At 38.7% G+C, this 44,090-nt stretch carries 30 protein-coding genes and 2 pseudogenes (1 of these 32 only partly in view); 14 read left to right on the forward strand and 18 right to left on the reverse strand.

Going from position 1 to position 44,090, the window contains the following annotated elements:
* The 9 genes and pseudogenes from DB42_RS11680 to DB42_RS02270 all read right to left on the reverse strand — a co-directional run.
* Window positions 1–58 (reverse strand): annotated as a pseudogene (locus DB42_RS11680) (NFACT family protein) (its annotated part extends 233 nt beyond the left edge of the window); the annotation flags it as partial.
* Between the two features lie 100 nt (window positions 59–158).
* Complete coding sequence (gene metK / locus DB42_RS02230) at window positions 159–1,340, reverse strand: methionine adenosyltransferase (RefSeq protein WP_044881543.1); 1,182 nt, start codon at window positions 1,338–1,340, stop codon at window positions 159–161.
* A 216-nt stretch (window positions 1,341–1,556) separates the two neighbouring features.
* Window positions 1,557–2,372 carry a glutamate racemase gene (murI, locus tag DB42_RS02235; RefSeq protein WP_044881544.1) on the reverse strand — a complete coding sequence of 272 codons (816 nt, stop codon included), beginning with the start codon at window positions 2,370–2,372 and terminating at the stop codon, window positions 1,557–1,559.
* Window positions 2,369–3,040 (reverse strand): LysM peptidoglycan-binding domain-containing protein, encoded by a 672-nt coding sequence (locus DB42_RS10795; RefSeq protein WP_238578974.1) that lies wholly within the window; start codon window positions 3,038–3,040, stop codon window positions 2,369–2,371. Before DB42_RS10795 ends, murI begins: the two co-directional genes overlap by 4 nt.
* Before the next feature lie 50 nt (window positions 3,041–3,090).
* Window positions 3,091–3,819 (reverse strand): OmpA family protein, encoded by a 729-nt coding sequence (locus tag DB42_RS02245; protein ID WP_044881546.1) that lies wholly within the window; start codon window positions 3,817–3,819, stop codon window positions 3,091–3,093.
* A 399-nt stretch (window positions 3,820–4,218) separates the two neighbouring features.
* On the reverse strand, window positions 4,219–5,595 hold the full coding sequence (gene tolB / locus DB42_RS02255; protein WP_044881548.1) for a Tol-Pal system protein TolB: 1,377 nt from the start codon (window positions 5,593–5,595) through the stop codon (window positions 4,219–4,221).
* On the reverse strand, window positions 5,592–6,692 hold the full coding sequence (locus tag DB42_RS02260; RefSeq protein ID WP_155117383.1) for a hypothetical protein: 1,101 nt from the start codon (window positions 6,690–6,692) through the stop codon (window positions 5,592–5,594). The genes tolB and DB42_RS02260 overlap by 4 nt, the downstream gene beginning before the upstream one ends.
* 13 nt (window positions 6,693–6,705) lie before the next feature.
* Complete coding sequence (locus DB42_RS02265; RefSeq protein WP_042239256.1) at window positions 6,706–7,137, reverse strand: biopolymer transporter ExbD; 432 nt, start codon at window positions 7,135–7,137, stop codon at window positions 6,706–6,708.
* Window positions 7,134–7,883: a MotA/TolQ/ExbB proton channel family protein gene (locus DB42_RS02270; RefSeq protein ID WP_044881550.1), complete on the reverse strand. Its 750-nt coding sequence runs from the start codon at window positions 7,881–7,883 to the stop codon at window positions 7,134–7,136. The genes DB42_RS02265 and DB42_RS02270 overlap by 4 nt, the downstream gene beginning before the upstream one ends.
* A gap of 50 nt (window positions 7,884–7,933) precedes the next feature.
* Here DB42_RS02270 and DB42_RS02275 point away from each other — a divergent pair, with 50 nt between their 5' ends.
* The 3 genes from DB42_RS02275 (at window position 7,934) to DB42_RS11810 (ending at window position 12,495) form a co-directional block, all read left to right on the forward strand.
* Window positions 7,934–10,189 (forward strand): protein-disulfide reductase DsbD, encoded by a 2,256-nt coding sequence (locus DB42_RS02275; RefSeq protein WP_080502678.1) that lies wholly within the window; start codon window positions 7,934–7,936, stop codon window positions 10,187–10,189.
* A 492-nt stretch (window positions 10,190–10,681) separates the two neighbouring features.
* Window positions 10,682–11,860 carry a leucine-rich repeat domain-containing protein gene (locus DB42_RS02280; protein WP_052435914.1) on the forward strand — a complete coding sequence of 393 codons (1,179 nt, stop codon included), beginning with the start codon at window positions 10,682–10,684 and terminating at the stop codon, window positions 11,858–11,860.
* Window positions 11,861–12,255: 395 nt separating this feature from the next.
* Window positions 12,256–12,495, forward strand: coding sequence for a DUF6444 domain-containing protein (locus tag DB42_RS11810; protein WP_044881551.1), 240 nt, complete (start codon window positions 12,256–12,258; stop codon window positions 12,493–12,495).
* 538 nt (window positions 12,496–13,033) lie between these two features.
* On the opposite strand, the gene DB42_RS02290 is transcribed toward DB42_RS11810, so the two are convergent.
* Window positions 13,034–15,700 carry a hypothetical protein gene (locus tag DB42_RS02290; protein WP_052435915.1) on the reverse strand — a complete coding sequence of 889 codons (2,667 nt, stop codon included), beginning with the start codon at window positions 15,698–15,700 and terminating at the stop codon, window positions 13,034–13,036.
* Between the two features lie 259 nt (window positions 15,701–15,959).
* On the opposite strand from DB42_RS02290, the gene DB42_RS02295 reads away from it, so the two are divergent.
* From DB42_RS02295 to DB42_RS02310, 4 genes are all read left to right on the forward strand, one after another.
* Window positions 15,960–17,153: a TolC family protein gene (locus DB42_RS02295; RefSeq protein ID WP_044881552.1), complete on the forward strand. Its 1,194-nt coding sequence runs from the start codon at window positions 15,960–15,962 to the stop codon at window positions 17,151–17,153.
* Between the two features lie 24 nt (window positions 17,154–17,177).
* A complete protein-coding gene (locus tag DB42_RS02300; protein WP_044881553.1) occupies window positions 17,178–18,314 on the forward strand; it encodes an efflux RND transporter periplasmic adaptor subunit in 1,137 nt (378 codons plus the stop codon).
* Window positions 18,307–21,528 carry an efflux RND transporter permease subunit gene (locus tag DB42_RS02305; protein ID WP_044881574.1) on the forward strand — a complete coding sequence of 1,074 codons (3,222 nt, stop codon included), beginning with the start codon at window positions 18,307–18,309 and terminating at the stop codon, window positions 21,526–21,528. The genes DB42_RS02300 and DB42_RS02305 overlap by 8 nt, the downstream gene beginning before the upstream one ends.
* Window positions 21,529–22,104: 576 nt before the next feature.
* Complete coding sequence (locus DB42_RS02310; protein ID WP_044881554.1) at window positions 22,105–23,682, forward strand: F-box/WD40 repeat-containing protein; 1,578 nt, start codon at window positions 22,105–22,107, stop codon at window positions 23,680–23,682.
* A 303-nt stretch (window positions 23,683–23,985) separates the two neighbouring features.
* Here DB42_RS02310 and hemH read toward each other — a convergent pair whose 3' ends face one another.
* From hemH to DB42_RS02325, 3 genes are read right to left on the reverse strand one after another with little or no spacing between them, the layout of a single operon-like run.
* The gene (gene hemH, locus DB42_RS02315; protein ID WP_044881555.1) at window positions 23,986–25,017 is read right to left on the reverse strand and encodes a ferrochelatase; all 1,032 of its coding nucleotides are present in this window, start codon (window positions 25,015–25,017) and stop codon (window positions 23,986–23,988) included.
* Between the two features lie 2 nt (window positions 25,018–25,019).
* Window positions 25,020–26,858, reverse strand: coding sequence for an MBL fold metallo-hydrolase (locus DB42_RS11145; RefSeq protein ID WP_162180742.1), 1,839 nt, complete (start codon window positions 26,856–26,858; stop codon window positions 25,020–25,022).
* Window positions 26,859–26,869: 11 nt separating this feature from the next.
* The gene (locus DB42_RS02325) at window positions 26,870–27,481 is read right to left on the reverse strand and encodes an HAD-IB family hydrolase (RefSeq protein WP_044881556.1); all 612 of its coding nucleotides are present in this window, start codon (window positions 27,479–27,481) and stop codon (window positions 26,870–26,872) included.
* Window positions 27,482–27,570: 89 nt separating this feature from the next.
* Here DB42_RS02325 and DB42_RS02330 point away from each other — a divergent pair, with 89 nt between their 5' ends.
* The 4 genes from DB42_RS02330 (at window position 27,571) to DB42_RS02345 (ending at window position 31,275) form a co-directional block, all read left to right on the forward strand.
* Window positions 27,571–28,533 (forward strand): SDR family NAD(P)-dependent oxidoreductase, encoded by a 963-nt coding sequence (locus DB42_RS02330; RefSeq protein ID WP_044881557.1) that lies wholly within the window; start codon window positions 27,571–27,573, stop codon window positions 28,531–28,533.
* A 145-nt stretch (window positions 28,534–28,678) separates the two neighbouring features.
* Complete coding sequence (locus tag DB42_RS02335; protein ID WP_044881558.1) at window positions 28,679–29,299, forward strand: hypothetical protein; 621 nt, start codon at window positions 28,679–28,681, stop codon at window positions 29,297–29,299.
* Window positions 29,300–29,401: 102 nt separating this feature from the next.
* Window positions 29,402–29,638, forward strand: a complete 237-nt coding sequence (locus tag DB42_RS02340; protein ID WP_044881559.1) for a hypothetical protein — start codon at window positions 29,402–29,404, stop codon at window positions 29,636–29,638.
* A 314-nt stretch (window positions 29,639–29,952) separates the two neighbouring features.
* On the forward strand, window positions 29,953–31,275 hold the full coding sequence (locus DB42_RS02345) for a hypothetical protein (protein ID WP_155117385.1): 1,323 nt from the start codon (window positions 29,953–29,955) through the stop codon (window positions 31,273–31,275).
* A gap of 316 nt (window positions 31,276–31,591) precedes the next feature.
* Here DB42_RS02345 and DB42_RS02350 read toward each other — a convergent pair whose 3' ends face one another.
* Entirely contained in the window at window positions 31,592–32,356 is a 765-nt protein-coding gene (locus tag DB42_RS02350; RefSeq protein WP_044881561.1) for a polyphenol oxidase family protein, read from the reverse strand.
* Between the two features lie 242 nt (window positions 32,357–32,598).
* On the opposite strand from DB42_RS02350, the gene DB42_RS02355 reads away from it, so the two are divergent.
* Window positions 32,599–34,779: an ATP-dependent helicase gene (locus DB42_RS02355; protein ID WP_044881562.1), complete on the forward strand. Its 2,181-nt coding sequence runs from the start codon at window positions 32,599–32,601 to the stop codon at window positions 34,777–34,779.
* An 87-nt stretch (window positions 34,780–34,866) separates the two neighbouring features.
* On the opposite strand, the gene DB42_RS10235 is transcribed toward DB42_RS02355, so the two are convergent.
* Both DB42_RS10235 and DB42_RS02365 read right to left on the reverse strand, forming a co-directional pair.
* Entirely contained in the window at window positions 34,867–41,745 is a 6,879-nt protein-coding gene (locus DB42_RS10235; RefSeq protein ID WP_052435916.1) for a hypothetical protein, read from the reverse strand.
* Between the two features lie 59 nt (window positions 41,746–41,804).
* The gene (locus DB42_RS02365; protein WP_044881563.1) at window positions 41,805–42,011 is read right to left on the reverse strand and encodes a hypothetical protein; all 207 of its coding nucleotides are present in this window, start codon (window positions 42,009–42,011) and stop codon (window positions 41,805–41,807) included.
* 219 nt (window positions 42,012–42,230) lie between these two features.
* On the opposite strand from DB42_RS02365, the gene DB42_RS02370 reads away from it, so the two are divergent.
* A complete protein-coding gene (locus tag DB42_RS02370; protein WP_044881564.1) occupies window positions 42,231–42,491 on the forward strand; it encodes a hypothetical protein in 261 nt (86 codons plus the stop codon).
* A gap of 544 nt (window positions 42,492–43,035) precedes the next feature.
* Here DB42_RS02370 and DB42_RS11580 read toward each other — a convergent pair.
* Together DB42_RS11580 and DB42_RS02385 are read right to left on the reverse strand one after the other, a co-directional pair.
* A pseudogene (locus DB42_RS11580) lies at window positions 43,036–43,218 on the reverse strand (IS5/IS1182 family transposase); the annotation flags it as partial.
* Window positions 43,219–43,261: 43 nt separating this feature from the next.
* Entirely contained in the window at window positions 43,262–43,453 is a 192-nt protein-coding gene (locus DB42_RS02385) for a hypothetical protein (RefSeq protein ID WP_039386416.1), read from the reverse strand.
* 19 nt (window positions 43,454–43,472) lie between these two features.
* Between DB42_RS02385 and DB42_RS02390 the strand changes: the two genes are divergently transcribed.
* Window positions 43,473–44,090, forward strand: a 618-nt coding sequence (locus tag DB42_RS02390) for an F-box protein (RefSeq protein WP_044881566.1), incomplete at its 3' end; no start/stop codon positions are given.

Raw genomic sequence — 44,090 nt, forward strand, 5'->3', positions numbered from 1 at the left:
CTTCTTGCAAACAAATTAATAAAGGGGGAGCCTCTTTGAAATGAAGGACAATCTTTTGGGAATGTGGAGCTGTGCAATAATCAAAAAAGCGCTTCTTTTAAAGAAGAGTTAATTTCTTTAAGAAGTTTTTTCATTTGCTCGATTGTTAATGACATACTCTATCCTGCTGCAAAGGATTCCATTTTTACGCATTCTAACAAGGAAATAATCTTATCTGTTTTTTCCCAAGTAAAGTTTTCTTCATGGCGCCCAAAATGCCCACCAAAAGCGGTAGAACGATAAATAGGCCTTTTTAAATTAAGCATTTGAATGATACCTTTAGGTGTTAAATCAAACACTAAAGGGACAGCCCTGCTGAGAATATTTTCGCTTACTGAACCTGTACCAAAGGTATCAATTTTAATAGAAATGGGATGAGCAACACCAATGGCATAGGCAATCTGCACTTCACAGCGCCGGGCTAATTTGGCCGCCACGATGTTTTTTGCCACATAACGCGCTGCATAGGAAGCGGAACGGTCTACCTTAGAAGGGTCCTTACCTGAAAAAGCCCCACCTCCGTGATGGCCCATTCCTCCATAAGTATCTACAATAATCTTTCTTCCGGTAAGCCCACAGTCTCCCGCAGGGCCTCCAATAACAAAACGGCCAGTAGGATTAATGTAGAAAAGAGTATGATCTGTAATAAAGCCTTTAGGGGCTATCCTATGCACAAGTGCTTTCATATCATGGACGATTGTTTCTCTTTTAACTTCTTCTGCATGCTGTACGGAGATAACGACGGTATGAAGACGAATGGGTTGATGTTTTTCATTATATTCGATTGTAATTTGCGTTTTAGCATCGGGTCTTAGATAAGGAAGTTGTTTGTTTTGCTGAATGCAATGAAGTTCTCGAACAATTTGATGGGCTAGCGTGATAGGCAGAGGCATTAACTCGGGTGTTTCTTCACAAGCATACCCAAACATTAAGCCTTGATCGCCTGCACCTTGTTCTTTATAAAGGCCTTCTCTTTCATTGACGCCTTGTGCGATGTCTAAAGATTGCTTATGAATGGAAGTTAGCACGCCACATGAGCGATAATCAAAGCCCTCTTGTGCTTGATCGTATCCTATATATTTGAGGGTGTTACGTACGATTTCTTGATAATCCACTTGCGCTTTGGTCGTAATTTCTCCTGCGACAACGACAAGACCCAAAGTTACCATTGTTTCACAGGCCACTCTAGAGTCTTCATCTTGTTCAAGGCAAGCGTCTAATATAGCATCAGAGATTTGATCAGCCACTTTATCAGGATGACCAATTCCTACTGATTCGGAAGTAAATACGGAATGTTTCATGCTTATCCCTTTCCCTTAAAGTTAACAAACGATAGCATGGCTCCTGCTATAGTTTAAATCAAAAGATTAACTACTTAAGAAAGACAAGTAAACTCCAAAATTTAACAAATTCTTTTGTTTTCCAGCCCCATCAGCTGATAAATAGTCTTACGAATAAATAACCATCTATCTTTCATTTGATAAAGGAAACTCACTGGTATTTGCTGGGCGTCTACTTTAAATCTCAAACTTCATTTTTAAAGGAATGTTTACTTTATCGATGGGATGTCCAAGAAACTTGGAGCCATGCAAGCGAAATTTTTCAGGATAATCAGAGACATAAAAGCGATGAGAAGGTTTTTCATCAGGGCAGGCATGTAAATCATAAGCATCTAAAGTGAGTGACACATGTTCTGCGCAGGTGCTAGCCGAATCTACGATACAGACATGCGGCCCTATTTCCTTTTGGATCAAAGGACGAAGAAGAGGATAGTGAGTGCATCCAAGGAGTAATGTATCAATGCTGCTTTGCTTTAAAGGGGCAAGATAATCTTTAATAATCAGTTGAGTGGCCGGATGATCAAATAGATGCTCTTCAATAAGGGGTACTAACAGTGGGCATGGCATGGAGTAAACTTGGCAAGAAGGAAGCTTTTTTTTAATTTGTTGTGGATAAATACCTGATTCAGTGGTCGCTCGCGTAGCAAGCACGCCTATTCTTAGGTGGCGTGAAGCTTTAGCGGCATGCTCCACCCCTGGCTGAATCACATCAACAATAGGGATTTTAAGGATCTGTTTCAACTTATCCATGGCATAGGCTGAAGCTGTATTGCAGGCGATGACTAGTAATTTAATTTGATGTTCCATTAAAAAGATGGCGTTTTCTATAGAATAACGCAGAATTGTATCGGCACTTTTGTCGCCATAAGGCAACCTGGCCGAGTCGCCGAAATAAATAAGTTTTTCATGAGGAAGCTTATGCATGATTTGTTTCATCACTGTTAGCCCGCCGATACCTGAGTCAAAAATTCCAATCGCTTGCGAATTACTCATGGGATTCTAAGATTTTGGCCAACAACGATTTTATCATGGGAAAGGCCATTAAGCTCTTTAATGGCTTGAATAGTCGTTTGATGCTTACGCGCAATTTTTTCTAAAGTGTCGCCGGGTACCACCTTATAAATCCTAACGGATGGAAGCTCAGCTTTTTCCGAAAGGCCGCTTGTGGGATTTAAAGCCTCTGCAACGGATTTGATCGCTTGATGCAGGCTGTCGATGTTTTGATTTTGAAATTCAATAATTTTTTCAAATTCCGTGAGCTTTTGCTTATACTGAGAGAGTGTGGTCGCTATTTCATTCGTGTAGGTTTTAAACTGCTTAACATCAGAAATTATCCCTTGAGTAAGTAGCTCGAGGCTATTAAATTTCATTTCCAGAGATTTAGAAGAATCTTTCCATGCTTCTGTTTGCGCATGCCCTGCTTCTATCCATTGCTGACGCATCGAGTCGATAATCGTTTCTAAAGTACGGACTTTCTCATCATAGGTTTTGATTTCAATTTCGTGATTGTTGACCTCATGACGCAAATCATCCAGATTAGCGCGCATTTCACGTAAAACCACGGCTGTTTGATCGTTATAATAACGAGTAGGGGCCGCTTCAATATTGCCTAAACAGCAAAGTTTTAAAGGTAGGATAAGGAATATGATAGTTTTTATCACTCCAGGTTGCTTCCGCAACCTGAGCCTTGAAAAGAAGATTTCTATAAACATTATCTTTGATAGATTTTAAATTCTGCTCGACGATTTTGTGCCCAGGCTTCTTCGTGACTTTCCATCACGGCAGGACGTTCTTTACCATAAGAGATCGTAAAAATATTATCAGGACTGGCGCCTTCGGCAATCAGAGCATTACGAACAGCGTTAGCACGACGCGAACCTAAAGCTAGGTTATAAGCTTCTGCTCCTCTTTCGTCAGTATGCCCTTCAATAAAAATATAGGTGTTAGGATTTCTTTGCAGATAGTCTACTACCTTGCGTAAGATAGTCATATTTTCCTGTCCTTTGATCAAATTACTATTATAATCAAATTTGATACTTTGGAAAATACCTGAAAGGCCTTGAATAGTACTAGGATCTTTGAAAAATTGAATGTCGGGAATAGTACTGCCTGGATCACCTGGATTTTCTCTCGGCTGTTGGCTAACAGACTCTGCCATTGCTAACTCGGCATCGTGGGGCTGATCTTGTAACGGTATAAAGTCTTCGTTAGCATAAATGTTAGCAGAATTGCTTGGCTTACCCATGGTATAAAATTCGTCAGGAGAATAGACCTGGCGTGAATCTCCATGTTTACCGCCAAGAGATTTAACACCTCTTCCAATATGACGCCCAGCGGTTTTCGTATCTTCCCATACATCATCGCTCGTGCGCCTGCAGCTTGTAAAGGATAAGCTAATGAGAAATATATTCAAAAGCAGGCAATAGGGAGCTAGTTTCATAAAATCCTCGGCTTTGTGGCTATAAATAATTATAAAAATGAGATAGTAACATAAAAGGGGAAATATTCTGAAAGAGCTTTTTTAATTAGCTTGTTTTACAAAGGAAAGATAGGAGGAAAACCCTATCTTTCTAAAAAGGCTTTAGGTAGTTTATCCTTTTAACATTAAGTTGCTTATGTTTCGAGCTGTTTTAGGCGTATGATCCTGAAAAGCTCTAAAAAGGCTTGCTACTGGGCTTTAAATTTTTTGCTCTTGTTGGAGCGATTTTGTAGAGTTTATTATAGCCTTTTAAATTTAGCCAGGGTCAAAGCAAAAGCTTTGAGGATCAAGCCAAGTAGCCGATGGAAGAAAAGCACCCTCAGGGGACTTAAAGCTTGACTAGCAGTATAAGGCAACGAGCTATTTGCTAAATTTAGGTTCCCATGCAGGAAAGCGCTTCAGACCTTCTCCCGAGGAAATTTTTACTGCTTCTGGTTGATGCAAATTGATCAAATAAAGTTCGCTGTTATTATTGTCCGCAGAGTTAAAGACAAGATGTAAGCTATTAGGAGCCCAGGTGGGATTTTCTTTATGACCACCTCCTTTAGTAATTTGCCTTTCTTGCTTTTTGTCAAAATCATAAATCCAAATTTGGCGGGTGTCGTGGCTCTTTGCGCAATAAGCTAGCTTACTGCCATCGGGAGACCAGGCAGGGGCGGTATTTTCACGATTTGATTTGCTAATCAAGAGAGCTCTAATGTTTTTAAGGCTTGCCCCGGGCGCTGGGATGTCTATGACATAAATACGGGGCGATCCATCTTTGTTAGAGACAAAAGCAATTTTACTTCCATCTGGGCTGAAGGTAGGAGTTCCTTGCGTGGCTAGATAGGTAGAAAAAATTTGTTGAGGTTTACCTATAGCCCCTTTTTCAGGATCAAACGTTTGCAGGAAAAGATCAGGGTTGCCGGTATAGTCGCAAATGAAAGCTACCTTATCCCTTTGTTTGGAAATAGCGGGCATTAATTGATTACCTTTAAGTAAGCTGAAGCGCCGGCCTACTCCATCTTTTAAGGAAGCTATATAGATTTTTGACTGCCCTGCTCGATAAGAAACATACATGATACTTCCACTCGCGTGGCCTTGTTGGGGAGGAATATAGGTAGGGGTAACAATCAGACTGTTTTCATGTGTAATTTGTCTGGCATTGGCGCCATCGTAATCAGCTTCCCATACTTCAGCAATAGACTTAAGGCCATGCGAGGTTTTGCAGGTGTAAATTATTCGCGTGCTGGCTATTCCTTCATTGCCGAATAAGCTTTTATGGAGGCTATCGGCTAAACGATGTATTTGCCGGCGATCTTGGCTAAGGTCTCCACTTAAAGGAATATTATTTACTGATTTTTCATGATCGCTGCTCATGGAAAGCATTCTTGCCGACATTTGATTGTCTTTAATCAATATTTTTAATACATAGTAAACATTCAGGCTTTTCCAGCTAGAGCTATTAACGGCATCAAGAAAGTCGCCAATAGGGGCTTTAGACTCATTTTTCAATGTAAAGGTCATGCCATTATGATTTAAGTCAAATTGTAAAATTTGCTCTAGCTGCTGGATGTAATGAGCAGTAAAGGCAGGATGTTCTTGATAAAAGGGAGCTAGATAAAGAGGCATTAGCTTACTTTCCGTCGCTAATCTCACTACAATTTTTTCATTGTCTTCGTTTGCTAGGGCTGACAGATTTTGTTTAAAGGCTAAAAAAAGAAAGAAAATAATAAAATAATATTTTAGATAAGTCATAATTCATTACTTAATTGAATGATAAAAGTATATTCCGACATGTTTGCAAAATCTTTTCCTAGAGGAGGAAATTTTAACGTAGGCAAGTTTTTTTCTATATAGAGGCGATTTAAGTGGCTAGGAGATTTAATGATATTTACCTTGATGGCTCGGCCTAAGCGATCGACTGTTAATTTTAGTTGCACTTCCCCGTGCTCAGGTAATTTTAGTAAAAGTTTAAGCCGGCTAGCTAACTCATCTCTATAGCTTCTCTCTACTGCGCTAGAAGGAAGGGTATAAGCTGCAGGGAGAGTATCTGTTTGCAAAGCAGGGATGGCAGCAGCTGAGGCGAGTGCCGTCTGACTTGCTTGAGAGGAAGAAGCATTTCGATGAGCTCGGCTCTGCTCAAGCTTAGCAAGGCTGGCCTGGGCAGCTGCAAGAAGTTTTTTCTGTTTCTCCTTGGCTGCGGGGCTTGCTTGGGAATTAGGGCTTTCACGTTGAGCCTCTGCAGAAGTCTTTTTTAAGGGGGCTTTTATCGGCTTTTTTTCAGCAGGCTTGGCTGCAGTTGATGCAGGATTCACGCTTTTTTTAGTATTGTCTTTCTTAATAGATGGTTTGCCGGTTTTTGAAGGGGTGGATTGAGGAATTGCATTTTCTTTTTTAGGGACTGCTTTTTTATTGGGCGTCTGTTGAATAGCGGTAGAGTTTAAAGCTTTTATGTTTTTTTTATCGGTTGAAGAAGGGGTTTCAATTTTTTGAGTAGATTCTGTAGGAGCCGGAGAACTTGTGTGAGGTTTTACTTCTTCTACGTTAAGAGGGATAGGGGGAGGAGAGGCAATAAGTTTAGCAGCAATTTCTTCAGGAGATTTTGGACTGGGAAGAATATTGGAATTTGGAGCCAATTTTTCTTTGTTCTCACTAGGGAGGGGAGAGGATTTTGTTTGAATTTTTGGGGGAGTGAGCGGAATTGTATGCACCACTAGACGTTCGTTGTATTGGCGAGGAGCTTGTTTGGAAAAAGGGAGCAAGATCATTCCTAAAATCATTCCAACATGGATGATGATGACCCCGAGAGTGATTGGCCATAACGTCTTATCGTGGAGGTAGATACTACTCATAATAGTTAAAAAACTAGGCAGGTTTAAGAATCACATCTAATTGAGTAAATCCTGCTTTTTCAGCTGTATTCTTAACGGCTTGATAGGTTCCAAAGTGGGCCGTGCGGTCATGATATAACTGGGGCTGGGCAGCAGGATAACGTTTTTTGGCGTCTTTTAACAAGGTAAATAATTGTTCTAGAGTCACCATTTGTTTATTAAACCAAATAGTATTATCTTTGCGCACATGAATGGAGATAGGGCTGCTAGCTTGAACAAAGTTTGAGCTGCTTTCGTGCAAGCCAGAGGCCGCCTGGGCAAGCTCTACATTATCAAGCTCCAGCAGAGGAGCTATCAAAATAAATATAATTAAAATGACAAAGACCACATCAATTAGAGGGGTTAGATTAACAGTAGGTTCTTCGATATTTTTATGGATAGAAGCCTGAATGAATCGCCTGTTCATGAGAAGTCCACTTTTCTATATTGCAGCTCTACAGCACCCAACATTTCGTTGGCAAAGCTTTCCATTTCAATCTCAAAATCGCGAATAGCATGTTTTAAATAATTATAGCCAATTAGAGCAGGAATGGCGTCGATGAGCCCTAAAACTGTTGTCGCCAAGGCAAGAGAAAGCCCACCTAGTACCATTTGAGGCGTGCTGCCTGATGCTTGTACCTGGAAGTCAGAAAAGCTTGTCAATATGCCCCACACAGTGCCAAGTAATCCTAAAAATGGAGCTAGGCTTACCACCGTGGATAGGATAAAAAGGTTTTTTTCTAAGTTTTTAGTTTGATGAGCGATTTGAGTAGCTAAAGAGCCTTGTATAAAATCAATATCCGTAAGAGAAAGAAACGGTACACTTTGTTCAGCCTCCCTATTTTTTTGCATCACATACTTATTTTTATTAAAGATTTCCATCGTCTGTTTTTTAAGAAGAGAATAAAGATCCATGTAGGGGTTGCTATTTTTTACCCTACTGGCAGCTTCACAATCTAAATTCAAGGGATTTTGCTTCTGAAGCTGAAAGATATCATAAAAACGAGCCGCTTGTTTTCTTGCCTGGTAGGTTTGCCAGATTTTATGGAGTAAAATAATCCAGGTTATCATGGATAGTAGAAGAAGACCAATAAAGATCAATTTGCCTAAAAAATCAGAATGTATATAGGCTTCATAAAAGGGATTAGTAGCTATAAAAATGTTTACATTCATTCATAAATCCTTTAAAGTATAGCCTTTAATTAAAAAAGAAGGGTTTTACATTGGCAGTCAAATTCCGGCATATAACTTATAGGTTACTCGGCTTTTTGATCATTTTCATCCCTCTCTTATACAGTGAAAATCCTTCTCAAGTCAATCAACTTCATTCATTTCCATCTAATCTTGGCTTAATCGAGCCTCTAGTGAATGACTCTTCTTTACCTATTAAAGCTTATGTGCATTCCGAAACGATAAATTTTAAGGCGGCCGAGCCCTTTTGGATAAAAGTTAGCCTTACCATAGCTCCCTCGTGGAATATTTATTGGAAAAATCCAGGAGATGCAGGCATGCCTGTTTCGGTTACTTGGGAGCTGCCACCTGGGTTTAAAGCCGGTGAGCTTCAATGGCCTTATCCGCAACGTTTTGAATCACCTTCATCCATTGGCTTTGGCTATGAAAATGAGGTGCACTTGTTGTGCCAGATCTTCCCCCCCGAGAATCTCAATCATTCTGACACTTATAAGTTTAGAGCGACTATTAAATACTTAGCCTGTTCAGATTCGGCCTGTTTGCCAGGTGAAACTAAAGTGCAGATGAACCTGACCCCTACTTCTTTTACCCCAGTCATGGACAAGTCTTTAACCTCTATTTTCGAGCAAGCGCGTCGTTTGCTGCCAAAAACTTGTGGGAATATTACGGCCAAGCGTATCAATGATTTGATAGAGCTCAACATGCCATCTTCCTTAGCGCCGGCAGAGAAAATTTTAAATATTTATTTCTTTCCCGAGGAGGGGCAAAGCATAGATTATCATTTAGAGCCTTCTATCTCCTTACAAGAAAGTTCTTTTTCTTCTTACTCTATTGCCTTTAAAGAGAAAGATTCTTCGTTGCCTACAACTGTTCTTAAAGGTGTTTTAGTTCTGACTATCCAGCAGGCAGAAAAAATAGCCACGGAAGTTATCGAGGTAGCTGTGCCTATCCAAGACCTTAACAAAGAAAATTCTGTCTGGGCTTTCAATGAGGCTTTCCCTCGCTCCTGGAATATCACTTTGTCCTCCAAATCCAGCGATTATGAGGGCGGATTGGGAATGGCTTTGATATTAGCTTTTTTGGGCGGGATGCTTTTAAATTTGATGCCTTGCGTTTTGCCGGTAATCTCTTTTAAAATTTTAAGCTTCGTTAAAATGTCGGGGCAAAGCCGTCAGTTGACTTTACAACATGGTTTGATGTTTAGTGCAGGCGTTCTAGTTTCTTTTTGGATATTGTCTGCAGCGCTTTTGATTTTAAAGGCTTATGGCCATGCTGTAGGCTGGGGATTTCAGCTGCAAGAGCCTGCTTTTGTCGCTTTGTTGTCAGCGGTCCTATTCATTTTTAGTTTAAGCTTATTTGGTGTATTTGAAATAGGAATCAAAGTGGGCTCTTTTGCCGGACAGCTACAGCATCAAGGGACAAAAAAGGGAAGAGGTGCTTCCTTTTTAAGCGGGGTACTAGCCACGCTCATAGCTACCCCTTGCACGGGCCCCTTTTTGGGTACAGCAGTGGGTTTTGCTATGACTTTACCTTTCTACTTGTCTTTTTTGATTTTCACTTCCTTAGGAATGGGAATGGCGTCTCCTTATCTTATCCTATCTGCTTACCCCTCTTTTCTGCGTTTTTTACCTAAGCCGGGAAAATGGATGGAGACCTTTAAACAATTCATGGGCTTTATCATGCTTGCTTCCGTGTTATGGTTAATGTGGGTTTTTGCAGCTCAAACAAATGCATTAGCTCTTATCCTGTTATTAGGGGCCTTTTTTATGATAAGTATGGCTTGTTGGATTTACGGGCGCTGGGCGACCCCTCTTCATTCCAAATTAAGCTGTAGGATTGCTACAAGCGTAGCCATCTTTGGACTGCTGGCTAGTCTATATGCTTTACTTTATGCTTCTAAGGCTACCTCCCCCTCTATCTCTTTTTCTCCTGCTATAGCCGAGCAAGAGGTTATATGGGAAGAGTTTTCTCCCCAACGACTAGCAGAGTTAACTTCTCAAGGTATTCCTGTTTTTGTTGATTTTACAGCGAAATGGTGTTTAATATGCCAAGCTAATCATATGATATTGGGAGGGGCGGACGTTCATGCTCAGTTTAACGAGCAGGGCGTAGTGCGGATGAAAGCTGACTGGACAAAAAAAGATGCCGCTATTACGGAAGAGCTGCAAAAATTTGGGCGTCATAGCGTACCCCTGTATGTGCTTTATCAGCAGGAGCAAGAGCCTTTTATTTTTCCTCAGTTATTGACTCCTAGCTTAGTCATCAACAAATTAAAAGCTATCAAATAAATTTTCTGGAAATTAAAATATTAGGTAATTAATTTTTTAACTCCTTACTCCTTATAAGCTCTTGCTACTCTCCGACATTTGTTAGATAGCTAATTATCTAGCTTCCTCTTGGCTAAAAAAAACTTTAAAATTTAAGTGAGTTTTTCTTTATTTATATTTGGATCGATCGCATTCGGTTGCCTGCGACATACCTGTAGCTAACAAACAGAGCCCTATTATCTCTTTTTAATTGCCCTAATGGCTCTTAAGTTATTTTATTAGAAGACCTATACTAGAGCATAAGGGGGAAGTAGGTAGGGAAAGGGCAGCGACATTTTTTGCTCTGCACAAATACTTGGAATACTTGCTAGTAGGATTATTTACCTAAAATTGTGGAGCTTTTCTTGCTTGTCCTGCTTCTAAAATTTGCTTGCTTTTTTTGTTTTTATATATATATTTAATCTTATAAAAAAGCACAAAAATAGATATACAACTTAATAAGTAGGACCACCTATGAGTCCAATTTCTATGAATCTTGAACTTCTCCCTGATGAAATACAAGTCCACATTTTAAAGGATTGCGCTAGTCCTTCCTTATTTGGCGTTTGTACAAGATGGCAACACCTTCTAGCTAATGAAGTTATACCCTCTCTTTACAAGCAAATAGGTAAAATGCGGTTTCCTCAACGAAAAGCTACCGAGCAGGCTAACCTTTTAGATAAACTCTACAAGCTACCAGCTGGGCTTTCTACACTAGCAAAGGTAAAGGAAATTTTTAGGCAAACCTTCGCTCTAGCTAAATCTCTGGCTCCATTGGAATTTAAAGGGCAAATCGAAGAAAGAAAATATTTTACCCTGGCTAATTACACTTCTCTTCTTTTAAACATTAATCGTCTTTTAATAGAGTCCAGACTTCCAGGCTATAAGAAATATTTAGACCGACCAGACATCAAAGGCTTGCCTTTAGAAAAGAAAGGAGAGCTTTTTGAAGGTTGGATCAAAAAGTATAGCAAAAATATTAAGAGGTTTGAGCTAACAGGAAGCAAATTGACTGCTTTGCCTCCCGAGATAGGGGGATTATCTCAGCTACATGAGCTTAAATTAAACGATAATCATCTATTCACCCTTACGGCAAAAATAGGAAAGCTTTTTAATCTGAAAGAGCTTTGCTTGAACGGCAACCACCTCACTTCGCTTCCTGCAGAGGTAGGTCAGCTCTCTCAGCTCCAAGAGCTTTTCCTAGGGGACAACAAGCTAACTACCCTTCCTGCAGCCATCGGACAACTTTCTAAGCTGCGAGGGTTGTACTTAAATGATAATCAACTTACCATTCTTCCTGCAGAAATAGGAAACCTCTCTCAGCTGCAAGAGCTCTTCTTAGGTGGCAACAAACTAGCTACTCTTCCTTCAACAATTGGGCAACTTTCTAAGCTGCAAGAGCTGTATTTAAACAATAACCAACTTACCATTCTTCCTGAGGAAATAGGACAGCTCTCTCAGTTGCAAGAGCTTTTCTTAGGGCGCAACAAACTAGCTATCCTTCCTTCTGGAATAGGACTTCTTTCTCAGCTGCGGCTTCTTTACCTAAGCAACAACCAGCTAACTGTTTTGCCTGCAAGCTTAAAGCAGCTGCCCGCAGGGATAGATCTTAATCTGGATGGAAACTTGCTGGAAAGTATCTCCCTGAATTAAAGCAGCGTTTTAGCCTCCGTATTTAGGTAATAATACGCTTTAAAAAAACTAAGTCTGCATACCTAACCCTCTGAAAGTTACCTCTCTATTTAATGAGAGTAATTTTATAAAGTATGAGATTACATAAGAAGTGGCTTGAAAGCGTATAATATTATAAGGTGTTTTAAATAATTTTACCCTTGTTTATAAAAGACGTAAGCGATCACCGGGGGGGGGGCTATCAATAGATTCCTGATAAATAAAATAATTTCTAGGGTTAATATTTACTTAAGCATCCATATAAATAGCATATAGCCTTCATATGAGCAGCTATTTAAAGAAAATGTAGAGCTAAGGTCTAAACATGCTCAGCTAAAAGCCTTGGTTAAATAGACGGGAAAAGGTAACCAACAAACTTGAAAGCGCGCATTGCTCAGTTAGAAGAACAGCTTGATCAATATTCTAAGAATAGTTCCAAGCCACTTACGACGGATCAAGAAGCTAGCTGTTCATCATTACCTCAAGCAGAAAATCGACCTTATCATCCTGGGGCCAACCGCGAGTTGTTACCTGCTAGGGCAGTTATCTCGTATGAGGTTCGTAGTGTAGAAGGGTTGTCCACACTGTTACTTTTGCTATGCATGCGACTGAACTGATAAGTTTTTTTCTTGGCAGCAGATCAAACTTCTTGAAATTAAGCCCTTGCTACCTCCAATCGATCTAGTGACAAACAGATGCCTTTGTTGTCATTGAAAAGTGCATCCTGAACTTAAAGAAAATGAGCAATTCTTGCTCGGTCCTAGGCTAAAAGGATTTTTAAGGATATAGAAAAACTTTTGGCCTCGCAAAAGCCATGATTACCTGTTGATAAATTTTCTCTACTGAAGGCGGAAAAGCTGTTTTAGCAATTTCTTCTCTTTTTGCCTCTTTCTAAGCATCCTGTTTAAGCTTTTTTATAATTTTCTTGTACATTGCATCGATGAATTGTTTGTTATCTATTCTCATAAACGCTCAAGAAGGATAGGCTTTTTAGCTACTCCTTATACAATCGCACACTCTATCAAAGTCTCTCTTTAATTAAAGAGACAGCTTTTAGAGGATTGGGTGTGCAGGCTTAATTTTTTTAAAGCCTATAAGTGCACATCTCTACCCGAGGATGACAACTTTATAAGGGAGCTAGCTAGTCATAAATTTTTAAAGGCGAGCATCATTGACTAGCTCTTTAATGAATCCTGCAATCACCTGATTTTCTTCAGGATTTAAGCCTGGATTTATTCTTATAGTGCTAGAGCCTTCTTCTGCATTAACGGAAATAATGATGCAATTTGGGTGATAAAACCCAAAGCTAGCTCGGGAATGTACCTTTATCCCTTTCGCTAAGCATTTTCTGTAGAAAAGCCCCATAATCGCCCTACTTTTTAGGGCATGGCCTTTTCCTATGAGTTTTATATCGATAAAGGAACATTCCATCTCTGGATCTGCGGTGCTAATGCGTATCTTCTGGCTACTCTCTTTGCCTAAAGGCTGAAGGAGTGGGGGAACACCATCAAGAATTTCCCTAGTATTTTTAAAAATAGCCGATCGATAACTATCCATTTGCTCAGTCGTATACTTATAAGCAAGAGAGAACCATTGAAGGCTTAGTTGATCCGTTTTATGGGCAATGTCTTTAGTTAAGGAATTAAAAGCATCCCAGGGAGCTTTTCCATTATTAACCATGTAAAATGGAGATCCATAGTAGTTATCCATTCCAAACATATCAAATTTTTGCCCACTACGGAAAAAGACAAAGTTTAACTTACCGTCTTTTATCTCTTCCTGGAAAGTGGTAAGCAAATCGTGGACTTTAGGAGAATTGATATAATCGATTGTGCAATCGACCGCTACAGTAAGTTGCTTATTTTCGTTTTTTTGCCACAGTATTTGTCGGATATCTTCTTTGATATCTCTTATCGCATAGTGAGTATGATTAGCATCAATTTCGATATTAGGATTAAATTGACAAGCGTATAGATCAATTTGCTTTAAGTTTCTATCTTGCAAAGCATTCTCAATACGTTGGTCGTTGCCTATAAAGCTTGCTTGCTCATAATAAAAACCTGTACTAAATACTCGGGTAGGGTGAGGGTTCAGTTTTAATAAAGCCGCATTGATTCCAGCGAATACGTTGACTGCCGTCTTACCTAGGCCTGCTTTTATCAAAGGGCGCAGTTCTTCTGGAACGTTTGCTAACTGCTTTGGCAAAATAGTAGGAAATGCTTTTTCTTCAAAAGGGGCTATAAGCGTTAAAAGGTTGGCAATTTCACAATGAACCAACTCAATTTCTTGCGCATACTTACTATAATCGTCCATAAAAAGTTCTGCTGTGGCCAGATGCTCTTTTATTTTAAACAATGAGGTTTGAATGATTTCACGTTTTATTGGATGTCCTTGAAGCTTTTTCCACTGCTTATCGCTGATTTCATTAAGTAGACCCCTTAAAAGATGCAAGGTAGATTCGCCTAAAATAGCTAGATGAGGAGAGTAAGCATGCATCTCTGGAGAGGAAACTTTTGCTAAGAATCTTTCAAAGAGTGCTAGCTTAGTTAAATCAAGCTTACCAGGAAAATAAACATCTTTGTTAGGAATATCTTTAGCATCAGGGCCTTTAATAGGGTATTTAATATCGGGTCTAATATTAAAGCCATTAAGAATATGTTTACGCATGTTAATAGCGCCGATATACAAGCCGGTTTGCTCAATAAAATCTAAAAAGGCAGGATGCTTTTGAAGAATTTTTTTACCTTTTAAGTCGGTAAAGACTGGTAAAACTTTAATGCCCGCAATTTCGTCAAGCGTTAGTCTGCAAATGCAGGTGCTATTTTGTTGCAATAATTTTTTAAATTTACTTGTAGAAATTTTACTCAATTCAGGATGCTGCATTCTAAATTTTTCAATGGACCTATCAAATGAGCAATTAAGGCTTGTACGTATCGAATTCAATTGCTTTTCAAAAGCTTCTTCCTTTTCTCTTTTTCCATTAGTTTTAACTAAGTCTTCCAAAGAAAAAGTTAAATCCACTAATAAGCTTACATTCATCGCTTGTGAAAAAGCTTGGCGTGGTTCTTTGGCAAACTTGGAAAAATGTGCATTTAAGGCTTGAGTGAGTGTAGTTTCCCACTCAGCTTCTGAAATTGCACTATCAATCACATGAAAGTTTAAAGGAAAAAATTGAGTAACCTCGGTAGTATCGGTAAGAATGAGAGGACTCTTATGGGTAAATGCTAAATTTTTATTAATTTCTGCTCCTAGTCCTGGATTTTGCCGAAATCCCATGCGATGGTAATGATAATTCGTATAAGGTCCCACCTGAAATAATACGCCAATTTTTCTTTGTAATAATTTCATCATGTTAAGATAAATAGGGGCAGATTTTTCCAGATAATTGGTGGCCATGAACTCGATTTGTTTCTTTAATTGTGGATCCTGTGTTTTCTTATAGGAATTTTTCAACAGCGCTAGGTTAAGGCTCCAATCTGTTTGTGAATTCTCTATGGTTGCCACACTTTCTAAAAGCCCATGATAGGAGAGTCGTCTTATATGCAGAATGCGGTGAGCCAGGTCAGATATTAACTGTAAAAGCTTAGTAAAACCTTCTTTTATAATCGATACGAAGACTTCCCAACCAAGGGTAATATTCCTTTTTAATACTTTAAGGGAAGATGAAATACGAATTTTAAAAGATGCTAGGGCACACGCATGGGTTTTAGATGAGCAAGAAGAAGGAATAGTACCATAAACTTTAGGGGCTACTGCTTCTTGAGCCACTAAAGGATCTCTAAAATGATAGTTAGGGATATTTATTTTTTTATTATTATCCATAATTAAACTCTTTTTTTATTAACAAGTGTAGATTATAGCATAATAATGAATAAATAATAATAGAATTATTTCTGTTAGTTTTGTTTAAAATAAAAAAGTAGTGGTTAATTTTTTTACTTGAAGGTTTTCTTCAAAAATCCTATAGCAGGTAATCACACCAGCGGAAAAATTTTAACACATACTCTTGTAAATCCCTATGAGATTGTCTAAGTTCCCCAAATTAAGTTTAGTGCTTTACTTTTACCTGTGGCCTTTGCTAATGGAAGCAAGGTTACTAACTTTAGATGAGGCTACCCAGCGAGCTTTAACTTATTCTCCTGCCGTAGCCATCGTTGACACCACATGGAAAGTTAGACAGGCTGAGGAATATCAGGCAAATTTTCTGCCAAATCCCGTCGTCTCTGTAGAAATTGATAAAGCTAATTTAATTGGGAAGGAGAAAAAAAGGGCGGGAGATCGAGGGTTTTCTTGCAATTTATCGCAAGCTATTGAATTAGGGGGTAAAAGACATCTTCGAAAACAGACTGCTGGGCTCCAAACATCATTAGCCTTCAAGGAAATAGAAGTCATAAAGTTAGAGGCAAGTTGCCAGGTAGAAAAAGCTTTTATTGAGGTGGCTGCTGCGCAAGAATATTTGCGTTTCGCTCAAGAACTCCAACTAAGTGCCCAAGAAGTGCTTCTTTCCACTTCTGCAAAAATTGAAGGAGGAAAAATATCTTCCTTAGAAGGAAAGAAAGCTAAGTTATCAGTATTAACCGCTCATCTAGCTTTAGAAAAAGCTCGCAATAATTTTGAAAATTCTAAGAAAAAGCTCGCTTTGATTTGGGGAGATAGCCATCCCGACTTTACTTCTGTGGATTATAACCTTTTAGAAATTACTTTAGTCGAGGATCTTGCTGCCTTTATTGCTGAGCAAAATGATAATATTGCAACGAAACAATGGGAGCTGCAGATAGCAAATGCTGACCTCATGATTGCGAGTGAAAAAGCGCAACGTATTCCTAACCTCGTAGTTACCGCAGGATATATCAACTCTGCTGAGGATGGAGAGGGACTATTGCTTGGATTTTCCATGGCTATCCCGATATGGGATAGAAATCAGGGCAACATTTCTAAAGCCAAGCATTTATTAAACCAGCTTTATAACAAAAGAAATAAAGACAACTTGCAAGCACGCCTGCAATTAGAAGCTGAGTACGCGCAACTTCTCACTTCCTACCAAGAGGGGCTATTATATAAAAATGATGTTTTGCCTGTAGCTGTAGCTACTTTTGAGGGTGCTAAACAGGAATATTTGCAAGGAAAAAGTGATTACCTTGAACTTCTAGACGCCCAACGTACCCTTTTTGATGTGCATGACAAGTATATGCATGCTTTAGTGGATTATCATCAAAGAAAAGTAGAGCTCAATCGATTAGTAAGGGTAGGTTATGCAAATACGCAGGGGCCTTAAAAGGTTTGACTTAAGGAGATGCAAATGAGCAAAAGAATTTTTTTATATATAGGATTAGTTTTTCAACATTATTTGGCAGCAAGCCAGGAATTTAAGCCTGAACCTTCCAACTTTGTCTCTTTAAGTAATGAACAGATGATAGAGGCAGAAATTGAGATATTAAAGGCTTCTCCTAGCATATTGCGAAAAACCTTCGGGGCGCCAGCCCAAATTGTTATCAATGAGCAACAGCAAGCCATCATTGTAGCTAGAGTTTCGGGGGTAGTAAGCCATATTAGCAAAAATGTTGGAGATTATGTAAGCAAGGGGGAAACATTAGCTGTCTTACAAAGCAGGCCAATGGCAAATTTTAAAGCTGCTTATCTTACCTTGCTGAAGCGTTCCTCCTTAGCACAACAAGCTTTTAAAGCTGAAGCTATTCTTAAAGAAAAGAATGTAACATCTGAACAAGCTTATCTTCAAGCATTTTTAACCGCAGAAGATGCTTGTGTCAAACAAGAGTTGGCAGAGCAGCAACTCTACCTCTTAGGAATGAGCAAAAAAGATGTAAAAAAACTGGCTCAAGAAGAGAGCTGTGACTTATTTAGCTATCAGATTAAGTCTTCCTTAAATGGAATGGTAACTAGCAAAATTATCAATTTAGGTTCATCGCTAAATGCAGGTCAGGAAGCTTTTAAAATTGCTGATCTAGATACCGTATGGGTACAGATAGGAGTCTATGCGCAAGATCTTCCCTACCTTAAGCTAGGGGACAAAGTTCAGGTGGCTCTTTTAAAGGAAGAGAAATTTTCTGATTTAGCAGAAATCATCTATCTTAGTCCTATTCTTGATAAACAGACCCGTAGTGGAACAGCTATAGCTTTATTAGCTAATCAATCTAGAAAATGGTACCCAGGCTCGTATGCTCGAGTAGAAGTTATAGCCGAAGAGGTGGAAGTGCCTATAGCTGTGCTTAAAGAGGCTATTCAAGTTATTGAAGGAAAAACTGTCCTTTTTATCGCCCATTCCCAAGGATTTGAAAAACGGGAAGTAAAGATAGGAAGATCTGATCCCACTTATGTAGAAATCCTTTCAGGAATAAAACAGGGCACTTCTTATGCAGCTACTCATACTTTTATTTTAAAAGCAGAGGATGGAAAGAAGGCTATTAAAAATGATTGAAAAAATCCTAAATTTTTCTATTGCTTATCGTTATCTCATCCTCGCAGCTACTGTTTGTGCCATGCTTTTGGGTATATCTGCTTTAAAAAATCTTCCTATGGATGCTGTACCCGATATTACTAACAATCAGGTGCAAATTAATACCCTGGCTATAGGGCTGACACCTATGGAGGTAGAAAAAAGAGTGACTTTCCCTATAGAATCTGCCTTAAGCGGCATCCCAGGACTTGAGAGTACACGTTCTCTTTCACGTAATGGATTTTCTCAGATAACAGCTATATTCCACGATCAGGTAGATATCTACTTTGCTAGACAGCAAATTAATGAAAAGCTAATGGATGTTCGAAGCATTTTACCAGCTGAGGCTGAACCTAAAATGGGACCTATTTCCACAGGCTTGAGCGAAGTCTTTATGTGGTCAGTAGATTACAGTCCTGAAATGAGACAATCTAAGCAGCAGGAGGCAGGCCTAGGGTGGCATGCAGACGGAAGTTATTTAACTCCGGAAGGACAATTACTTAAGACTGATGTGGAATTAGCTTCTTACTTGCGTACGGTTCAAGATTGGATAATAACCCCTCAAATTAAAGCTGTTAAAGGAATAGCGGGTGTGGATGCACAGGGAGGCTTTATTCGTCAATATCATGTGGAGCCCAGTCCTGAGAAAATGATGGCTTTTGATATTAGCTTACAAGATCTACTTACCGCTATTGAAGAAAACAACCTTAATGGAGGAGCCGGTTACATTGAACGCGGCGGAGAATCATTGATTGTTAAAGTCGATGGAAGAATAGAAAACCAAGAAAATATTGGAAATATTGTGGTTGCCATGCGTGAAGACATGCCGGTTTTTATTCATGATGTGGCAGAGGTAAGCATTGGAAAAGAGCTACGTAGTGGTAGTGCTAGTAAAGATGGTAAAGAAGTAGTGATCGGCACGGCACTGATGCTAATTGGCGAAAATAGCCGTAGCGTAGCAGAAGCGGTAAGGGAAAAATTACAATGGATCAATACAACCTTACCCCTCGGGGTTATTGCCCAACCTGTTTTGAGTAGAAGCAAATTAATAGATACGACTATTCAGACTGTAGCTAGGAATTTAATAGAAGGTGCTCTTTTAGTTATCGTAATATTATTCATTTTCCTAGGAAATTTTCGTGCTGCTTTGATCACTGCTTTAGTGATTCCTATTTCTATGTTAATAACTGCTATAGGAATGGTTCAAGCTAAAATTAGCGGCAATTTGATGAGCTTAGGCGCGCTTGATTTTGGGCTGATTATTGATGGAGCTGTTATCATTGTGGAAAATTGCTTAAGGCGTTTAGGGGAAAAGCAAAAGGCACAGGGAAAAAGCTTGCAGCTAGAAGAGCGTTTAGAAGAAGTGATGCAAGCTAGCAAAGAAATGATACAGCCCTCTGTTTATGGGCAAGCGATTATTATCGCAGTCTATCTTCCTATATTGACTTTATCAGGGGTAGAAGGAAAGATGTTTCATCCTATGGCATTAACAGTGCTTTTTGCTCTATTAAGCGCATTTGTTTTGTCTTTGACATTTGTGCCTGCTATGGTAGCTATTTGGATCACCAAACCCCTACAAGAAAGAGAAAATTTCTTTATTTCCACAGCTAAAAAACTTTATGAGCGTCTTCTTTGGAGGGTCCTTAGCTTTCCTTATCTAGTTGCTACCATCGCCATCTTCATGGTGGCAGCAGCCTTAATTTTATTTAGTTTTCTTGGGCAAGAGTTTATTCCCACATTAGATGAGCAGGATTTAGCCATTCAGGTTTCAAGAATTCCTAGCACTTCTTTAACTCAAGCTACTTCCATGCAGCTACAAATAGAAAAAGTAATTAATAAATTTGATGAAGTGGCTTATGTTTATTCAAAAACCGGTACCGCTGAAATGGCATCCGATCCAATGCCTCCCTATGCCTCAGATACTTTTGTCATTCTTAAACCTCGTCCGGAATGGCCAGATGCTAAGCGAAATAAAGAAGATCTTGTAAAAGCTATAGAGACTAGGCTAAAAAAGCTCCCTGGTAATATTTATGAATTTACCCAACCTGTGGAAATGCGCTTTAATGAGCTAATAGCAGGGGTAAGAAGTGATTTAGCAGTGAAAGTCTATGGGGATGACTATAAAGTGTTAAAAAAAACTGCCGAGGCTATTGCTCAGGTCATGCAAAAATTACCAGGGGCGGCCGATGTTACGGTAGATAAAACTGATGGGCTACCTACTTTAGAAATTAATATAAATAGAAACATTTTAAGCCGTTACCATCTGAATATGAAAGAAGTTCTGGAAATGGTTGGAGTGGCAATTGGGGGTGGAAAAGCAGGAACCCTTTTTGAAGGAGATCGGCATTATGATATTATTGTTAGATTGCCTGAAAAGTTAAGAAATGACTTGCTAGCTTTATCAAGGTTGCCGATACGTTTGCCGCTCGCTACCAGTAAAGCGAATAAAAAAATTGTTTTTCCTTATATTCCTTTAAGTGAAGTGGCTAATTTAGATATCACAACAGGTTTGAATCAAATTAGGAGAGAAAATGGAAAAAGGGTAGTAATAATTCAGGCTAATATAAGAGGTGCTGATATGTCTACTTTTGTAGAGGTAGCCAGAAAGAAGATTAGTGAAGAAGTTAAAATCCCTGCCGGCTATTGGATAGAATGGGGAGGCCAATTTGAAAATTTAATAGCTGCTAAAAAGCGTTTATTGATAGTAGTACCAGCAGCATTTCTTTTAATTTTTATTCTGCTTTATGTAGCCTTTCATTCGATTCGGCAAGCTTTTTTAGTTTTTAGTGCTATTCCCCTAGCTTTTACTGGTGGCATCATAGCTTTATGGTGGCGAGGCATACTTTTTTCCATTTCAGCAGCAATCGGATTTATTGCTCTTTCGGGCATTGCCATATTAAATAGTTTAGTTCTTATAAATTGCATCAATCAATGGATTTTAGAGGAAGCTTCAGCTAAGGAAGCAATCTTAAAGGGGTCCATAGCACGCTTTCGGCCAGTTGTCGTGACAGCTCTAGTGGCAGCATTAGGGTTTTTGCCTATGGCATTAGCACAAGGGGCAGGAGCTGAAGTGCAGAAACCTTTAGCCACCGTGGTCATTGGTGGTCTTATTAGCTCCACTTTACTCACCTTAGTCGTATTACCAGCTTTATATATTCTTACTATTTCTTCAAAAAGGTTTAAAACTTTTAAATAAAGTAATGAATTAATTTTTCTAAGTTGATTAAAGAATCCAGCTTCTTGCTGAAGAAGCTGGTATTATAAGGCAGCTTTTTAATCCAAAATAAATAGCTAAGAATGTTGAATGTATCTCAAACAGGCATTTTTTAATTGGCTTTATATAACTCTCTATCCTTAGTAAAAAGGAGTCTATGATGCTAGTATGATTTAAAGAATTAACAGAGATACAAGGTAAGTCTTTAGAATCCTTACGTCTTAAAAAGCTTAAAAAAACGAGGGTAAGGCTATTCGCATGCGACGTGGCCCTTGAGAAAAATCTGCAACCTTACTTTTAAACGCTCGGTATAGATTTAAGAGGATGGGGAGAGGCTTTAAGGACAAAAGTGGACATCTAGGAAAATAAAATTAATTACTTCATAGATAAAAACTGCTTGTTTTCTTTACCGTGAAAATTAAAAAAAATATTTTTTAATTCCTGCTTATGTTTTTTATAAATAAGAATTGAACTTAATTCATTCTATAGATAATATATTATTGTTTAACTTAATAAATAATTGTTCTAAGTTTTAATCCTTAACAAAAGGAGTTTGTAATGGTTAATAATATCTCTCCATCCTTTTCTCCAACTACTGTAGAAATTTCGCAAAATATAGATTCTTGGGCTATTTCTAAGATGCCTGATGAAGTATGGATAAAAATCTTTTCTTATTTACCTGCTAAAGATTTAGCAGTTAGCCGGCAAATGTCCAGACATTGGAGCCAATTAGCCTCCAACCCCTTATTATGGCATCGCTTGGTTCTTAAAAAATTTCCTTTTTTGCCGCCTTTGTCCCATGGTAAATATACTCATTCTATGTATGAAAACCAAGCTATGCTTTCTCGAAATAGGGAAGAAAAACATTTTGTGAAATTTATCGAATTTGATTATGTAGAAGGGAGTGGAAAAGCAGTATTCTCTCCTGATAGCCAATGGATGGTAAGTAGCGCTAAGGACAATACCGTTCATGTATGGAATGCTTTTAATGGAAAGTGCCATCAAATCCTTGAGGGCCATACAGGTCTTATCACTAGTATAACTTTTTCTGAGGATGGAAATTGGCTAGCCACTACTTCTGCTGACTGTACAGCTCGCTTATGGAAGCTGGAGGCAAACAAGTGGATATGTAAATCTTCCTTGAAGGGTCACCTTAAAGAAGTTTGCAGCGCAGCTTTTTTTCATGATTCTACTCATGGCTGGCTGGTGGCTACGGGATCGTTGGATTGGGATATGCGCATATGGGATATGAATACGGGAAGATATCTCAGCACGTTATTGTTTAGGGATGATGCTCCCGTTAAAAAGATAGATTTTTTGCCTAATAATTCACTGGTTATCACAGAGCCGGAAATAAATAGGGTTTATGTTTGGGGGGAGGAGCCATTTCTATGCCAAAGATCGCCGCATTCTAAATGCGTAACTACTAGCACAGCTAACGCAGTCGGTCCATTTAATTTTGGCCCCTTTGCTTTATCTCCTGATAAAAAAACAGGAGCTTTTTTATTGAAGCCTGGTGAGCTTGTCATACGCGAACTTCATAATATGAGAGAAGATGTTAAAACGCTAGAGATTCCAGATCAGCCAATCCTCTGCCTAGCATATTCTCCGGATGGAGAATTGCTTGCCATAAGCTTTGCAGAAGAACCTTCGCAAAAACCTGGTTTTGATGTTTATCACTTATATACCGACGGTATAGATGAATATGAGGCGCTACATATAGGAGAGAGTTTTAGTAAATTAGCTTTTTCTCCAGATGGACACTGGATAGCCGCAGGCAATTCTGAACGGTGCGCTCTCTGGAGTGATGAACATTCTTCCCCTTGGTATTCTATCCCTTTGCCTTGTAATGACAATTTAAGTTTTTCTCCTAACGGACGGCAGTTACTGATTGGTAATACAGTGATTGATTTTTTTGATATTGAAGGAGAATTAATTGTTGATGGGGCAGCGGAAGAAATAAAAGAAGAAAAAAAGCAAGCAACACCTGAGATTTCAATGGAAGAAACTACCCACTTAGAGTCTAAGAAAAGAAAGTCTAGGAGTGATAAAAGCCAGAAAGAGGAAAAAGAGATTCCCTATTCAGCAGAATCTTCTCCACCATCTACGTTAAAAAGAAGAAAAAAAGAAGAATAGAATCCCGTTTCAATAGGCTTTTGTTCTTGCGCAATCATGTATTTAAAAAGCCGTGCTTATTAACTAGCAGGGATAGCTGTGAGAGATTGGATTTTTTTTCAAGGATAGACAAAGTTTTTTAAAGCCTATAGCATTAAAAAAGTGTTAGCCTTTATAGGCTCTAGCTTTAAAACTCCTATTTTTTTAAATTTTTTAGAGTCCTGTATTTGATAAATGCTCTCACAGCTTCCGCGATTATCGCTTTTTTGCAAAAAAAAGTAAGAATGGCTTCTTACCCTAGCAAGATTTATCATAGAAAATATTTTAAAATTGCAAGCTGTTTTCCCTTACTATTTTTTCAAGAGCTTTTATCCATACAGTTTCATCATTAAGCCCTTGAACAATATCTAAGCGCTCCCCTCCCATTTTCTTAAATTCTTCCGCATACTCTACGCCAATTTCAAAGGTAGTTTCTAGGCAATCACACACAAAGGAGGGACAAAACACCAAGATTTTCTTTTTATTTTGCCTAGCAAGCTCTTTGATCACATGAGGGGTAAAAGGTTCTAGCCATGGATCTTTGCCTAGGCGTGACTGAAAAGCTAAGCTAGTCTTTTCAGTAGGCAGATTGAGTTGTCCTATGATTGCATGGGCCGTAAGATGGCACTGAGCCGAGTAACAATCAACGTTCTCTTGGCAAGCGTGTTGGCAGCAGTTTTGTGACTTTAAACAGTAATTGTTTTTATCAGCTTTTGTCACTTGCCTCTGAGGAAGCCCATGAAAACTGAACAAGAAATGATCGTATTCTGCTAGGTTATTCTTAAGAGCAACATGGCAAAAGGCCTGGATGACAGCAGGGTGGTCAGCAAAGGAGTTAATAAATGTAATTTTAGGTAAAGATATCTGGTTTTTTAAAATTTCCATGCTTTTTTGATAAACTGATCCCGTAGATGCTGAAGCATATTGAGGAAATAGAGGGAGGATAATCAGTTGTTTAATTCCTTTGTTTAAAAGCAGCAACAGCTTCTTTTCTAAGGAAGGATTTCGATAGCGCATCGCCAGCTCTACATAAAAATTATCACCTAAAGCTTTTTGTAAGGCGTCTCTTACTCTTTTCCCATATACCATCAAAGGTGATCCCTCAGCTGTCCAAATGTTTTGATAGGATCTAGCCGATTGTTTGTAGCGTGCAGGAATGATAATGCCTCTTACAAGTAGCTGCCGTTGTAGCCAAGGAAGGTCTATTACCCTCTCATCGGTTAGAAATTCGACCAAATATTTATACACATCTTTGGGTTGAGGAGAGTCAGGGGTACCTAAATTGACAAGAAGGGTACCGATAGGGGAATGATACATACTTATCCTTGATATGTTTTGCCAGGCTTGAGCACGATAAAGTCTTCTTCAGCAAGGCGATAAAATTTTAAGGCCATTTTAAGCTGTTTTTCCGGATCATCAATAGCTTCATCGGAAAGTCGAAAGGTTCCAAAATGTATAGCAATACTTTTTTTAGAAGCTAAATCTATATGTGCTTGGACGGCATCAGAAGGAGACATATGAAAAGGCTCCATAAACCAACGGGGTTCGTAGGCTCCAATAGGCAATAAAGAAATCCGAGGAGAGCCAAATCTAGCTTTAATTTTCTCAAACACCTGCGCATAGCCTGTATCTCCTGCAAAATAAATCCACTCTAGGTCTTTCCTGATGATAAAGCCTCCCCAAAGGGTCTTATTTTTATTAAAGAGATTTTGCATGCTAAAATGTCTAGCGGGTGTAAAGATGATCTCAAAGTTGTTTGCTTTGATTGCTTCCCACCAATCAAGTTCATCGATGTCTTTCAAGCCTTTTTTCTTGAGATAGTTTTTATTACCTAATCCGGTGATGAATTTAGGGTGATGTTGGGCTTGTATTCGGCGCAGGGTAGGTATATCCATGTGATCGTAGTGATTATGACTCAGAAGCACGAGATGAATAGGAGGTAAATCTTCAAAGCATATACCCGGTGAGTGCACTCTTTTAGGTCCTACCCAAGAGAATGGACTGCAACGTTTAGACCAAATTGGATCGGTAAGTATATTAATATTTCCCCACTGAATCAGTATAGTAGCATGATTAACAAAGGTAAGCCTAAGGTGATCATCATTTATCTGTGTAAGAGGTTTGGCAAGCTGGCTTATAGGAATGCTTTCAGGCCATTTTCTAGGCTTACTTTCCCACATCCAATGAATAAAATCTTTAAAAGAGCGCTTCGTGGGAGGGTTATTATGATAAAGATAGCCATCGTAATGATCAGAAAGACGGTGTTTGCTTAGATAAGCTTTGTAGATAAGTGTCCACCGTAACGAACTATCTTTTCTTTCAAAAGCATAAGCGTAAATTTCTTTAGGGGATAAACGGCTAAAATTAATAATTTCTGCATCGGTAAGTCGATAAATAATGGCATCGGCAGCAGTTTTATTTAAAACGAGCTGTCGCAAGTTTTTAAGGGCTACTTTAAATTGGTACTGTCGAAAACATAAACGTATTAAAGCATATAGAAGCGAGCTTATAAGGAATAAGTGTCCTAATTTAGAAAGATAGGAGAAAGTTTTACTTTCCTGCTCAAGGGTTAAGATATCTAAAGCAACAACCAAAACAAGAAGAAAAACAAAAATTAAGCTTTCAGTGGAGGTTTGAACGATGGGTCCAAAAAACCTTCTAAAGCTTGAAGGTGAAGAGCGGTAAGCTAAAATTTCTTCAAATATAGGCTCTTCAAACCTCATCCGCCCTATGTGCGACAATTCATGAGCTATTAATTCCTTACGGGTATAAAATTTCCCATAATGGGTAGAATTTTGTAAATTCTTCCTTAGCTGCAGGAAAGGATAAGCCGGATAATCATCTGTCTGTTGAAAAATCCATGTGCATCCGCCATGCCAGGGAAGTAATTTGTAATTACTAAAGAAAAGAGGCACCCACGTAGGAAATATATCATAGAGCTTTTGTATTTCTTGGCACCCTTCTTTTAGAATATTGGCAGAACGTGGAGATTCTTCTACAGCAAAGGGAAATTCTTGCAACAGCTCTTGAGTAATCTGACTGTTTAAATTCAAGCAATAGGCTACTCTCTCAGCAAAGGATTGATCACTTTCAGCAGGTCCAGGAATTAAGCCCTCAAAATTACTTTCCATCAGATCTTTTCTAGAGGAATTTGCCATCATCATCTTACTTAATTTAATCGGCGATAAAAGGAAAAGTTAGCGCACTGTAATAGCTCCTGATCTCCCTGGCTATCCCCATAAGCGTACAAAATATAGTTTTTTGTAGGCCCTTCTTCCTCTATTAAACGGCGAACCTTTTCCGCTCCTCGGCAATTTAATCCTTGTAAGTATCCTGTGAGATAACCTTGAGGCGAAAAAGCTACCCGCGAAGCAATGATATTATCAAAACCTACCGCTTGCCCCCAGGGTTTTAAGTAAATATCAAGATTAGCACTTATTAAAACGCAACGATGTCCTTGATTTTTATGCCAAAGAATTCTTTCTAGGGCCTGAGGACGAAGGAGTGTAGGTAAAATTTCTTTAGCATATCTCTCGGCATACATTTTTATCTCATGACGTCCTTTTCCCTTTAAAAAACGAGTAAGCAAAGCTTCTTTGAGTTGTTGACGGGAGAGATATCCTAGAAGATATTGGAAAAAATGAAAGCTTTCTAAACAAAGATTTTTTCTTTTAAGAGCCGAACCGACTACAAAATTTAAAAAGGGTAAAAGAGAATCGCGGTAGGTTAAAGTTCCGTCGAAGTCGAAGGCTGCGATGATAGATGGAGAAGGATTTGCCATACAATTGGGATCTGCTATAAAATGTGGGGATTGCAAAAATTTTATTCACTATTTGCTCTTTTATAATTATGATCTAACAAGAGATTTTGATGAAACATGTTTTAATTACTGGCGCTGCTGGCTTCATAGGCTTTCACTTGGCCAAAGCTTTGAAAAAGCGCGGGGATCATGTTATTGGTATAGATAATTTTAATGATTATTATGATCCCTTGCTCAAAAGAGCACGGGCTAAGGCGGTAGAAAAACATGGGATTGCTTTGTTTGAAGGGGACATCACCGATGCCAACTTTTTATACGAGCTAATTGCCCACCATCAAATTAGCCATCTTATTCATTTAGCAGCACAAGCAGGAGTACGTTACTCTTTAGAAAATCCTCAAGCTTATGTGAAGGCAAACATTGAAGGCTTCCTAAATGTTTTAGAAACTTGCCGTCAATTTCCAGCCCTTCAATTAGTATATGCTTCCTCTTCTTCCGTTTATGGATTAAACCAAAAGATACCTTTCTCTATAGAAGATCGAACGGATCATCAGGCTAGCCTCTATGGAGTGACAAAAAAAGCTAACGAACTTATGGCTTCTACTTATTACCATTTATATCGAGTACCTATTACAGGATTGCGCTTTTTTACTGTATATGGTCCCTGGGGACGCCCCGACATGGCTTACTTCCAATTCACTAAGTCTATCCTTGAGGGAAAACCTATCCATATTTTTAACCATGGCAAAATGAGAAGGGACTTTACCTATATAGACGATATTGTCCAAGGTATTAAATCTTCTATAGATCGGGAAGGTAAAAATGAAATTTTTAATCTTGGTAATCATCAGCCGGTAGATCTTTTAAAAATGGTAGAGATCATTGAGGAAACTGTAGGCAAAAAAGCTGAAAAGATATTTGTACCTATGCAGCCTGGGGATGTTTTAGAAACTTATGCTGATATACAGGCGAGCCAACAGATATTAGGATTTTTGCCTAAAACCACGCTTGAGGAAGGAATTCCTCAGTTTGTGAAATGGTATCTAAATTATTGTTCCACAAAAATAGCTTAAAAGCGGTAAGGTAAGTAAATAAATTATATTAAACTATCTATTGAGACAACTCAAGAGAAGATGCAAGATGAACAACATGTTTTTCTTTTCAAATATCTTTTAAACAAATAATATGCGTATTTTAAGAAATTAGCTTGGTTTATTTATGAGAATTTTTTTGACCCTCTGCCTTTTATTAACTGCTCTAGCTGCTTGTAAAGGCCCTCAACGTTCGCAAGCTCAATCACCTATAAGTAAGGATTATAGTTCAGATGCTTTTACGCGGGCAGCCATACGTCAAGCAACCCGTTTAGCTCATCAGCATCACTGGTATTTAGATGATGCCTGGGCTTATTATAACAGCACCGACAGTGTTCATCGCCTTTGCTTAAATTTTCGTACTCAAAATATTCTAGAGCTCCACCAAGCACGAGCTCAACTCGTGGATGTGGTAGAAGAGCTTTTACAGAATCTAAAATCCAATCCCCTAACTTCTTCTCGTCTAGCTCCTAATTTTTCTGCTGAAAATCTTTTGATTCATGTGGACTTTCAAAGTTTTTGGGGACTATATGGAGATTCAAAATATGTGGGGTGGATGGGACTGGAAAATGGGATGGTTTATTATTATGACTTCGACGTTAAAAATACACAAAATGATCAGTGGTGCAATCGTATAGAAACTTATAATAAAAGCAAAGAAATTGCTCTTATTGAGAAAGAAGCTGAGAAAGAATACCAAGATAGTCTCCCTGCTCCTAAGCGCGTTTTTGAATACCTCAATGAATAGGATCAAATTTTCATTTATTCATGAATAGTGACATGCTTTTTAAAATAGACCAAAAATAGAGGCAGCACTATTGATGCCGTTTTAAAAGATGGAAATAAGTGTGTGAGTGGACCCAAACTACCTGAACAGTCGTTAGAGTTAATTTCCCATAACTTTCAAAATATTTATGCAGCCGCGCATTCTAATCAAGAAATTATCCATCTAGTCCCCTCTTTATGGGGAAATAAGCTTTACTGTCCTTCTGCAGGCTGGAGAGGTAGGGTTCTTCGCTTGATCTATTTTTTTGCAAATGTTTTGGTGGGCAGTGCTTTTTTTGAAAAAAACTTAATGCGGCTATAAAAGCTACACATGCCATTTATCAAGAGCTTGAAAAATTTCGCTACCGCCTCCTTGATAGCACTTATCAAGAGTATTTAAATGCTCGCTTTGCAAATAGTAAAAACCATGCTGCTCTTCCTGTAGTCAATAATGCGAGAGAGCAAATTCAGCTATTTTACCAAGCTACTTACCCTTTAATAGAATTGGTGCGATCAGAAAAAAGCCGGAAATTAAATACCTTTCTACATGCTCATTTTCCTGAGATTTATCATAAAAAAGATAAACCTTTTTATGATAAAACTTCTTTTAAATCTTTAAGAAAGCAGGTGAAAATTATGGCTCTAGAAGGAATGACGGCAGGAGAGCTTCCCTTTCACATTTTTCAAAAGGTAATTTGCAAAGAGCCAATCCAGCAACCCTCACAAGTTGCAGCTAAAGAGCAAAAATCGCTGTTAAAGTTTATAAAAAGAATCCACCAAGCAAAAGAACAGGGAAAGTTTGAGATTGAATTGTTTCATGAGGGCATGAAAAGTCTTATCCTCAGCCTTCCTCATTATCGAAAGGAAAATATAGGAGCTGATTTAGTTTCACTAGAGAAGACTTTAATTAAAGAAGGTTGCTTTCTTTTAGAAAAGTTTGATTTAAAGCATTTGCAATGGCGTGAAGAGCTGCAGCAAGGTTGTAAGCTTATCAAAGCTAATCAACCTTTTTATTTTAGGGATAAGAAAAACCAGGAACATTTATTTGAACTGGGGGACTCCCTTAAAGGCCATGAGACCACTCAATTGCCTAATCTTTATAAAGTTTTCGAAATCTTTAAACCCCATACTTCTCAAAAATATGAAAAGGTTCTTTTTGTAGTAGGGCCTAATAAGCTATGTTTTGAATATAGCAAGCTTTTAAGGTCGGAAGAGTTTTTTTGGGCTCTTGCCACTCCCCAATTTAAGTATATAGATCCTAAAGGAAGATATGCAATCATAGAAAACCTTCCCACTTCTTTAGAAAGCATTGCCTGGCATACCCATAAGAAAAGCAAATTGTCGAAGGTGAATAGAGCCTATGCCGAACCTTTGCGTTTGCTCATTCGTTTTTTTGTAGAAGAAAAAAATACTCCTCGTTATCTAAACGTTGAATATTTTAAATTCGACGGAAAAGGCCGATTAAAATCCACTAAGGATTGCATTCCTTCTGGGTATTTAGATTCAATAGGATTAGAAGAAATAGTCTTTATAGCTGCCCAAGGAAACCTTCCTGTTTATCAGCATATCATTGAACCCTTACTTCAAGCTAGCCAAAATAGAAAAGTTTTAATCTTTTTTCGTCAATCTATACGAACTATTTTTAGCAAATGTCCTGTACCTATCGAAAGCTTAGCAAGGAAATATGGTTTAAAGAATAAACGAGTAAAAACAAGAGCACGCGAACTCCAGCAAAAGGTTGTAAGTTTAAAGGAAGATTGCTATCAAGCCGTTTATCACCATTTTGAGCATGAGGGCATCGATAAATCCAGTCTTTTAAAGAGTATAAAAAAATCTTTGCTAGCTTTGTATAAAAACCACAAAACTTTTGGCAGGTTATGGCCTATTGTTACATCGACCCTATTGATAGAAACAGTGGAATTAGATCCACAAAAGTTTTGTGAGAAAAACTGCAGCTAATCTCTGCTTTTTTGTTAAGTTTAACCATTAAGTCATTCTGTTTTTATAGTCTTTTTCAAAAAGGTTAAAGAAGGCTTTAATCATGCTTCTCTTTTTACTTGAACACGCTCTTATAGGGATAATTGAATAAGGGAGGGAGTCTATCTAAAAGCAAAAGGCGTTTTTTCCGGGATTTTATAATTTTTCAGACAGAGAACGACCGGTGGTAGACATTGCAAGGCCGCCCAAGATAAGAAATACGATGGCTGAGTATCCAATTAAATAAATATATCCTGCTACTTAATCCCTAGCTACCATTCATCTTAATTTTAAAAGCCTAAGAGGACTTTATGGCCACAAACGTTCCATGGCGGCCTGTAATTTTCTCGCGACGATAAGAAAAATAATCTTCCGGATGAGAAAAGTTACTTATTTGTGCAATCTGAATATGATGCTCTAAGACGCCTGCTTGCATAAGTTGATTTTTAGCAATCGTCCATAGATCAAAATAGCATGGACTCATTTGAAATTCCCAAAAGGCTTGAGGCAGTTCCTGACGATAATGAATAAATTCAGCATCGTAAGGCCCTAAGCTAGGAGAAATACAGACATGTAAATTATCGGGAAAGGATCCATAATGGTGCTTCATGAAATTTACAGTTTTGCCATAAATATTTTGTACATTTCCCTTCCAACCCGCATGGACATTGGCGATAGCTTGTTGAACAGGATCGTAAAAAATTGTAGCTTGGCAATCTGCATGGGTAATCATCAACACTGTATCGTGCAATACAGTTGATAAAGCGTCACAGGTAGGCCTTAAACCTTTATTTTTATGGGTAATTTCTACAATTTTATCGGCGTGTTCTAATTGGCAGTCGTAAAGGTTTTTAAAAGCAAAAATCTTTTTTACTTTTTCGCGATTAAGCCTAACATTTTTATTTTCCAGGAGGTTTTGCAAGCTAAAGCCCATATTTAAGCTTGCAAACAAATCTGTACTATATCCTCCATGACGTAAAAGGATGCCATGAGTAAGATTTTTAAAAGGCGCTAAAAGTTCAAATTCAAGCCATGAAATTCCATGGCATTCGCGACGTTGCATGTAGAAAGCCTTTGGTTACCCGCTATATTTACATCACTAGCGCTTCTATTTCAAGATTTCTGCAAAAAAACTTAAGGAAGGGAAAAAATTAAAACCGATTATGAGCAAAAGATTTACACGGCTAGCAAAAAGAACGTTGAATAATTTTTACTTAAAAAGCGAATTTTAAGAAGATCTCTGGAAATAAATGATTTATACTTATAAAATTCATAATCTTTACCTTGTTTAAGGCTTAACTTCTTATGACTTTATTATCTCAGCTAAATGAAGAGCAACTTGGGGCAGTGAATGCTATTGAAGGCCCTATTCTGGTATTAGCAGGAGCAGGTTCAGGAAAAACACGGGTTGTTACTTCGCGTATAGCCTCTTTAATTGAAATGGGAGTCCCAACTTCTCAAATCCTAGGTTTAACTTTTACTAATAAAGCTGCTGAAGAAATGCGCGAGCGTATTCGCATCTTAGTAGGAAGGCAAGCTCCTCTTCTATGTACTTTTCATAGTTTAGGAGCCAGAATTTTACGTGAATCTATTCAAGCTTTAGGATATGAGCGTGACTTTACCATTTATGATGAAGAAGACATCCATAAAGTGCTTCAAGCTTGCCTAGTGGAGTTGGAGATTAAAGATAAAAAGATGGATACCAAGACCTTTCGAGGATTGATTTCAAAAGCTAAAAATGCTTTGCAAAGGCCGGAAGATATTAAAGTAAGTTATATGTCTTCACCGGCTGAGGAATATCTTTCTCGTGTTTATTCTCTCTACCAAACTAAGTTAAAACATTATAACGCCGTAGATTTTGATGATCTTCTTTTTTTGGTAGTAAGGCTTTTTCAAGAACATCCCGATAAGCGTGAACAATACCAGGATCGATGGACATTTTTATCTATTGATGAATATCAAGATACCAATGAAGCTCAATATAAAATTTTAAATTATTTAGTGCAAAAGCACGGCAATTTATTTGTGGTAGGGGACCCGGATCAATCTATCTATTCCTGGCGGGGAGCCAACATTAATAATATTTTAAATTTTGAAAAAGATTATCCTGGTGCTCAGATCTTTCGCCTACAACAAAACTATCGTAGTTGTAGCAATATTTTAGAAGCGGCGAATGCTGTGATTGCTCATAATGCCAATCGCTATGAAAAACAGCTGTGGAGCGATTTAGGTAAAGGAGAAAAAATAAAGTTTTATGCTAGCGATACTGAGCGTGATGAAGCGGATTTTGTAGCCGATAAAATTCGCCAGCATCGTGAGCAAGGCATTCCCTATAATGAAATAGTAGTGTTTTATCGCACCAATAATCAATCACGCGCTTTTGAAGATTATTTTCTATATCGCCAGATCCCCTATGTAATTGTAGGAGGTTTATCTTTTTACCAAAGACGCGAAATTAAAGATATTTTATCTTTCTTGCGTATGGTTTATTCAGGGACCGATTATATTTCTTTTTTAAGGAGCCTCAATATCCCTCGCAGAGGAATAGGAGCAGCTTCTTTAGAAAAAATTCGCCTGGCAGCCTCGAAAGAGCAATTGTCAATTTTAGCTTATTGCGAAGCTATTGCTGAAGATAAAGTTTTGCAGCATCCTATTAAGCTAGCTACTAAGCAAAAAGAAGCTTTAAAGCAATATTTAGGGATTATCTATCGTTTGCGAGAAGTGGCTAAATCAGCTTCTTTACAAGAATTAGTGCGGGCTGCCATAGATGAGACCGACTATCTTCAATTTTTAGCTGAGGATCCCGAGTCTTTTGAAGATCGTAAAGGGAATTTGGATGCTTTAATTACCAAAGCAATTGAATGGGAACAAACCGCTGTCGACGCGACTTTAAGGGCTTTCCTAGAAGAGCTTACCTTAAAGTCTAGTCTAGACGAGGCCGATACCAAGAAAGATCGCGTAAGCTTAATGACCATTCACAATGGAAAAGGATTAGAATTTAAAGTCGTTTTCTTAGTGGGAATCGAAGAGGATTTATTTCCTCATGTTAATTCTAAAGATAAGCTTGAGGCTTTAGAAGAAGAACGACGTCTTTTCTATGTAGGAATGACGCGTGCCAAAGAATGTTTATATTTAACACACTCCCAATATAGATATATGTGGGGCATGGCACGGCATCAGCTCCCTAGTCGTTTTATGCGTGAGGTGCCCAGAGAATACTTAGAACGTATTCATCAATCGCCACTTCCAACTTTTAGACCTAAAGACTATACGGGAGAAAAGGGCGAGCCAAGCATAAATGGAGGCGAGGATCAATCGTTTGATCACTATGAAATAGGAGCTGCTATCTTTCATCAAGAGTTTGGGATAGGGATCATTCGTGAGGTTTATCAAAGTTCTCTAGGACTTACCTACAAAATCTTTTTTTCTAAAGATAATCGCGAAAGAAGTATTGTCGCTAAATATGCTAAGCTTAAAAAGTTATGATCAACTTGATTAATCTAAAAAGTTTATTTAAGGTATGAAAAGGGTGTTTTTGTTGAACGGCCCTTGTCTCGATTAGAATAAAGGTTCTCATTCCTTATTTTCTTTTTTCCCCGTAAGCAAATAATCGGGTGAAATAATCTTTTTGTGAGCTAGGTAAGAGGAAATATTGATCAAATAACTTTGAGCCTGCTGAAGCTTTTGTTGGCTAAATAGAGAATAATCGCAATGCTGAAGATCTAATAGCTGAATTTGAAAATGAGCTGTCGTTCTCTTGATTTCATCATCTGCTTCTTGAAAGTCGCTTGATGCAAAATAGCCGTTGAGCACATTCCATAGCTGCAAGGCAAGCAGAGAAACAGAATCAGCAGAAAGAGAATCCAAAAACCTTCTTTCACCTGGAAGGAAATTTTCTGTAGAAAGAGTATGATCAGCCTCAGGTATATAATTTACCTCGTGGTTTAGCGCCTTCTTATCATGGCTAGAATTCAATTTTTTTGCCAAAGAAGCTGCTTGAGATTTTTGCCCTTCCACTGCTTGTCGCTGCGTTTGATTTTTTCTTAAAGATTCACGGATAAAAGCTACCGTTGGGTTTTTGCTATTAATATTCCAAGATAGGCCCAGGGAAGTGAGTGAAGTATTGGTTTCCAAGGCTTTAGCTAAAGCCTTAATAGCTTCATAATTTGTGAAATTCTTCCCGCTTAGATTTAGTTCAGTGAGCGAGGTATTCGTTTCAAGTGCTTTAGCTAAAGCGCTAAAGCCGTCATAGCCTATCCTATTAGACCTAAGGTTTAACTTAGTAAGCGAGGTATTCTTTTCAAGAGCTTTGCCTAAAGCGCTAGCGCCTTCACTGCCTATCTCATGGTTGTAAAGATTTAGTGCAGTGAGCGAGTGATTGGTTTCTAGGGCTTTAGCTAAAGCGCTAGCGCCTTCGGCTTTAGCTAAAGCCCTATCGGCTTCAGCTATAGCTAAGGGACTAGCAACTTCATAGGCTATCTCATTGTTGTAAAGATCTAGTGTAGTGAGCGAATTATTGGTTTCTAGGGCTTTAGCTAAAGCACTAGCGCCTTCAAGACCTATCTCATTGCCTTTAAGGTTTAGTATAGTGAGCGAATGATTGGTTCCTAGGGCTTTACCTAAAGCGCTTGCAGCTTCATAGCCTATCTGATTGTCGTTAAGAACTAGTAGGGTAAGCGAATGATTGGTTGCGAGGACCTTGCTTAAAGCGCTAGTACCTTCATAGCCTATCTCATTCCCTGAAAGGTCTAGTTCAGTAAGCGAGGTATTGGTTTCGAGAGCTTTGCTTAAAGCGCTAGTACCTTCATAGCCTATCTCATTCCTTGAAAGGCTTAGTGCAGTAAGCGAGGCATTGGTTTCGAGAGCTTTGCTTAAAGCGCTAGTACCTTCATAGCCTATCTTATTCCTTGAAAGGCTTAGTGCAGTAAGCGAATTATTGGTTTTGAGGGCTTTGCTTAAAGCGCTAGTACCTTCATAGCCTATCCCATTCTCTGAAAGTTCTAGTTCAGTAAGCGAAGTATTGGTTTCGAGGGCTTTGCTTAAAGCTCTAGTACCTTCATAGCCTATCTTATTAGAACTAAGGTTTAATTTAGTGAGCGAAATATTGGTTTCGAGGGCTTTGCTTAAAGCGCTAGTACCTTCATAGCCTATCTCATTTCCTGAAAGGTCTAGTTCAGTAAGCGAAGTATTGGTTTCGAGGGCTTTAGCTAAAGAGCTAGCGCCCTCCTTGCCTATCCTATTGTTATAAAGCTCTAATACAGTGAGCGAAATATTGGTTTCGAGAGCTTTGCTTAAAGCGCTAGTACCTTCATAGCCTATCCTATTGTTATTAAGATTTAGCTTAGTGAACGAGGCATTACTCTTTAATGCTTTAGCTAAAGCGCTAGCACCTTCATTGTCTATCTTATTCATATCAAGATTTAGCTCAGTGAGCGAAGTATTCTTTTCTAGAGCTTTGCCTAAAGCGCTAGCCCCTTCCTTGCCTATCTCATTCCATGAAAGGTCTAGTTTAGTGATTGAGGCATTAATTTCTAAGACTTTGCCTAAAGCGCTAGCGCCTTCCTTCCTTATCTGATCGCTTGAAAGGAGTAGTTTAGTAAGCGAAGTATTCGTTTTGAGGGCTTTAGCTAAAGCGATACTGCCTTCATTATCTATTATCCCTGCTTTAAGACTTAGGTGAACAAGGGATTTATTTATTCTAAGCCCATCTAGTAAAGCGCTGAGCTCCTCGTATGGTAGCCTTTGTGTCTTAGAACACCATTTATTAAGAGAATTATTAAGTAGGCCTTGCAGCTGCTCCATGACTTGAGAAGAAAAATTTTCTAAGTTATATCGAATAAGTAAAGGGTGTTGATGGATAAGCTTATAATGAGGCAAAGAAGAAAGATCACAGCCAGCCAAAGTTATACGCCTGAGATGAGGACAGCTTTTAGCTAAAGCTTGAATTTGTTTTGCCGAAAGACTTAGGCACCCCTCTAGCTCGAGTTCCTCTAAAAGAGGGGCGTCTAACTGTAGCGAGGTCAAGGCTTGATTATTTTTTAAAATAAGAAAACGTAGCTTAGGGGCTTTTAAGCTAAGCTTATAAAGATGAGGGCAGTTAGAGAGGTTAAGATGAGTTAAACAAGATAATTCGGGGAAAGAAAAAGACTTTAAAGAGGAGCAATGGCTAGCATCTAGCTTATTAAGGGCAGCAGAAGCTACGATTAGTTTTTTTAAAAGGGCCTCCGTTAAAGATTGGCAGTGGTGTAAGGATAAAGTCTCAAAAGAGGAGGAGGTCATGGCTTTTAGCAGAGCAAGTTCTTGCTTTTGCTGAGAAATATCTATAAATGCTAGGGCATTTTCACGCAAGTCATCAGTCAAAAGCTCGTGAAAAGGTGCAATATTTCCTTTTTGTATGGACGCAGCAACGGCACGGAGATAGTTAGGATGGCTTTGACTCATTAAAGTCTGCAGCTCTTTTAATGCTTCTTTAGGGATATAGCGTTCTTCATGCTTAACTAGATCTTTAGTAGGCATATTACTGGATTTTAAAAGCGAGTGACTGGTACTTGAGGTTACTAAGCCATGAAGGCTTTTTTCGTAAAATTGCCCTGGCCCTTTTAAGAAACGGCTATAGATTTGGGCGCTAGTATCTTGTAAAAGGTGCTCGTAATATTTTCCTAAAGGAGGGTCTAAGCGGATTAAAAGCTCTAGAGGGGTCAGATCAAGATTATTATTTAAAGCTCTTTGCAGGCGGGTAAGCTTTTGATAAATTTTAGCTACCGTCCTAGGTGGTAAGAGAATAGAAATTACAGGGCTTTGCTTATGGTAAGCATAGGCAAAGTCGCGCTCTTCTTCGGTAAAGAGTTTGGTATAGCGCTGCTGTTGTATGTCCAAGTTTGCTAACCAAGTGCGTAATATTTCTAATGGATCAATTTGTAAAAAGCGTTCTTTTGTTTTAGGATGAAGAGCTTCTTGCATTTGGTTTAAGCAAAATAGGATGCATTTGACTTGCAACTTTCCTTCTGTTGAAAAAGAAGGAATCAAAGCGTGATCATTATCGACACAAACTAGCTGTTCTTTCTGCTCACCTTGATGATTGATAAAAGATTGCAAGATGTAGTTATCAGGCTTGCCATCTTCTGGGTTAACTAGCATAGCTAGGAGCATCATATTATGCACCCGGTGTAAGTCTAAATCAACTAACGTATTGCCTGCTTTTAAGGCGTCATCTAAGTTTTGTCCTTCACTTGTTTCCGAAACTAATAGAGGGTAAGCGTTGCGACGGGCATTGTAGCATTTAAATAGCTCGGTTTCCGGTGTGCCATGTCCAATGAGCACACGATGGAGACTTCCTACTGCATATTCCCTACCTGCCATCTCAGGGTGAGGTTTAAAATGCAATTTGCGATGTAGATAGCTTACTGCTACGACTGCACTGCGTCCATGGGTGCGAGGAAGCTTAATAAAATCTAAGGCTGCATTTAATGGAAGCTGTTGCATGACTAGGGGGTGTAATTTGGCTCGACCTGAATCTACTCCTTCCCATTCAAAGCCTTGGCCAGTGCGTGGTAGGGTAAATAGTGCAAGAGAGCGCAGGTAAGCAAAGGCTGGCAATTGAGCTTCTAAAAGATGCAAAGCCTTTCCTAGCTCAGAGTTTTGCGCATGCATTTTGGCAAATTCTAAAATTCTAGCCGGATGCGTTTTAACGCCTGCTCCTTTTTTAGCTAGCTCGATAAATACCAATAAGTTGTTATCGGCGATGGCTTTTTCTAAGGGCGTTCTTCCTTGATGAAAGTGATCAGGGTGTTCTAAATCTGCTCCCTTGCTAACCAGCTTGGCTAATAAAAAAGAAAAGCGGGTGGGGGCATGGATAGCACGATTAATGAGAGGAAAAAGAGGAGGAGAATGCTGATCATCGACAGCATTAGGGTTAGTATCTTCTTGGGCTAGCAAAAGATCAGCAATGGAAAATACTTGCCCTTCATCTAAGTGAGGTGAATCATAGGTGCGCATCAGTTTATGCAAAGCTGTTTGTCCAGCTTCATCGGCATGGTTAGCTTTAGCTCCTAAGTGCAGGGCCAACTTAACTAATGAGGCTTTGCCTAGTTGGATAGCAATCAGCAAAAAATTCTGTTTTTGCATCAAAGAAAGAGGAAGACGAGGGCAGAAGGAGAGAGCACTGACTATCTTCAGGGGATCAAGCAAGGTAGGAATAGGGGCTGACCAGTTAAGGGCTGCTAGAAAGTCGCTAGCTTCTTCTTCTAATGGTACCAAAAAGGGGAGAGTATCCGTTGCAGTTAAAGTGGTAGGCTCTAGGAGAGCTTCCACGTTTGTGCGTTGACGATGTAGGGCTAGCAGTGCATCTAAAGGATTAGCATGCCTTTGCATTAAAACTTGATAGCAGGCAAAAGCAGTTGGCTCTAAAGCTTGAAAAAGGTCATAATGGGTCACATGATCTTGTTTAAGCTTATCTTGTAGGATTTGCAATTTTGTAAACAATGTAGACAATAATCCTTTAGGCAGTAAAAGGGGAATATCTAGCTTTTTATCGGCTGCTTCATCTAAAAAATCTTCTTTCGTTAAGTTTTTTTGATGAATAAGCCTTTGGTACTGCTGGTTTCTTTGGTCTAATTGCTGGATCCATTGTAGCAAAAAATCACGTGGTTTTAAAATCAAAATGAATTCTTTAACTGAGTTAGCGATCGGTTGGCTCATGCATCCTTTAAGCAATAAAGGCAGGCATTTTAAATGAATGCCATGTCCTTGTTTTGCTGGAATAATAGCAGGCTCAAAAGCGCGGTCATTATCAATGCAGGCCAGCCTTAAGCTTTCTATCTCTTGGTCTTTCCAAATAAGCTCTATAATGTAGTTATCGGCCTTACCATCATTAGGGAGAATAAGGAGGCTAGCGATGACTAGGCTGCTAAACGCTTCTTTATCAATTTTTTTTAGTAAAGGAGGGATAAGGCAAAAAAGCTCTCCTATAGACTTTCCTGGAAAAAGCTTAGCGATCCAGCGCAAAGCTAAAGGTAGGTCGATTAAAGAGGCTAAAGAAGCTTTTGAAGCTAGCTTAGGATGTAACTTTAATAGGGCTAAAAGTTGCCAAAAGTTATTTTCTTCTTTACTTTTCAAATAATCTTCATGAAAAGCACGTAAGCCTTGCTCTTCAGATTTTAGGCTAAACTCTCCCTTAGAAGAAAATTCGCTTAAAAGCTGCTCTTCAGGCAGCTGCTCCATCCAGGTTCTATACGCGCGGAAAAGCTCCTGAGGATTAGAAGGATAAGACTTATGCACTTCTTTTAAAAGAAAGGGCCAGCTTTCAATAACCTCTTCTGCCGTCAGTAAGCGTTCATCACACAATAAATCAAACATTTCTAAAACGCTAATAAGGTCAGCTAACAAGATAGCTTGAGGACGTATACTTTCATTAGCATGCCCGATGGTATAGCCTACCTGTACTGTACGGGCTTCCAAATAAGCAACCTTGCATAATTTCTCTTTAAGCTCAGGCTGATCTTTGAAGATTTGCTGAGAGGTTTTGCCCTGCCATAGTTGCTGCTTAAAAGCTTTTTTGGCTTCCTGATCCAAAGAGGCTTGCCAGTTGAAGGTTAAGACGTTGGAGATTTTAAGGAAAGAGGTAGGAGCTGCAATTAAAGAGGTGAGAGAAAAAGCTTGAGTTAAAGAAGTAGCCGCATATTCCCAAGCAGGGTTTAGATAATCAGAGACCACAGCAGCAGTAGGATTAGCTTTACAGTGTAAGCCTTCTAAAGAAGCGACGGCATGCCTGCCATGGGTATTGGTGCGGCAAGGCAGGCCTAGCTCATCGATAGAAAGCATAGCGCGCGCTTTGTTTATATCAAGGAGAAGAAAACCCACGGAATCCCCACAGACTTGGGCTTTCAAGGCTAGCAAAGCCTCTCGCTCTCTTAAGCTAGAGGCCTCAAGGAGCTGAGTTATAAAGTTAGTATAATAGGCCTCTAAGATTTTTAGCTTGTCTTTAAAGGAGGAAGTTGTAATTGAGGCTATAGTCTCTACAATAGCAGCTAAGACTTTATGAAAAGGTTGTAAACGTGGATATGAAGCCACACTTATCCCCTGTTCTACTATTTCCTTTCTTTGCTCTTCTGTGACTATAAACCAGGGTAGCTTCAGAGCAGGCAAAAGCTTAGCTAGTTTACTTTTTTCCTCGGAGGTATAAAGAGAAGACTCGGCATGAAGGTGGGCCAGAGTTTCTCCTAATAAATCTTTTTCTCTACCTAAATAGGCTGTCAGGCGCTGCATTAAAAGCTTTTCCTCAGACGTACCTTTGATTGAGAATATAGAGGTATTAAGAGGAGATGGGGAAGGAGAGCCTTTGTCTTCCTCGATAATTGGAGAAGCAGATAACACGCTCACACTACCTTCTGTTTCTAGTGGGGGCTCTTGATAAAAAATACGAGGCGACAGGCCTAAGCTGGGAGTTGCTTGCATATAAATTCTCTAAATTTTTGATTTTTTTATAACTGCTATTAATATTTAGGTAGAAAAATTTAAAAGGAGTTGGGCTTTAATTTCCTTAGCTCTTGTAAATAGGCATCCCTCACATCTGTTGTCAAAGCAGCACTTTCCTGCATCGTCTCATCAAAAGCTCCTATGAGTCCTCTTAAGCGATAGACTTCCCTTTTAATCCTTGCCATCTCGCTGCTCACCGGATTTAAAGAAGCATCGCAGTGTGAATGATGGGCGGGAATAATCATAGTCTAGAGGGGAGGAAATTTGCATAATTTTATTCCTTAGAAGAGAGAGTTAAATCACAAATAGTTTTGTTAAAAAAACAAATTTAGACTTTTAAATGAGCTTTCTTTATTTCGTCAAGGAAATATTACTATACTTTCTGGTAGAGGGTGTAATTAAAAGTGTTGGCAAGATAAGGAAGAATTAATACCTACTGAAAGCGTAGCAAAAGGAGGTTGCATATGCTTAACGAAGAAGAAGTTAATAATGTAGTAAATCGATTAAAGAATCATCCCAACTTATTAGAATCCATTAGAGAATTATTAGATATTACCGAAGGAATTAAAGGGATTGAAGTGGCGGATGATGCTGAATTTGCTCTTATTCCCGAAGTTAGAGGCTTAGGGAAAAAATGCCTAGAGGATTGGGCAAAGCATCAAGTAAATGAACAAGAAGCCAAGACTCGGGAAATGAAATTAAGGCAGCACTCAAAAAAAAACTAAGTTGGCATACAACATTTGGGATAGTAGGTATGGAAGAGAGATGCTTCCTACAAGCAGGAAAATTGATTAGACCCTTTTCTTTATCTTCTAAGGTTAGATGTAGAGAGTGTTTTTTACCATTAGAGCGAGCAATAACCGACTTTGGAGCAGATATTGCGTTTAGAAAATTAGGGGAAAAGATGAAGGAGCATTATGGAATTGAAGCTTCTTCTTCCATGGTTAGATTGATTACCCAAAAGCATGCAAGCAAAATAGCTAAGCTAAAAAAAGAAGCGTCGAGTCAAGAAGCAATCATTTTTCCGATGTAGGTGTAAGGTAACGATTAGCTTTTTGATCAGTGGATGGCGACTTGGAGCTATTCCTGGAATTTTGATTAAGCTTAAGCCTCCAACTGGACAATACGCGCTTCAAGCTTAATGATTATCTTTTTCGATCTATTTATCCACGGCTTTTAACTGCGCATTTTCAGCTCTTAGCTTTGTATTTTTTCTAACTAGCTGTTCGTATGAAGGTTGCATACTATTCAATAGGCCTTTTTCGAAACTCACATATTCAATTCCCAGTTATAGATTGCTGCAATTAAGTCGAAGCGAAGTGCAAATCTTTTACGTCTATTTCTATAGCGATCTGCTATGTTTTTAAATCGCTTAAGGAGGCCAATGACATTTTCATTGGCAACTCTTTCTCTTGATAAACTTTGATTTGCTTTTTTGTCTTCGTTAGAAAGAATCAATTTCATTCTTTTAGCCAAACCAAAATTGCCGCGTCACTTAATCTCCAAAACCTGTGGCTGCTCCTAAATGCCTGGAAGGTCTCCGCCCTTTCCTTGAATCTATTTGAAACAAAAGCGCTGATAGATCATTTGTGAGTTGTTTTTCATTGATAAGGATACGAATTGGTTTGACTTGCTTTTTTAATTTTTTTATATTGCCTTTGAAAAATAAAAATGCTAAAAAAGTCATCACTACCCAAGGAAATAAAATGCATCCTATCTCTCCGGCATCTATTGAAAGCTTGCCCAATGAATTGCTGCTCCCTATCTTAGAGGCTTGTGTAGTTCCTTCCTTATTTAGCGTCTGTAAAAGATGGCATCATCTGTTGGCTTCTGAATTGATGCCTTCTCTTTATAAACAAATAGGTAAAGTGCATGTTCCTCAAGGAAATGTTAAGGAGCAGGCTCTTATTGTAGATAGGATTTATAAGCTAGAAGAAAAGCTTACTGAAGCAGCAAAGGTAAATGCAATCTTTAAGCAAATCTTTACTTTAGCCAAGTCTCTTTCAACTTTAGAATCTAAAGAGAAAACAGAAGAAAAAAGAGGCTTAACTCTGGCTAATTACTCTTCTTATCTCTTAAATATTAATCGCCTTTTATTTTGGAAAAAACTTCCTGCTGGGGAAAAATACTTGAGCCGAGAAGAAATTAAGCACTTGCCTCTAGTAGAATTTAAATGGAAAACAGAAGAAAAAAGAGGCTTAACCCTGGCTAATTACTCTTCTTATCTCTTAAATATTAATCGCCTTTTACTTTGGAAAAAACTTCCTGGTGGGGAAGAATACTTGAGCCGAGAAGAAATTAAGCACTTGCCTCTACAAAAAAAA

This window comes from Neochlamydia sp. EPS4 (genome assembly GCF_000813665.1).
In the GTDB taxonomy this organism is placed as follows: domain Bacteria; phylum Chlamydiota; class Chlamydiia; order Chlamydiales; family Parachlamydiaceae; genus Neochlamydia.

What these genes read in the sequence shown, in the direction of transcription:
- DB42_RS02290 (WP_052435915.1), bottom strand. Translation starts at nt 15,700, where the DNA reads ATGGATAATAATAAAAAAATAAATATCCCTAACTATCATTTTAGAGAT.
- DB42_RS11145 (WP_162180742.1), bottom strand. Translation starts at nt 26,858, where the DNA reads ATGGCAAATTCCTCTAGAAAAGATCTGATGGAAAGTAATTTTGAGGGC.
- DB42_RS02245 (WP_044881546.1), bottom strand. Translation starts at nt 3,819, where the DNA reads ATGAAACTAGCTCCCTATTGCCTGCTTTTGAATATATTTCTCATTAGC.
- DB42_RS02335 (WP_044881558.1), top strand. Translation starts at nt 28,679, where the DNA reads ATGAGAATTTTTTTGACCCTCTGCCTTTTATTAACTGCTCTAGCTGCT.
- DB42_RS02355 (WP_044881562.1), top strand. Translation starts at nt 32,599, where the DNA reads ATGACTTTATTATCTCAGCTAAATGAAGAGCAACTTGGGGCAGTGAAT.
- DB42_RS02365 (WP_044881563.1), bottom strand. Translation starts at nt 42,011, where the DNA reads ATGATTATTCCCGCCCATCATTCACACTGCGATGCTTCTTTAAATCCG.
- DB42_RS02295 (WP_044881552.1), top strand. Translation starts at nt 15,960, where the DNA reads ATGGAAGCAAGGTTACTAACTTTAGATGAGGCTACCCAGCGAGCTTTA.
- metK (WP_044881543.1), bottom strand. Translation starts at nt 1,340, where the DNA reads ATGAAACATTCCGTATTTACTTCCGAATCAGTAGGAATTGGTCATCCT.
- DB42_RS02370 (WP_044881564.1), top strand. Translation starts at nt 42,231, where the DNA reads ATGCTTAACGAAGAAGAAGTTAATAATGTAGTAAATCGATTAAAGAAT.
- DB42_RS02300 (WP_044881553.1), top strand. Translation starts at nt 17,178, where the DNA reads ATGAGCAAAAGAATTTTTTTATATATAGGATTAGTTTTTCAACATTAT.
- tolB (WP_044881548.1), bottom strand. Translation starts at nt 5,595, where the DNA reads ATGACTTATCTAAAATATTATTTTATTATTTTCTTTCTTTTTTTAGCC.
- DB42_RS02330 (WP_044881557.1), top strand. Translation starts at nt 27,571, where the DNA reads ATGAAACATGTTTTAATTACTGGCGCTGCTGGCTTCATAGGCTTTCAC.
- hemH (WP_044881555.1), bottom strand. Translation starts at nt 25,017, where the DNA reads ATGTATCATTCCCCTATCGGTACCCTTCTTGTCAATTTAGGTACCCCT.
- murI (WP_044881544.1), bottom strand. Translation starts at nt 2,372, where the DNA reads ATGAGTAATTCGCAAGCGATTGGAATTTTTGACTCAGGTATCGGCGGG.
- DB42_RS02310 (WP_044881554.1), top strand. Translation starts at nt 22,105, where the DNA reads ATGGTTAATAATATCTCTCCATCCTTTTCTCCAACTACTGTAGAAATT.
- DB42_RS10235 (WP_052435916.1), bottom strand. Translation starts at nt 41,745, where the DNA reads ATGCAAGCAACTCCCAGCTTAGGCCTGTCGCCTCGTATTTTTTATCAA.
- DB42_RS02345 (WP_155117385.1), top strand. Translation starts at nt 29,953, where the DNA reads ATGGCTCTAGAAGGAATGACGGCAGGAGAGCTTCCCTTTCACATTTTT.
- DB42_RS02325 (WP_044881556.1), bottom strand. Translation starts at nt 27,481, where the DNA reads ATGGCAAATCCTTCTCCATCTATCATCGCAGCCTTCGACTTCGACGGA.
- DB42_RS02270 (WP_044881550.1), bottom strand. Translation starts at nt 7,883, where the DNA reads ATGAATGTAAACATTTTTATAGCTACTAATCCCTTTTATGAAGCCTAT.
- DB42_RS02260 (WP_155117383.1), bottom strand. Translation starts at nt 6,692, where the DNA reads ATGAGTAGTATCTACCTCCACGATAAGACGTTATGGCCAATCACTCTC.
- DB42_RS02265 (WP_042239256.1), bottom strand. Translation starts at nt 7,137, where the DNA reads ATGAACAGGCGATTCATTCAGGCTTCTATCCATAAAAATATCGAAGAA.
- DB42_RS02280 (WP_052435914.1), top strand. Translation starts at nt 10,682, where the DNA reads ATGAGTCCAATTTCTATGAATCTTGAACTTCTCCCTGATGAAATACAA.
- DB42_RS02305 (WP_044881574.1), top strand. Translation starts at nt 18,307, where the DNA reads ATGATTGAAAAAATCCTAAATTTTTCTATTGCTTATCGTTATCTCATC.
- DB42_RS02385 (WP_039386416.1), bottom strand. Translation starts at nt 43,453, where the DNA reads ATGACTTTTTTAGCATTTTTATTTTTCAAAGGCAATATAAAAAAATTA.
- DB42_RS02350 (WP_044881561.1), bottom strand. Translation starts at nt 32,356, where the DNA reads ATGCAACGTCGCGAATGCCATGGAATTTCATGGCTTGAATTTGAACTT.